The following is a 54,833-nucleotide window of genomic DNA, read 5'->3' as shown; positions in this document are numbered from 1 at the left end:
TGCTGCCGGTGGCCGAGCGCCGCAGCTCGATCGTGTGGACCTTGCCTGACGAAGAGGCGGTGCGCGTGCTGGCGCTGGAGGAGGAGGCATTCAATCGCGAACTGACCCGCGCCTTCGCCGCACGGCTGGGCGAACTGCGCCTGGTGTCGCCGCGCGCCGCGTTCCCGCTGCGCCGCCAGCTGGCCCGCCACTATGTGGCCGGCCGCGTGCTCGCACTCGGCGACGCCGCGCATGTGGTGCACCCCCTGGCCGGGCAGGGCGTGAACCTGGGGCTGCGGGATGTCGCTGCCCTGCGGCAATGGCTGGCGCCTTCAGCCGAGCGCCGTGGCCAGCCGCGCCTGTCGCCGCAGCGCCTGCAGCGCTGGGCCCGCGAGCGGCGCAGCGACAACCAGGTGGCCGCCTACAGTTTCGATGCGATCAACCGCCTCTTCTCCAACGACGAGATGCACCTGACCCTGGCCCGTGGCCGCGCGCTGGGCTGCGTCGGCAAGTGGCCGCCGCTGGTTCAGGCGTTCTGGAAGCGCGCCGCCGGCGTGTGACGACCCCGTTTGGCGGTTGATCCGCCGGTAGCGCCGGGCCATGCCCGGCGGGATCCGTGAACCGGATCAATCAATCAGCCAGCCGGCCAGGTCGGCACGATCCAGCTTGCCGCGGCGCTTGCTGTCCAGCGCGGTGAACTCATCGGCCAGTGCAGGATTGGCCTGGGCCTCCGCACGGCTGATGAAGCCATCACCGTCGGTATCCAGCGCGGCAAAGTGGATGCGGTACTGGCCGGTCACGCTGCTGGGTTCAACCGAGCGCACCGTGACCTGGGCCTCCCCTGCGGGCATCGGAATATCGACGCTGCCGGTGACCCGTCCGGCATTCAAGGGCTGCTGGCGGATGGCTCCGCCGGTCGGACCCAGCGGTTGGCTCTGCGCGGGTGTGGGCGGCAGCTGCTGCGCCAGCACGGGTGACGTGGCCAGCAGGACAGCCAGCAGCACGGGCAAACGCGGACGGTACATGACGGACTCCTGGCAGGCGTTGACGGAAGCGTACCCGGGGCATCCTGTGCGGGCGATGACCCTGCCGCGCATCACCGCATCGGCGATGCCAGCACGGTGATCTCTTCGCGGTCGTGATAGAGCTGCTTGGCACGCACTTCCAGCGACGTGCCAGCCTGCTCCTGGAACAGGTCCAGGCACAGCCGGGTCTCGTCCCAGCGCTTCTTCATCGGCAGTTTCAGATTGAAGATGGCATGCCTGCACCAGCCTTCGCGGAACCAGGTGGCCATGCGTTCGGCAACGCGACGCGGTTGCTCGACCATGTCGCACACCATCCAGTCCAGCGGCTGCTCCGGGTGCCAATGGAAGCCATCCGCGCGCAGGTGCTCGACCAGGCCGGTATCCAGTACGTGCTGGCGCAGGGGGCCGTTGTCGATGCTCAGCACCTGCATGTGCTGGCGGGTCAACACCCAGGTCCAGCCGCCCGGTGCCGCCCCCAGGTCGGCCGCGCGCATGCCGGGTTTCACCAGTGCCTCGCGTTCTTCCGGCGCCAGCAGCGTCAGCAGGGCTTCGTCCAGCTTCAGCGCCGAACGCGAGGGGGCCTCCGGCAGCAGTTTCAGGCGCGGAATGCCCAGTGCCCACGGTGCGCTGTCGGCGGGGTCGGCCACGCAGATGAAGGCGTGGGTGCCGTCGACGAACACCACGTGCAGGCGTGGCAGCCGTGCATTGGGCTTGTCGCTGAGCTTGCCGGCCTTGCGCAGCGCCGGGCGCAACGCGTTGCCGAACGCACGGGCGAGCCCGGACAGCGGCTTGCCGGCATCCGAATCCGGATGTTCGACCCACAGATCACCAAAGCGTGGCGCATCGGCCAGCACCTCCAGCATCGGCGTGATGCGATCGGCCGGATCCAGCTGCGGCAGTTCAGCCAGCACCACCAGCTTCTGCCGCGCGAAGATCAGGCCGCGCCACGGCAACCGCGGTGCCAACGCGGCCGCTTCGTCGCACATGAACAACACATAGCCGTCATTGCGCTGGGTACGTGCGTAGCCGGCGAACCCTGCCTCACCGGCGCGGAACTGCAGTTCGCCGGCCAGCTCCGGCTCGAAGCCCTGCCGGCACAGGCACAGCAGGCCGATGCCGGTTTCAGTAACGGGCGCCATCGCTTTCCCCATAGGCGCGCAGCACGCTGCGTGCGGCGTCGCGGTTCAGGCCCTGCACCACCTCGATGCCACGCTTGTTGAGCTCGCCCACCCAGTCGGCCGGCAGCGGGCCTTCGTCGAACGGGGTCAGTTCCTCTACATCGGCGGCACTGGCGCCGATCAGCAGGCGGTCGATGCCGGCCCACACCGTGGCGCCGTAACACTGGCAGCACGGCTGCGAGCTGGTGGCCAGGGTGACCGGCGACAGCACGGCATTCAGGCGCGGCGTCTGCAGGCGCTGCTGGGCCAGCATGTAGGCCATGTTCTCGGCATGTGCCAACGAGGTGGCATGCGGCATCACCCGGTTCACGCCGGCGGCGATCACCTTGTCGTCCGGACCGAACACCACGGCGCCGAACGGGCCGCCGCTGGCGTGCTCGACGTTCTGTCGCGACAGCTCGATGGCCAGCGCGACCTTGGCCTCATCGCCCGGATATCGACGATCCAGGTCGATCTGGTCGTGGATCCAGGCGGGAAGGGTCAGGTGGACTTGCGCATACAGCATCGCGGGGGTGCCTCGTGTGGGATGGGAAAAGTGCGGTTGCTTGGGAAACCGGCGCGCAGTGTAGCCGCACCGGCCTGTACCGGGTGTAGGCGCGTCAGCCGGGTGAGCCGGTGCGGATCACCACGTACTGCTTGCGGAACTCCAGCCCGGCCTGCGGCCAACTGGCGGCATACGCGCGCAGCAATGGCAGGGCAGGGGCGAAGTCGTGGCCATTGACCCGGCAATCGGCCTCGCACAGGCCATCGGCATCGCGCGAGGCGAACAGGCGGATAGCAAGGAACTGGCGCGCTTTCAGCAGCTCGTCGAAGGCGTCCATGCTCCTGGTGAACAGGCAGCAGGGGCAGGAACCGTGGTCGTCCTCACTGCATGTGGCGACCTCCACCTCCTGCGCGCGGTAGTGGGCCAGCGGCCCCAGCACCACGGTGCGCCCGTGTTCCTTGCCGTCATCACCTGCTGGATAGGTCAGGCCCATCATCGGCAGGCCCTGCGCGTCGTCGGCGCCCACTGCGGTCTGCAGGGTGGCCAGGTCCACCCGCACCCAGGCCTGGAAGCCGGACAGCAGCGAGGCCTGCTCATCGGCGCCGTTGGCGTGCTGGTACTCGAACAGGCCATCGGCGAACAGGGTGGGGTGCTGCGCCTCGATGACCGTGGAGGTCTGCCAGCCACCGTTGTCGCGCGCGTGTGCCGCCATCGCATGCGGGGTCAGGCGCAGGCCGCTGTCCAGCAGCAGCGCGCCGCCGTCGACGCGGCTGGCGATGCCAGCGTCCTGCAGGACCTGCTGCAGCAGCGGGAGGAGGGCGGTGGACGTCGTGGTCATGTCAGGCCTGTGGATGGATCGGGTGGAGCATCCAGGCCGGGCCGGGTGCTAGTGATCGAGTGCTTCGCGTTCTGCGCGATATCGCCGTGCGTCGGACTGCTGCTGCGGATCGTTGCCATGATCACGCAGCCAGGTATCCAGTTCGCGGCGATAGTCCGCGCGGAAATCGGCGTTGCCCGGGCTGAAGTGCAGCTTGCGTGCGGCTACCTCCACCCGCTCGCGCGCGCTGGCACGGGCCTGGGCGATGCCGTGCGGTGATTCGGTGGTGAGGATGACGAAGTTGCGCGGAAAGCCCGGCGTGTACTTCACCACGAACGGCTGGTCCTGAGCCGGGATGCGGATCGCGTTCTCCAGCGGCCACAGCGAAGCGGTGTTGGTGTGGAACACCACCTCCACGTCGCGACCTTCGGCGGTGCGCAGCACCGCTTCGTAGCGCCAGATGTACTGTTCGTTGAGCGTGGAATTGGTTTCCTCGGCCTTCACGATCACCGCTTCACCGCGCTCGCCCACCGCATTGAGGAAAGTGGCGTTGAGGAAGCTGCCGAGGAAGATGTTGAGCATCGCCAGCGGAAACACCACGATGGCGTAGACCGGTGAACGCCGCCACCACGAGACCAGCGCGGCCAGCCCCATTGCTGCAAAGAACGTCAGCAGCGGATGCTGCGAGATGAACCAGAGCAGGGCGGACAGGGCGGTGATCATCGTCGCGCTCGTGCGGGCGCCGTGCCGGCGCCCGCGCGGGTCCTCAGGCTGACCAGGTATCGCGCAGCGTCACGCTGCGGTTGAACACCGGCTTGGCTTCGGTGTGGTCGCGGCGGTCGGCAACGAAGTAGCCGGTGCGTTCGAACTGGAACGACTGCTCCGGCGCGGCGCTGGCCGCGGCCGGCTCGACATAGCCGGTGACGGTGCGGCGCGATTCCGGATTGAGGTAGTCGCGGTAGGTCCTGCCTTCCGACTCGTCGTCCGGGTTCGGCACCGAGAACAGTCGGTCGTACAGGCGGATCTCGGCCGGAACGCCGTGCACGGCGCTGACCCAGTGGATGGTGCCCTTGACCTTGCGGTTGGCCCCTTCCATGCCGGGGCGCGACTCCGGATCCAGCCAGCCGCGCAGCTCGGTGATAGTGCCGTCGGCATCCTTGATCACCTCATCGCAACGGATGATGCCGGCACCACGCAGGCGCACTTCGCCGCCCGGCACCAGGCGCTTCCAGCCCTTCGGCGGTACTTCGGCGAAGTCCTCGCGGTCGATCCAGACCTCGCGCGCGAACGGCACCTGACGGCTGCCGAAGCTCTCGTCCTTCGGATGGTTGCTGAAGGTGAGCTGTTCTTCATGGCCTTCGGGCAGGTTGGTCAGTACCAGCTTGAGCGGGTCGACCACGGCCATGCGGCGCGGTGCGGCGCCATCGAGGTCTTCGCGCAGCGCGCCTTCCAGCACGCTGAAGTCGATCAGCGAGTTCTGCTTGCTGATGCCCACGCGTTCGGCGAACAGGCGCATTGCCGCCGGGGTGTAGCCGCGGCGACGCAGTCCCTGCAGGGTCGGCATGCGCGGGTCCTCCCAGCCGTCCACCAGCTGCTCGGTGACCAGCGCCATCAGCTTGCGCTTGCTCATCACCGTGTAGTTGATGTTCAGGCGCGAGAATTCGATCTGGCGCGGCTTGGCGGCTTCGCGCGGCAGGCCGGCATCGACCAGCGGCTGGGTCAGTGCGTCGTCATGGGCGAAATCGACGTTGTCCACGCACCAGTCGTAGAGCGGGCGATGGTCCTCGAATTCCAGGGTGCACAGCGAGTGGGTGATGCCCTCGATCGAATCGCCCAGCGCATGCGCGAAGTCGTACATCGGGTAGATCGGCCACGCATTGCCCGTGTTCTGGTGCTCGACATGCTTGATGCGGTACAGCGCCGGATCGCGCAGGTTGATGTTGCCGCTGGCCATGTCGATCTTCGCGCGCAGGGTGCGCGCACCGTCCGGGAATTCACCGGCACGCATGCGGCGGAACAGGTCGAGGTTCTCCTCGACACTGCGGTCGCGCCACGGCGAGGGACGGCCCGGCTCGGTCAGGGTGCCACGGTAGGCACGCACTTCCTCGGCCGACAGGTCACACACATAGGCCTTGCCCTGCTCGATCAGCTTCTCGGCGGCGAGATAGTAGGCCTGGAAGTAATCGGAGGCGTGGCGCAGTTCGTTCCACTCGAACCCCAGCCAACGGACATCATCCTGGATGGCGGCCACGTACTCCGGGTCTTCCTTGGCCGGATTGGTGTCGTCGAAGCGCAGGTTGCATACGCCGCTGAACTCGCCGGCAATGCCGAAGTTCAGGCAGATCGACTTGGCATGGCCGATGTGCAGGTAGCCGTTCGGCTCCGGCGGAAACCGGGTCTTGATCGCCTGGTGCTTTCCGCTGGCCAGGTCCTCGCGCACGATCTGGCGGATGAAATCGCGCTTTTCGTGGCTGTCGGCGGGGGTCTCGGGGCTGGCGGGGGTGTGCTCGGACATGAGGCTGGGCGAAAAAGGGCAGAAAGACCAACAGTCTAGCGCGTAAGGGGAAGGGCTGCCGGGGTTGCGCCCGCGCTACCGGGCGCAGGGGGCCCGGCCGGCAAGTGCAGCGGGCGCAAGGGGGTAGCGCCGGGCCATGCCCGGCGAGCGCAGCGGCGGCATTCAGCGCCCGGGCGTATGCTGGAGGCCTCTCCCGTGGAGCCGCCCCATGCACATCGTGTACAAGGCCGACAATCTGTTCGACGCCCACCTGGTGAAGCACGCGCTGGAAGACGCCGGCATTCCTGCCTTCGTGTTCGGCGAGCAGCTGTTGGGGGGCATGGGCGAGCTGCCGCTGTTCGGTGTATTGAGGGTCGGCATCCCCGACGCCGCGCGGGCCGAGGCTGAAGGCATCGTCGCCGGCCTGGACTTGGGCCACGCCGCCGACGCCCCCATTTCCGATGCAGACGACATTGCCGGCCTTCCGGCGTAGGAGCGCATCATGTTGGGAATCGGACAGGGCATCCTGGGCATCGGCGCCTTCAAGCAGCGCCTGCCGCGCCCGGAAGAGGCGCTGCCAGGGCGTGATCAGCCACTGCCGCTGCACAGCAACCAGCACTTCGTGAACAGTCACCCGCTGAAGGACCGCTTTGCCGGCCTGCAGCAGATCCGTTTCGCGCTTGGCTGCTTCTGGGGAGCCGAGCGCAAATTCTGGTCGGAGCCGGGCGTGTACAGCACGTCGGTCGGCTATGCCGGCGGCGTCACGCCGAATCCCACCTATGAAGAAGTCTGCTCCGGCCTGACCGGCCACACCGAAGTGGTGCAGGTGGTGTTCGATCCGAAGGTGGTGAGCCTGGAACGGCTGCTGCAGCTGTTCTGGGAAAGCCACGACCCGACCCAGGGCATGCGCCAGGGCAACGACACCGGCACCCAGTACCGTTCGGCGATCCATGCCACCGACGAAACGCAGTACGCCGCTGCGCTGGCCAGCCGCGAGGCCTACCAGGCGCAGCTGGACGCGGCCGGCTATGGCCCGATCACCACCGAGATCGTGTTCCCGGCGCCGGAGTACTACTATGCCGAGGACTATCACCAGCAGTACCTGGCGAAGAACCCGAACGGTTACTGCGGCATCGGCGGCACCGGGGTGAGCTGCCCGATCGGGCTGGATGTGGAGGCGCCGCGCTGACGCGCGGTGGTCCGCCTGCGGCGGGCAGAAGCGGAAAGCAACTGCCGAAGCAAAAGCCAGAGCCAAAGCCAAAGCGGCTCTGGGTTGCTGTGAGTAGGGCGGGGCGGTGTGGGTCGGCAGGACACGCCGTGAACCCATCCATGGGGGCTCGATGGCGCCATCCATGGCGCCAACGGTCCTGCCAACCCACACCACCCCACCTCCGACAGTTTCCCGGTGACGGTGGGCAAGAGCGTGGGTTACTGACGAACTGAAGGAAAACAAGAAGGACGCGGCCTTCGCCGCGTCCTTTTTGTTTGATCCTGCGGTGTCTTCTGTAGAGCGGAGCCATGCTCCGCTCCGAGCAAGCGAAGCGCGCGACCCGCTGTTGCTCTTCTCTCTTTCTTCCGTGGCGGGCGGCCGCAGGAAACTGTCAGAGGGCGGGCGGGTCGGGTTCGCGGGAGTGTCCGCGGCATGGATGCCGCGGCCAAGCCTCCAGGGACGGATTCACGGCGTCTCCCGCGAACCCGACCCGCCCGACCCAGCGCGGCGGTTGCTTCATGCCTTTCGCGACCAAGCCCCCGCCACGAGGGGCTCAGCCGTTGGCTGGAACCCTTACAGCGCCGCGCGGATCCGCTCGCGCAGCGCTTCCAGATCCTTGGCGAACGCCTCGATACCGGTCGTCAGCTTCTCGGTCGCCATCGGATCGGCCGCCAGATCCGCCGCAAACGTCGCCGCATCGATCGGGGTCACCGCCACGCCGTTACCCTCACCGGGCACCAGCTTGCGCGGCAGCTCGCCGTGATCGGCGTCCAGCTTCTCCAGCAGATCCGGCGAAATGGTCAGGCGGTCGCAGCCGGCCAGCGCCTCGATCTGTGCGGTGGAACGGAACGAGGCGCCCATCACCACGGTCGGCGAACCACGGCGCTTGAACTCCGCATACACGCTGCGCACGAACTTCACGCCCGGGTCCTCATCGATGTTGGCCGGGGTCTGGCCGTTGGCCACGTACCAGTCAAGGATGCGGCCGACGAACGGCGAGATCAGGAACGCGCCCGCTTCGCTGCAGGCCAGCGCCTGGGTCGGGTTGAAGATCAGCGTCAGGTTGCAGTCGATGCCCTCGGCCTGCAGGATCCGCGCCGCTTCCACACCTTCCCAGGTCGCGGCGATCTTGATCAGGATCTTCTCGCGCGGTACGCCGGCATCGGCGTACATCTGGATGAACTGGCGGGCCTTGGCCACGGTGGCGGCGGTGTCGTACGCCTGGTCAGCATCCACCTCGGTGGACACGCGGCCCGGCACCAGCGTGCTGAGCAGCGCGCCGACGCCGATGGTCAGCCGATCGGCCACCGCATGCACCACGGCCTCGCGGTCGCCGCTCTGCTGACGGCCCCAGGCCAGTTCGCGCTCGATCAGATCGGCATAGACCGGCAGGTCCAGTGCCTTCTTCACCAGGGTCGGGTTGGTGGTGCAGTCCACCGGCTGCAGGCGCTTGATCGCCTCGTAGTCACCGGTATCGGCAACGACCACGGACAGTTCGCGCAGCTGGGACAGTTTGGACGAGGTACTCATTACGGCTCCTGGTACGGGGAATCGGATCGCGCGCAGTGCGCAGCGGAGATCAGGGACGGTCGTTGTGCACTGCGGTCACGCGCAGGCGCAGCTTGCGACCGCCGGGTGCAGTCCAGTCGATGCTCTGGCCGACCGACAGGCCGAGCAGGGCACTGCCGACCGGGGCCAGCACGGAAACCTTGCCTTCATCGACGTTGGCTTCGCGGGGGAAGACCAGGGTCAGGACGTGCTTCTCGCCTGAGACCCCATCTTCGCACTCCACGCGGGAATGCATCATGACGATGCCTTCGGGAATCTGGTCCGGCGCCAGCACGGTGGCCCGGTTGAGTTCTTCGGCAAGCGCGAGCGCGGCAGGCGTCTGGCTCAGCGCAGGGGCTTCGAGCATGGCCTCCAGGCGGTCCATGTCGAAGGTTGAGACAGTGATCGACGGCGGCAGGCCGCTGGCGGTGTTCATGTAAAACTCCTTGGTTGAAAACCATGCAAAAGGCGGCGCCTGCTGGCGCCGCCTGTCTGTATTGTGGGGACAAATGCGACCGGAATCGACTCCTGCCGCTCGAGGCCGGGCAGGCCGGGGCGTCAACCGTTCAGCGCGGGGCCGGAAAGGCTGGCCGGATCGGCGGCCGTGCCATTGGCGGCTTCCAGCGTGAACAGCGCATGCGGCAGGCGCTTGAACTGGCTGGCCAGCTCCATCAGGAAGTCGTTCATCGCCGAGCTGCGGCGCCAGACCATCGCAATACGGCGGCTGGGCCGGCCCTCACCGATGAAATCGAGCAGGCGGATGTTGTTCGAGCGCGGGACGGGGGGCTGCACCGACAGGCTCGGCAGCAATGTGATGCCGACATCGGCGGCGACCATCTGCCGCAGCGTTTCCAGGCTGGTGGCGCGGAACTCGGATTTCTCGTTGGCGCCGAACAGCCGGCACACTTCCAGCGCCTGGTCGCGCAGGCAATGGCCGTCTTCCAGCAGCAGCAGCTTCTGCGTGGCCAGTTCCTGCACATCCAGATGGGCGCGCTGGGCGAGCGGATGGCGACCGGAGACGGCCAACAGGAACGGCTCCTCGAACAGGAACTCGGCGTGCAGCTGATCGTCGATCACCGGCAGTGCCAGCAGCGCGGCATCGAGCTTGCCTTCGCGCAGGCGCTCCAGCAGCACATCGCTCTTCTCTTCGACCAGCAGCAGTTCCAGTTCCGGGAAACGTTCGCGGATGCGCGGGATCACATGCGGCAACAGGTACGGGCCCAGGGTCGGGAAGATTCCCAGGCGCACCGTGCCGGCTTCCGGATCGCGGCTGCGCCGTGCCGCTTCCTTCAGCTGCTCCACCTCGGACACGATCACCCGCGCCCGTGCAGCGGCTTCCTGGCCGGCCGGCGTCAGCATCACCTTGCGGGGAGCCCGCTCGACCAGCGGCAGGCCCAGCTCTTCTTCCAGCTTGCGGATCTGGGTGGACAACGTGGGCTGGCTGACGAAGCACGACGCGGCAGCCCGACCGAAATGCTTGTGGTCGGCCAGGGCTACCAGGTACTTCAGATCGCGTAGATTCATCCTCACATCCCAGGGATAACGGACCGGCTGGCGGCGTGGTCACCCCGCAGCTGACAATGCTCCCGGCAACCCGGGAGCAGTGGATCAGGCAGCTTCGGCAACGGCCCCGCTGCTCTTGCTCACCGACGAGCGGATCAGGTGATCGAACGCGCTCAGTGCGGCGGTCGAGCCGGCGCCCATGGCGATGATGATCTGCTTGTAGGGTACCGTCGTGCAATCACCTGCGGCGAACACGCCGGGCACACTGGTCTGGCCACGGTCGTCGATGACGATCTCGCCGCGCGGCGACAGCGCCACGGTGTCCTTCAGCCACTCGGTGTTGGGCAGCAGGCCGATCTGCACGAAGATGCCTTCCAGCTCCACGCGGTGGGCGTCGCCACCGATGCGGTCCTTGTAGACCAGCCCGGTGACCCGGCTGCCATCGCCCAGCACTTCAGTGGTCTGGGCGCTGGTCAGCACGGTGACATTGCCGAGGCTGCGAAGCTTCTTCTGCAGCACCTCATCGGCGCGCAGGCTGGAATCGAATTCCAGCAGGGTTACATGCGACACGATGCCGGCCAGATCGATGGCAGCTTCAACGCCGGAGTTGCCACCACCGATCACCGCCACGCGCTTGCCCTTGAACAGCGGGCCATCGCAGTGCGGGCAGTAGGCCACCCCCTTGTTGCGGTACTGCTCTTCGCCCGGCACATTCATCTGCCGCCAGCGCGCACCGGTGGACAGGATCACCGAACGTGACTTCAGCACCGCGCCGTTTTCCAGCTGCACCTGTACCAGCCCATCGTCGCCGGCCGGCACCAGCGCGGTCGCGCGCTGCAGATCCATGATGTCCACGTCGTACTCGCGCACATGCTGCTCCAGCGCGGTAGCGAGCTTCGGGCCTTCGGTCTCCTTGACCGAGATGAAGTTCTCGATGGCCATGGTGTCCAGTACCTGGCCGCCGAAGCGCTCGGCGGCGATGCCGGTGCGGATGCCCTTGCGCGCGGCGTAGATCGCTGCGGCCGCGCCAGCCGGGCCGCCGCCCACCACCAGCACGTCGAAGGCCTGCTTGGCGGCGATCTTCTCTGCGTCGCGCTTGCTGGCGTTGGTATCCAGCTTGGCCACGATCTGTTCGAGCGTCATCCGGCCCTGGTCGAAGACTTCACCGTTGAGATACACGGTCGGCACCGACATGATCTCGCGCTTCTCCACTTCCTCCTGGAACAGCGCGCCGTCGATGGCCACGTGCTGGATGCGCGGGTTGAGCACCGCGGCCAGGTTCAGCGCCTGCACCACGTCCGGGCAGTTCTGGCAGGACAGGGAGAAATAGGTCTCGAACCGGTACTCGCCTTCCAGGCTCTGCACCTGCTCGATCAGTTCGGCGGTGGCCTTGGACGGATGACCGCCCACCTGCAGCAGCGCCAGCACCAGCGAGGTGAATTCATGACCCATCGGCAGGCCGGCGAAGGTCAGGTGGATGTCCTGGCCGGGCGTGCCCAGGTCGAACGAAGGCACGCGGCCCTGGCCATCACGCAGCACCTGCAGCGAGATGCTGTCGGACAGGCTTTCCAGGGTCTGCAGCAGTTCCAGCATTTCCCGCGACTTGTCGCCGTCGTCGGCATGCGCGGTGATCTGGATGGGGCGGGTCACGCGCTCCAGATAGGTCTTCAGCTGCGACTGCAGGTTGGCGTCCAACATCGGGTCTTCTCCTGGCTTCAGGCAAACAGGGGGCGTGGCACCGCTGTAGAAGGTAGCGGACCAGCAGGGGGTAGGGGTGAACCCAAGACAGCGACCGTGGAAGGGGCTGGCTGGCCGCGACGGGCCGGCGATGGCTGTCTTGGGTTCACCCCCACGCCGGCGATGCCGCCGGCATGGAGATGGGCCTGCCGTGGCATGGGGCCACGGCGTGCCGGTGCTGCGTTAGATCTTGCCGACCAGGTCCAGCGACGGGGTCAGGGTCTTCTCGCCTTCCTTCCACTTCGCCGGGCACACCTGGTTCGGGTTGGCGGCGGTGAACTGGGCGGCCTTCAGCTTGCGCAGGGTCTCGGAGACGTCGCGGGCGATCTCGTTGGAGTGGATCTCCAGGGTCTTGATCACGCCTTCCGGATTGATGATGAAGGTGCCGCGCAGGGCCAGGCCCTCTTCCGGAATGTGCACGCCGAAGGCGTTGGTCAGCTGGTGGGTCGGGTCGCCGACCAGCGGGAACTGGGCCTTGCCGACGGCCGGCGAGGTTTCGTGCCACACCTTGTGCGAGAAGTGCGTGTCGGTGGTGACGATGTAGACCTCAGCGCCAGCCTTCTTGAACTCGGCGTAGTGGTCGGCGGCGTCTTCGATCTCGGTCGGGCAGTTGAAGGTGAATGCAGCCGGCATGAAGATCAGGACGGACCACTGGCCCTTCAGGCTGGCATCGGAAACCTTGATGAACTCGCCGTTGTGGTAGGCGTTGGCTTCAAACGGCTGGATCTGGGTATTGATGAGGGACATCATTTTTCCTCTGGGTGAAGGGAGTGGGTGAATCGACAGGAGCTAGGTTACCGGCTCAGTTGCGATAAGAACAATCCATTGATTGCATCTATTTGATAGATGCAGCCTATCAAATTGCCATGAGCCCGCACTGAACCTTGCGTCCCTCATCCTGCAACTGCCTGTGTGACAAGGAAAATCGCCAGGGACGCGTGAAGAGGGCTGATAGCCCCTCCTTATGCCCTCGGGCGAAACCTGAACGGATTCCAGCTTTTGTAGAGCCGAGCCCACGCTCGACCGCGGATCTGTAGAGCCGAGCCCATGCTCGGCTGTTCCAGAAGCAGCCGAGCATGGGCTCGGCTCTACAATTGCGGAATGTCTTCCCCAACCCAACCCTCCCTGCGCCAGGTGGTGGCCGACGCCAGCGCCCGCCTGGGCGGCATCGACGCCCGCCACGAAGCCGAGCTGCTGCTGCTGCATGTGCTGGAGCGTCCACGCAGCTGGCTGTTCGCCCATGCGACCGATCCGCTGCCGGCAACGGCGCAGGCTGCCTTCGAGGCGCTGCTGGCGCGTCGCGCCGCCGGTGAGCCGGTGGCCTACCTGACCGGCCGGCGCGGGTTCTGGACGCTTGATCTGCGGGTCGATGCGGCGACCCTCATCCCGCGTCCGGAAACCGAACTGCTGGTGGAGCTGGCGCTGGAACGCCTGCCATCGGACCGCCCGCTGTCCGTGGTCGACCTCGGCACCGGCAGTGGTGCGATCGCCCTGGCCCTGGCCAGCGAGCGGCCGCTGGCACAGGTGCTGGCCACCGATGCCAGCCCCGGTGCACTGGCCATGGCTGCGCGCAATGCCGCCCACCATGAACTGCGCAACGTGCGTTTCGCTGAAGGTGGACAGGACTGGTACGCACCGCTGCAGGGCGCGCGCTTTGCACTGATTGCCAGCAATCCGCCCTACATCGCCAGCGAAGATCCGCATCTGCAGCAGGGCGACCTGAGGTTCGAGCCGGCCAGCGCGCTGGCGTCCGGCATCGACGGACTGGACGATATCCGCCGCATCGTTGCAGGCGCGCCCGAACACCTGCAGCCGGCGGGCTGGCTGCTGATCGAGCACGGCTGGGACCAGGGCGCGGCGATCCGCACGCTGTTCGATGCGGCCGGTTTCGCCGACGTGCAGACCCAGCAGGACCTTGAGCAGCGTGATCGGGTCACCCTCGGCCGGCGACCGGCCTAGAATGGGGGTTCTCCTGCCCCGGCAGGGCATCACCCTGGAGCTGCAAGCATGCGTACGCTGTACCCCGCCATCACCCCCTATGACGTCGGCACCCTGAAGGTCGACGACCGCCACACGCTGTACTTCGAGCAGTGCGGCAATCCGGATGGCAAGCCGGTGGTGATGCTGCACGGCGGTCCGGGCGGCGGTTGCAGCGACAAGATGCGCCAGTTCCATGACCCGGCGAAGTACCGCATCATCCTGTTCGACCAGCGCGGTGCCGGCCGTTCCACGCCGCATGCGGATCTGGTGGACAACACCACCTGGGACCTGGTGGCCGATATCGAGCGGCTGCGCGAGCATCTGAACGTCGACCGCTGGCAGGTGTTCGGCGGCAGCTGGGGGTCAACCCTGGCGCTGGCCTACGCCGAAACCCATCCGCAGCGCGTCACCGAACTGGTTCTGCGCGGCATCTTCATGCTCCGCCGCTGGGAGCTGGAGTGGTTCTACCAGGAAGGCGCCAACCGCCTGTTCCCCGATGCATGGGAGCACTATCTGAAGCCCATTCCGGTGGTTGAACGCCATGACCTGATCTCGGCGTTCCACCGTCGCCTGACCAGTGAAGACGAGGCGACCCGCCTGGAAGCAGCCAAGGCCTGGGCCGTGTGGGAGGGTGCGACCAGCTTCCTGCATGTGGATGACGACTTCATCAACAGCCACGAAGACCCGCATTTCGCGCTGGCCTTTGCCCGTATCGAGAACCACTACTTCGTCAATGGTGGCTTCTTCGAGGTGGAAGACCAGCTGCTGCGCGACGCGCACCGCATCGCCGACATCCCGGGCGTGATCGTGCATGGCCGCTACGACGTGGTGTGCCCGCTCGCCAATGCCTGGGACCTGACCAAGGTGTGGCCGAAGGCGAAGCTGGAAATCACCCCGGCATCGGGCCACTCCGCGTTCGAAGCGGAGAATGTCGACGCGCTGGTGCGCGCCACGGACAGCTTCGCGTAACCCGCCGGTAGCGCCGGGCCACGCCCGGCGGCATCGCGATCTGTTGCCGCGGTTTGATTCGCCGGGCATGGCCCGGTGCTACCAGTCCCCTGCAAGCAGCGCGTCGGCCAGCACCTGCAGCTTCGGCGAGTGCTGGCGCGAAGGTGGGTAGATCAAAGAGAGTTCGCGGCTGCGACCTTCATACGGTTGCAGCACGCGCAGCAGACGGCCGTCGGCCAAGGCGTCGGCCACGGCGAAATCCATTACCTGCACGATGCCGATGCCGGCGATGGCGGCTTCCACCAACGGGTCGCCGCTGTCGAACACCATCCGCGTCGGTGGCGTGAACTCGCGCAGCTGGCCGTCCTGAAGGAACTGCCAGTCCACCAGGCGGCCACTGCGCAGGTTGCGCACGGCCAGGCAGGCATGCCCCGCCAGTGCGGCCACATCGCCCGGTGCACCGCGCCGGGCAAGGTAGTCCGGGCTGGCGACGGTCACCCAGCGCAGCGGTCGCAGGGGCCGGGCGACGATGCGCTGGTCGGCGATGGTGCCAGTCCGCAGCGCGGCGTCGAACCCCTCTTCGACCAGGTCGACCAGGCGATCGCTGAGCACCGCTTCGACCTGCAGTTGTGAATGGCGCTCCAGCAGCGGCGCCAGCAGGGGCACCAGCACCTTGCGGCCGAACATCGACGGCGCACTGATCTTCAGCGTGCCCGACGGCGTGCAGGGGCGATCGGCAAGCTGCCGTTCCGCGTCCTCCAGTCCGCACAGCAGTGGCGCGACCTGTTCTACAAACTGGCGCCCATCCGGGGTCAATGCCACGTTACGCGTGTTCCGCTGCAGCAGCTTCACGCCCAGGTCCACCTCGAGCCGGCTGATCGCGCGCGACAGCCCGGATTGGCTCAGACCGAGCTGGCCGGCAGCGACGGTGAAGCTGCGTGCTTCGGCCACCTGCACCAGCATGCGCACCGCGTTGAGGTCCATCGATGATCCACTCATGCAGAAAATCATGACAGATATGGCGGGTGAGGGGTTTATTGATTTCGCTGCATCAATGAGACTGCGCTCCCCCCTTCAGTCCAGACCACCGATGCCTCCCCTCAAATACCCGCGCTGGGCACTGACCCTGCTGGCCACCGCCCAGCTGATCATCGCCCTGGATGCCACCATCATCTTTGTCGCGCTGCATGACATGGGCCGCGCGCTGCAGATCAACGCGCAGCAGCTGCAATGGGTGGTCAGTGCCTACACCGTGGCTTTCGGCGGCAGCCTGCTGCTGGGCGGGCGTGCCGCCGACCTGATCGGCCGCCGCCGCTTCTACCGCCTGGGCATGCTGTTGTTCGCGGTGGCATCGCTGCTCGGCGCGCTGGCGCCGAATGCGGGCCTGTTGATCATCGCGCGCGCAGCGCAGGGCATCGGTGCCGCGCTGCTGTTCCCGGCAACGCTGGCCCTGATCAACACGCTGTATGAAGAAGGCCCGGCCCGCAACCGCGCGCTGGCGATCTGGAGCATGGCCAGTGCAGTGGGTCTTGTCTTGGGTACGCTGCTCGGTGGCGTACTCACCCAGGCCTTCGGCTGGCCGGCGGTGCTGGCGGTGATCGTGCCGCTGGCCACCGCGTGCGCGCTTGCCGCCGGTGCGTGGCTGCCGCCCGATGCTTCGCGCCCGCAGGGCCGTTCGTTCGATCTGGCCGGCTGCATCACCGTGACCCTGGGTGGCAGCCTGCTGGTGACCACGCTGGTACAGGGCCCCGAATGGGGGTGGGCGGCGCCCGTCACGCTGGGCTGCCTGGTGCTGTCGATACTGATCCTGTTCGCGTTCGTGCAGATCGAGCTGCGCAGCCGCGATCCACTGATGCAGTTCGCGCTGCTGCGCCTGCCGGGCCTTCGTGCCGCCCTCGGCCTGACCTTCGCGTTCATGAGCAGCTACGGTGTGCAGTACTACTTCATGGCGCTGTACTTCCAGGACGGCTACGGCTGGAGTCCGCTGCAGGCCGGCCTGGCATTCCTGCCGGCCACGGCGGTGTGCACCGTGGGCATCCAGCTTGCCGAGTGGACGCTGCAGCGCTGGAGCGCGCGCAGAGTGCTTGTGATCGGCAACCTGGCCGGTGCCGTCGGCATCGCCTGGGTGGCGGCGGCACTGCCGCATGCCTCGAATTTCTGGCCATTGCTGCCGGGCGTGGTGGTGTTGAGCATCGGCCAGGGAATGACCTGGACCGCGATGTGGATCGTGGCGGGTCAGGGCGTGCCGGCGGCGCAGCAGGGCGTGGCGTCGGGCATGGCGGCCACCGCACAGCAGATCGGCGGTGCGCTGGGCCTGGCGGTACTGGTGATGGTGGCCAACGCCGACGTGGCAGCTGCCGGCTCTCCGGATGCGCTGACCGGGCTGGTGCGTGCGGAGTACGGCGCCGCAGTGTTTGCACTGCTCGGCGTGGTCATCGCGCTGGCCCTGCGCCCGGCGCCGGTCGCCCCGGCGGTCCCCGCCTGCCTGGCCAACGACGCATGATCGACCTGCAGGATGACCCGGTAGCGCCGGGCCATCCCCGGCGAGGCGCAACGCGACGGTGAATCCTCCAGTGCCGCCGGGCATGGCCCGGCGCTACCGGGCCCGGATGGCGTTACACCGATGCCAGCAGCCGTGGCTGCAACGCGCTGAAGATCCGCGCCAGCCGCTCGGCCCACGCCTGCTGCCCGGCCGCGTCGGCGATCAGGTCCTGACGGATCTCCAGTTCCACGTGCACCAGGCCGCGCCCTTCGCCGTGCACCGGTACCGCGTAGTCGCTGGTACTGCTTACCGAATACGGTTCGTTGTCACCGACCACCAGATCGCCTTCCTCGCGCAGTGCCTGCAGCAGGGCGTGGGCAAAGCGCGTGTCCTGGTGGTAGAGCACGCCGGCATGCCATGGCCGCAGCGTGCCGTTCATGGAGGGAGTGAAGCTGTGCATCATCACCAGCAGGGTCGGGCGGCCGGCTTCGCGGCGCGCATCCAGTTCCGCTTCGATGCGGGCGTGATAGGGCGCGTGGATCGCGTCGATGCGCTGCTGCCGTTGTGCGGCCGACAGGCCGGCGTTGCCCGGTACCACGGTGTGATCGCTTGCTTCCGGAATCAGGGTCGGCGATGCCAGCGGACGGTTGCAGTCGATCAGCAGGCGCGAATAGGTCTGCTCGATGGCCCAGGCATCCAGCCGTTCGGCCAATGCACGCGTGGTGCCGGCGATGCCGATGTCCCAGCCGATATGGCGGTCAAGTTCGCGCTGCGGCAGGCCGAGGCCGGCCAGTGCGCGCGGTACCTGCTGCCCGGCGTGATCGGCCAGCAGCAGGTACGGCGAAGCGCCCTGCGGCCGGTGGATGGTGTAGATCGCCGGGTCGTCAGCGCCCAGCAATGCCGGCAAGGTGTGCAGGTCGGCGTCAGCCACGCGGGCGCCCGTCCAGGTGATGTTCGATCATCCACAGCCCGGCCCAGAGCTTGGCATCGAGCTCGTAGCCTTCGCCCATCTTCTGCACCAGCCACGCGGCAGCCTGCTTGAGCGGGACCTCGTGCACCGTGATGTCCTCGCTGTCATCGCCGCCGCCTTCGCCGATCCGGCGCAGGCCGGTGGCGCGCACGAAGGCGATCTTCTCGCTGCTGGCGCCTGAGGAGGTCGGGCCGATCATCAGCACTTCGGCGTGCTCGGCGGTCCAGCCGGTCTCTTCTTCCAGTTCGCGTACCGCCGAGACTTCGATCGACTCGCCGGCATGGATGTCACCGACCAGCCCGGCCGGCATCTCGATGGTCGATGCCTGCAGGGGCACGCGGAACTGCTCGACGAACAGCACCTTGTCCTCGGGGGTGACGGCGATGATGATCGCCGCCAGGCCACCGGCGTGGGTGCGTTCGCTGTATTCCCAGGTGCCGCGTACCAGCATGCGCTGGTACTTGCCTTCATAGACGACACGCGGGGCTTCGGTATTGCGCTGGCTCATGCGGGCTCGCCGGAATTGGAAAAGGAGGGAGTGGGAAGCGGGTCGGCCATGCCGGCGGCGTTGAACAGCCGGCGGCGGGTCATCGGGCCGAAGCGCAGGGTCTGGCACAGGCCGCCGAGCAGCTCCGGGTCGGCCGTCTGCCGCAGCAGGCCGGGCTGGCAGCCTTCCAGCGGCGCGTCCAGCGCGATGGTGGTCAGCTGTCGCCAGAGCAGGGCATGCTCGCGCTGCTCGCGCAGGCGCACTGCCATCTGCGCTGCGCCGCGCAGGCGCAGGAAGGGCACTTCGTCCAGGCGCTCGTACAGCACATCCAGGCTGCCGAAGTGGGCCAGCAGGACCGCCGCGGACTTGCTGCCGACGCCGCTGATGCCGGGGATGTTGTCCACCGCATCGCCGCACAGTGCCAGGTAGTCGGCGATCTGGTGCGCATGCACGCCATGCCGCGCTTTCACCCCGGCCACGCTCCAGCGCTGGTTGCGCGCATAGTCCCACTGCTCGTCGTGGTCCAGCAGCAGCTGCGACAGGTCCTTGTCGGCGGAAATGATGACACCGCGGTGGCTGCCGCGGTGCACATGCAGAGCGCTGCCGATCAGGTCGTCGGCCTCGTAGTCGTGATGGGCAAGCACGGCCAGACCGAGCGCCGCGCACAGTGCCTTGCAATGCACGAACTGGCGCTTCAGCGCCTCCGGAGCCGGATCGCGGTTGGCCTTGTACGCCGGATACAGGCGATGGCGGAAGCCGCTGTCCAGCGCCTCGTCAAAGGCGATGGCGATGTGCTGCGGACGCTCGCGTTCGAGCAGGTCCAGCAGGAAGCGCGCGAAGCCGTGCACGGCATTGGTCGGCCAGCCCTGCGCATCCTGGAACTGGTCGGGCAGCGAGTGCCAGGCACGGAACACGTAGATGCTGGCGTCGACCAGGTACAGCGCCGGCGCCGGTGCCGGCAAGGTCATGCCGGTGGCGTCCAGTCGCGCAGCAGGGCGGCTGGATCCGGACGCTCGCGCTCGGGCACGTCGGCGCGGGCGGTGCCGATATGGATGAAACCGGCGATGCGCTCGCCGTCGGCCAGCCCCAGATGGGCGTGTACGGCCGGGTCGAACGCCATCCACGCCGTCAGCCACTGGGCGCCGAAGCCCAGCGCCTGTGCGGCCTGCAGCAGGGCGAAGCAGACGCATCCAGCGGTCATCAGCTGCTCCTGCTCGGGCACCTTCGGGTCGGGGCGGGGGCTGGCCACCACCACGATCACCAGCGGCGCATGGCTGAAACGCTGGCGATCCTTCTCGAACACGGCCTCGCCGGCAGTGGGATCGCGCTGCCGGCTGCGCTCGGCCAGGAACGCGCCCAGAGTGTGACGCGCATCGCCGGCAATCTTCAGGAACCGGAACGGCACCCGCTTGCCGTGGTCGGGCACCCGTACCGCCGAGGAGAGCATGCGCAGCAGGGTCTGCGGGTCCGGCCCGGGTTCCCCCAGCTGCCGCGAGGGCACCGAGCGGCGGGCATCGAGGGCAAGCAGGGCGGCGGGGTCGGGCATGGCGTCTGAACCGGTCATCACGGGCATTTGATTATAGTCGCGGTGGTCGATGACGCCGTGGCTGCGGCGTCTGTCCCCTCACTATCAAACTGTGATGAACATCATGCCACTGGCGGCAATCCGACGCCGGCTTCCTCTCGCCTCGCGGGCCTTGCACGGCTTACGATATCCCTCTTGCCGGGCCGTGGGTCACGAGGTTTGAAGTGAGGACTGTTTCACTGTCCGTGAGGGGCGGGCCGGCCTACCATCGACGTATCGGTACATGGGGTGTGCCGGTCGTCGCGATGTCCATGTTGTCTGTCGCACCAGAGAAGGTGGGGAGCCTTCCCGAATGATGAGCGCGCCCACACCGTTGGGAACGTCGGGTCGTGACCCGGCCCAGTTCCAGCTTGCCCGTGACGCCGTCCTGCCCGCGCTGTGCCAAGCCTTCGGGGCGGCACTGGCGCGCTTCGACGACGCCCTGTTCGACCGTGCCGGCAATGCCGGCGCCTCGCAGCTGCTGTTCCTTGATGCGATGCGCGAGCTGCGCCGGCGGCGCGAGGAGATAGCGGCGGCCTTTGCCGGCCATCTGCAACGCGCCTGGGCGGCTCTGGTTGCCGGAGAGCCACTGTCGGCGGATGCGACCCTGTCCGGCCCGGCCGAGGATGGCCTGAGCCTGCTGGCCGAGCACGTGCTCGAATCGCGGCTGGCGGTGCGCAACTTCGCCACGGTGCTGCTGCGTGATTTCAAGCCGGTTCTGGCGCGGCTGGACCGCCGCCTGGGCTGGCTGGCCGGCGATGTGCCGCTGGATGCCGACCTGAACCCGATCAGCCCGGAACATCTGGGCGTGGCCATCCACGAGGCCTTCGCCGGCTGCGAACTGGCGCCGGAAGTCCACCTGGTGCTGATCAAGCTGTGCGAGCGCGACCTGCGCGCGCCGGTCGGCCGCATCTACGACAAGCTGGACGAGCAGCTCGCGGCGGCCGGCGTGATGTCGCAGATGGGCGCGGTGCGCCGCACCCCGGCGGCACCGGGCCCGCGTTCACCGCAGGGGCTGGACGATCTGGTCGAACAGCGCCCGGTGCCGGGGTTCGACAGCGATTTCAGCGATGACGAGCAGGCCGCACCGGCGTGGGCGCAGCGCTTCGCCGCGCGCTGGTCCGAGCGCCGCGGCCACCTTCAGCAGGCCGGTGGGGACGGTCCCGGCGCCGCCGGCAGCGAGGCCTATGGCCAGCAGGGGATGCTGCTGGAAGCGCTGCAGGAACTGCTGCAGCAGACGCGCCACGTGCGTGAGGACGCAACATCGGCCGCGCAGGTGGCCGTGGGCCAGCAGCGCCCGTTGAGCCAGCGCGAGATGATGTCGGTGCTGTCGCTGCTGCAGGCGACCCCCAGCGCCACGCTGCGTGCGGCGATCGGTGAGGATGGTGAGTCGCTCGCGCAGCGCCTGAAGAGCGAGGTGTTGTCCAGCGCCACCCGGCTGGGCGTCGACCCGGGCCAGACCCGCCTGGATCCGCAGGACGAGGACGCGATCGACCTGGTCGGCATGCTGTTCGACGTCATGCTGGATGAACGCGAACTGGAGGGTCGCTCGCGCGAACTGATCGGCCGCCTGGTGGTGCCCTTCGTCAAGGTCGCCATGCTCGACCGCCGCATGTTCGTGCAGAAGACCCATCCGGCGCGCAAGCTGCTCAATTCGTTGGCCGAGGCCTGCGAAGGCAACACCGGCGAGAGCCAGGCCGAGCGCATGCTGATGGCCAAGGTGGAAGAGATCATCGAGCGCCTGGTCGCCGAGTTCAACGAGAACCTGGCCATCTTCCTCACCCTGGAAGAGGAGTTCCGCGACTTCCTGGTGCAGCACCGTCGCCGCGTCGAGATTGCCGAGCGGCGCGCAGCGGAAACGCAGCGCGGCCAGGAAAAGCTGGAAATGGCCCGCACGCGCGCGGCCACCGAGCTGGATCGCCGCATAGGCGATGCCACCCTGCCACCGGCCATCGCCGAGTTCCTGCGCCAGCCGTGGCAGCACCACCTGACCCTGGCGCTGCTGCGCGAGGGCGAAGACGGTGCATCGGTCGCCGAAGCCCTGGCCCTGGGCGATGGCCTGCTGGAGGAAGTGGCCGAAGCGCGCCGGCAGATCATCGGCAAGCCCTGGCTGCAAGCCTGGCAGCCGGTGCTGGCCAAGGTGTTCGCCAGTGTCGGCGTACACGGCGATGCGGCAACCTCGGCCATCGATGCACTGCATGACACCCTGCAGGGCATCGCCGAGTCACGGCCGGAGCTGGAACGTGCGCTGCCGGAGCTGCCGCAGGTTGTCCTGCCCATGCCGCCGGTTGCGGACTCGCCGACGGTCGAACTGGGCAGCCAGGTGGATACCGACGATTTCGACAATGCCGATGCCGATCGCTTCCGCCGGATGGAGATCGGCAGTTGGCTGGACTTCGTCGACAAGGACGGCAAGGTGCAGGCCGGCAAGCTGTCCTGGGTGAGCCCGATTTCTTCCCGGCTGCTGTTCGTCAACCGGCGTGGCGTGCGCTTCTGCGTGGCTTCGCCGGAGGAACTGGCGGTGATGGTGCGGCTGGGCCGCCTGCGTGCGCATGTCGACGATGGCGCCTTCGACAGCGCCATGCAGGGCGTGATCGACCGCCTCGACCCGGGCAACGCCACCCTGCACTGAGCGGGAGCCGCCTGCTAGGATCGGGAAAACTCACCGATCAGCGGGGACCTGCATGGCCGTGGCGTTGCTGGGGATCAAGGAGACCGCGCCGGGCGAACGGCGCGTAGCGTTGACGCCGGAGACCGCGCGCAAGCTCGCCGCACTGGGCGTCACCGTCTGGTACGAAACCGGTGCGGGCGAGGCCGCCGGTTTTCCCGACGCCGCCTATCAGGACGCGGGCGCACGTGCATTCGATGACGGTCGCTGGGGCGAGATCGACATTCTTCTATGCGTGCAGGCGCCGCCGGCGCAGGTGCTGGCCCGGCTCAAGCCCGGCGCAGCCGTGGTCGGCCTGCTGACGCCGGCCAGCGATCCGACACTGGCGGCGCTGGCCAGCGAGGACCGCCTGCTGCTGTTCCCGCTGCAGCTGTTGCCGCGCACCACCCGTGCGCAGGCGATGGATGTGCTCAGTTCGCAGGCCGGCATGGCGGGCTACAAGGCTGCGCTCATCGCAGCCGAGCGTGCACCGCGCTTCTTCCCGATGCTGACCACCGCGGCCGGTACCGTGCGTCCGGCCAAGGTGCTGGTGATCGGCGCCGGCGTTGCAGGATTGCAGGCGATCGCTACTGCGCGCCGCCTCGGCGCCCAGGTGGAAGGATTCGATGTGCGGCCGGAAACGCGCGAGCAGATCCAGTCGCTGGGCGCACGCTTCCTCGACCTGGGCGTCAGCGCGGCCGGCGAGGGCGGCTACGCGCGGGCGCTGACCGAGGAAGAACGGGCCGAGCAGCAGCGGCGGCTGGCCGACCATCTGCGCAGCGTCGATGTAGTGATCTGTACCGCAGCCGTGCCGGGCCGTCCGGCACCGACCATCGTCACTGCGGCGATGGTGGAAGGCATGGCGGCGGGCAGTGTGATCGTCGATCTGGCGGCCGAGAGCGGCGGCAACTGCGCGCTGACCCAGCCGGGGCAGTGCATCGAACACCAGGGCGTGACCATCGATGGACCGCTGGGCCTGGCCAGCCGGGGTGCGACCCAGGCCAGCGAGATGTATGCGCGCAACCTGCTCAACTTCGTTGCCCTGTTCGTACGCGAAGGGCAGCTGAGCTTCGACTGGGAAGACGAACTGCTGGCAAAGACGCGCTGGCAGGCGTGAATGACATGGGGTCAGATCCCTTTGCCTCTGGCAAAGGGATCTGACCCCTGTATCCCGAAGGCTTACCGCGGCTTTGCCGGTGGCGGGTTGTCCCGCACCCAGTCGCGACGCTCCTCCGGCGTCATCCGGGACCAGCGATCGCGCAGGGCGTCGCGCTGGGCAGGGGGCAGCTGGCGCATCTGCCCGAACAGTGCGCGTGCCTGTTCACGCTGTTCCGGGCTCATGTGCTCGAACCGGCGCAGGCCACGGCGGGCCTTGTCGCGCTCTTCCGGGCTCATGGACTGCCAGCGTTGGCCATGGGCCAGCATGCGCTGGCGCTGACCGGCATCGGCGCCGTTCCAGCGGTCGCGCAGCGGGGCCAGCACCGCCTCGCGCTGGGCGGGGCTGAGCTGATCCCAGGCAGGCAGTGGAGCACCGGGAGCGGGCGGCGCGGGCGCATGGGTCTGCGCCAGCACCGGTGCTGCAGGCAGCAGCGCCAGGGCGATCAGCAGGGGCAGGGAGAGATGTCGCAGCATGATTCACTCCATCGCCAGGTCGGTGTCGCCCAGCCACAGGTACAGATCGGGATTCTCGTCGTACAGCGCGCTGTTGTCTTCCACTGCGGCAACGGTCGGTACCGGCGCTGGCCGCGTCGGCACGTCCGGACCGGTGAACTGCACGCCGATGCCCAGCGCCACCACCAGCGAGCAGGCGCTGGCCAGCCACCAACGCCAGCGCCCACGATGGGCTGCATGGGCGCCCTGGCGGGCCTGGCGCAGGCGCGACAGCGTTGCCGGCGACAGCGCCCGCAGAGAATGCGCATGCAGGCGCCGCAAGGCGTCATCCGAGGGCAGGGAGCGGTTCACGGGGGGTTCTCCAGATAATCCTGCAGCGCCTGCCGGGCGCGTGCGAGATGGGTCTTTACCGCGCCTTCGCTGCAGCCCATGGCGCGGGCGGTGGTGGCGCCGTCCAGATCCTGCAGCACGCGTAGGGTGAACGCTTCGCGCTGGCGGGCGGGCAGCGTACGCAGCGCCTGCACCAGCTGCTGGTACTGCTGGTGCTGCTCGTGCGCCTGCGCCGGGGTAGGGCCGGGGTCGGCCCAGTCGATGTCGGCACCGTCGGCATCCTGGTTGTCGCGCCAGAACGGGAGGCGGAAGCGGCGTCGGCGCTGCAGGTCGATCACCCGCCGGCGCAGGATGCTCCAGAACAGGGGCGCCCATTCGCTGGCGGGCTTGTCGGCATAGTCCAGCATGCGCAGCAGGGCATCCTGCACGGCGTCCAGGGCATCCTCGCGCTGGCGCAGGCCGGCCTCGGCGAAGCGGAACGCGCGCGGGCCGATGCTCGCCAGGAACGCTTCCAGCGACGCTGGCAGGGCATCGGTGTCGGCGGTCGGGGGGACGGGGCTGCTCACCAGCACAGGGTACGGTTCCTTGCTCGGGGTCACCATCGACAACGCGTGAGCGCGGCCCCGGTTGACGAGGATGCGCGCCGGGTTCAGCCCATGGTTATGATGGGCCGACGAAGACAGAGCGGGAGCGTTGCTGATGAGTGACGGGTTCGTGGCGCTGTACATCTTCATGCTGGCCGCCATCGCCGGCCACGTGATCATTTCGCGGGTGCCGGTGATCCTGCACACCCCGCTGATGTCGGGTTCCAATTTCATCCACGGCATCGTGCTGATCGGCGCGATGGTGGTGCTCGGCCACGCACAGACGCCGCTGGAAAAGGCCTTGGGCTTCATCGCCGTGGTGCTCGGTGCCGGTAACGCCGCCGGCGGCTACGTGGTCACCGCGCGCATGCTGGAGATGTTCAGGCCGAGCGCGCCGCGGGCAGGCAAGGACGAACCGAAGGAGCCGCAGGCTTGAACATCAGCACCGTCGAACTGCTCGATTGGCTGGTCAAGGCCAGCTACCTGGTGGCCGCCACGCTGTTCCTGCTCGGCCTGCAGCGGATGGCCTCGCCGCTGACCGCGCGCAGCGGCATCCGCTGGGCCGGGCTGGGCATGCTGCTGGCCACCGCGGCCACCTTCTTCCTGCCCGAGCTGCACAACGTGCCGCTTATCCTGGTCGCGCTGCTGCTGGGTGCCGGCCTGGCCTGGTGGTCGGCCGGCAAGGTCGCGGTCACCGACATGCCGCAGATGGTGGCGCTGTACAACGGCATGGGTGGTGGTTCGGCGGCGGCGATCGGTGCGGTCGAACTGCTGCGCTACGCCTTCCTGGCCCATCGCGATACCACCCATTGGAGCGAACAGGCGCTGGCCGACCTTGCCGCACGCCAGCCTTCCACCACCGTGCTGCTGCTGGCGGTGGTCGGCGCCGCGATCGGCGCGGTGTCGCTGTCCGGCTCCGTGATCGCCTGGGCCAAACTGGATGGTCGCCTCGACAAGCGGGTCATCTGGCCAGGGCAGCAGGCGTTGAACCTGGGGGTGGCGCTGGCGGTGGTGGTGCTGGCCATCGTCGCGGCCAGCACGCTCAGCACCTGGGCGATCATCGCCTTCTTCGTGCTGGCACTGGCGCTGGGCGTGCTGATGACGCTGCCGATCGGTGGCGCCGACATGCCGGTGGTGATCTCGCTGTACAACGCATTCACCGGCCTGGCGGTGTCCTTCGAGGGCTACGTGCTGGGCAACGAGGCCTTGATCATCGCCGGCATGATGGTCGGCGCGGCGGGCATCCTGCTGACCCGCCTGATGGCCAAGGCGATGAACCGGCCGATCCGCAACGTGCTGTTCTCCAATTTCGGTGGCGGTGCAGGCGGAGAGGCACAGGCGATCACTGGCGCGCAGAAGCCGATCGAGGCGGCCGATGTGGCGGCAATGATGGCTTTCGCCGAGCGCGTGGTGATCGTGCCCGGTTACGGCATGGCCGTGGCCCAGGCCCAGCACAAGATCTGGGAACTGGCACAGCGGTTGGGGCAGCGCGGGGTCAAGGTGAAGTTCGCCATCCATCCGGTCGCCGGGCGCATGCCCGGGCACATGAACGTGCTGCTGGCCGAGGCCGGTGTGCCGTACGACCTGATCGCCGACATGGACGACATCAATCCCGAGTTCACCAGCACCGATGTGGTGCTGGTGATCGGCGCCAACGACGTGGTCAATCCGGTCGCACGTAACGATCCGGCCAGTCCGATCTACGGCATGCCGGTGCTGGACGTGATCAACGCTCGCAACGTGGTGGTGATCAAGCGCGGTCGCGGGACCGGCTTTGCCGGGATCGAGAATGCGCTGTTCTACGCCGACAACACGCGCATGTTGTACGGGGACGGCGCTGAGGCGGCGGCGTCGCTGGTCAGCGAGCTGAAGGCGCTCGACGGCGGTCATTGAGCCGTAGCGGCAGCGCCGGGCATGGCCCGGCGCTACCCGAATCGGTGCGATCAGCGCGCCAGCCAGGCGCCGACGGCCACGCCGATCGCCAGCCACAGCCATTCCATCGCGCCATTGGCCAGGTTGATCAGCGTCCAGGCCAGATGCGGGCCCATGCGCAGCGAGGCGTCCCAGGGGTTGAGCCCCATCGAGCCGCCCATCCAGGCGCTGGCGATCGCCCAGTTCGCCACCGCCGCCACCAGCAGCGTGCCGGCCACCACCAGGGCCACGCGAAGACGGCCGGGACCGAGTGTGCCCAGACGCAGCATGAACACCAGTTCCAGAGCGGTCAGCACTGCCATCCAGCCGACCTGGCGGCCGGTCATCAGGGCCAGCAGCATCCAGGCGAGGGGAGCAACAACCAGGCCCAGCAGCAGCATGAAGGGCCAGAGCCAGGTCACGGTCCTGGCACGCGCGGCATTGGAGGACATCGAAGCTTCCTGAAAGTCACCCACAGGATACTGTGGTTTGCCGCGGTGCACCGGCGGGCGCAGGACGGCTGGGCTAGAATGCCGTCTTGCGTGGCCATGGCCACGGCCCCATATCGGTCCCCATGTATTCCCGTAGCAGCGAACCTGTCCACTTCGAACGCGATTGCGAGGCCGTGATGGTCCCGCAGGGCGACACCGTGACCCTGCCCGCCGGCAGCTATGGGTACATCACCCAGGCGTTGGGCGGCAGCTATTCGGTATTTGTCGAAGGCAACCTGTTCCGCATCGCCGGCAAGGATGGCGACGCCATCGGCAAGGAAGCACCCGCGCCGCTGGAGCTGCCGGCCGACGCCACCGACGAACAGGTGGAGCAACTGGTATGGCAGCAGCTTCGCACCTGCTTCGATCCGGAAATTCCGGTGAACATCGTCGAACTGGGCCTCGTCTACGAGGTCGAGATCAAGCATCTGGACGAGGGCCAGCGCGAGATCGACGTGAAGATGACCCTGACCGCGCCCGCGTGCGGCATGGGTGACATCCTGGTCGACGACGTGCGCAGCAAGCTGGAAATGATCCCGACGGTGGCCGAGGCCGACGTCGAGCTGGTGTTCGATCCGCCATGGAACCAGCACATGATGTCCGAGGCGGCCCGTCTCGAGACCGGCATGCTTTGACCCAGGGCCCGCAGTGACGCGGGCCCGGCACTACCCGCAACCAGAACAGGAATCCTCCGGTGTCCCAGTCCATCCCCAGCTTCGCCGTCACCCGTTCGGACCACCCGCGCAGCGCTGAAGAGCGCGCCACGATCCTGGAGAAGCCGGGTTTCGGCCTGCACTTCACCGACCACATGGTGGAAGTGCGGTGGGACAAGGACACCGGCTGGCACAACGCCAACGTGCGTGCCTATGGCCCGTTGCAGCTGGACCCGGCAGCGGCCGTGCTGCATTACGGCCAGGAGATCTTCGAGGGCATCAAGGCCTACCGCCACGCCGACGGCTCGATCTGGACCTTCCGTCCGGATGCCAACGGCCGTCGCCTGCAGCGCTCTGCGCAGCGCCTGGCGCTGCCGGAACTGCCGGTGGAGATCTTCGTCGAGTCGCTGAAACAGCTGATCGCCGTGGACAGCGCCTGGGTGCCGTCGGCGGATGAGTCCAGCCTGTACTTCCGCCCGTTCATGATTGGCGACGAGGCCTTCCTCGGCGTGCGTGGCGCGCACAAGGCCGGCTATTACGTCATCGCCAGCCCGGCCGGTCCGTACTTCGCCAAGGGCGTGGCACCGGTGTCGATCTGGCTGTCTACCGAATATGCGCGTGCGGCCAAGGGCGGCACCGGCGCGGCCAAGTGCGGTGGCAATTACGCCGCCTCGCTGCTGCCGCAGCAGAAGGCCCAGGCGCAGGGCTGCTCGCAGGTGCTGTTCCTCGACCCGGTCGAGGGCAAGTACCTGGAGGAACTGGGCGGCATGAACGTCTTCCTGGTCTACAAGGACGGCACCCTGGTCACGCCGCAGCTGTCGGGCAGCATCCTGGAAGGCATCACCCGCGAGAGCATCCTGCAGCTGGCCCGCGACCGCGGCATGAAGGTCGAGGAGCGCAAGGTCAGCATCGACGAGTGGAAGGACGGCGTTGCATCCGGTGCGATCAGCGAGGTGTTCGCCTGCGGCACCGCTGCGGTGGTGACTCCGATCGGCCAGCTCAAGGGCGAAGGCTTCTCGGTGGGCGACCTCAACGCGCCGGCCGGCGAAGTGACCATGTCGCTGCGCAAGGAACTGACCGACATCCAGTACGGCCGCCTCCCGGACCGTCACAACTGGCTGGTCAGGCTGGGCTGATCCTCCCGCCAGGCTGTAGCGCCGGGCCAATGCCCGGCGGCGCTGTTCCCCGAAGGCCCGTCCCCGCGACGGGCCTTCGTCGTTTACAGGGAAGGCCGGCCGCCGATGTCGGCAAAGTCATCGGTGGACAGGACATCTGCCCAGTCAGGTTCGTGCGCGTGGCGCGAAAGTTCCTTCATCTTCACAAACCCTCGACCCGGAAAGTCTCAGATCGAACATTTCATGTTCCTGAAAAGACACTGAAAATATTGTGGTGTCCGGTTTGGGCCATTAGCGTCATCGGCACGGCGGATCGTAAGGGGGATCCGCTGGCTCGCCGGACTCCGGACCTCGCCAACGCAAGCCAGCCCATGGTTCGGGCCGGTGTTTCTGCCGATTCCGGCATTCACACCACTAGAAAGGGAAATACGATGTCCCAGGTAACGCAACCGCGTGTGCGTCGAGTGTGGGTGGTCCTTGGTGCTTCCGTTCTTTCATCGCTGCTGCTGGCCACGCCTGCGCTGGCCGGTGATGTCCAGCTCAGCGGGCTGCAGTCCGCGCCGACGCACCAGCGTTTCATCGTCAAGTATCGCGACGGCAGTGCGCCGGTGGCCAACACCACCGCCCTGGCATCGTCGCTGAAGACAGCGGCTGCGGGCCTTGCCAGCAGCCAGGGCCGCGCGCTGGGCCTGCAGCAGGTCCGCAAGCTGGCCGTCGGCCCAACCCTGGTCAGGACCGATCGTCCGCTGGACCAGGCCGAATCCGAGCTGCTGATGCGCAAGCTCGCTGCCGACCCCAACGTCGAATACGTGGAAGTCGACCAGATCATGCGCGCGACGCTGACGCCGAACGACACCCGCTTCAGCGAACAGTGGGGGTTCGGTACGTCCAACGCCTCGATCAACGTGCGCCCGGCCTGGGACAAGGCCACCGGCACCGGCGTGGTCGTCGCGGTGATCGACACCGGCATCACCAACCACCCCGATCTGAACGCCAACATCCTGCCCGGCTATGACTTCATCAGCGACGCGGCAATGGCACGCGACGGCGGTGGCCGCGACAGCAATCCCAACGACGAGGGTGACTGGTACGCCGCCAACGAATGTGGCGCAGGCTACCCGGCCTCCAACTCCAGCTGGCACGGCACCCACGTTGCCGGCACCGTCGCAGCGGTGACCAACAACAGCACCGGCGTGGCGGGTACTGCCTTCAATGCCAAGGTCGTGCCGGTGCGCGTGCTCGGCAAGTGCGGTGGCTACACCTCCGACATCGCCGACGCCATCGTGTGGGCTTCCGGCGGCAGTGTCAGCGGCGTGCCGGCCAATGCCAATCCGGCCGAGGTCATCAACCTCTCGCTGGGTGGTGGCGGCAGCTGCTCGACCACCTACCAGAACGCGATCAACGGCGCCGTCGGCCGTGGCACCACGGTGGTGGTGGCCGCAGGCAACAGCAACACCAACGTGTCTTCATCGGTACCGGCCAACTGCCCGAACGTGATCGCGGTGGCGGCCACCACGTCGGCGGGCGCACGTGCCAGCTTCTCCAACTACGGCACGGGCATCGACATCTCCGCGCCGGGCCAGGGGATCCTGTCCACTCTCAACACCGGCACCACCACGCCGGGCAGCGCCAGCTATGCCTCGTACAACGGCACCTCGATGGCAGCACCGCACGTGGCCGGCGTGGTCGCGCTGATGCAGTCGGTCGCACCGAGCCCGCTGAGCCCGGCCCAGGTGGAAAGCATCATCAAGAGCACCGCTCGGCCGCTGCCGGGTGCCTGTTCGGGTGGCTGTGGCGCCGGCATCATCGACGCCGATGCTGCAGTGGCGGCAGCGATCAATGGCGGTGGCAACCCGAACCCGGGCGGCACCGTGCTGCAGAACAACGTACCGGTGAGCGGACTGGGTGCCGCATCGGGCGCTTCGCTGAATTACACCGTCAATGTCCCGTCCGGCAGCAGCCAGCTGCGGGTGACGATCAGCGGCGGCAGCGGTGATGCCGACCTGTACCTGCGGCAGGGCAGCGCGCCGACCGATACCGCCTACACGTGCCGTCCGTACCTGAGCGGCAACAGCGAAACCTGCGCGGTCAACAGCCCCGCTGCCGGTACCTGGTACGTACGGGTGAAGGCCTACAGCACCTTCTCGGGCGTGACCCTCAACGCCCAGTACTGAGCCCAAGACCCTCTCCTAGGGCACGCCCTGGCTTCGGCCGGGGCGTTTTCGCATGGGGCCGCGCGGTGGTGCGTGCCGCCGCGTCGTGGTGCGTGCCGACCTTGGTCGGCACTCCGTTCCTCAAACCGATTCGAAGCGGTTTGCGGCAACGTTCTTGCGCACGTGCTGCGGGTCGAAAATCCGCCCGTTCATCGCGATGTAGACGCCGGCCGGCAGCGACTGTACCGCGCCGATCGCGCAGCCGATGTTGAACTCCGCGTCCGAACCGCGGAAACGTGCCGGACTGAGCGCGCCGGTCATCACGATGGTCTTGTCCGCGATCGTCGCCAGCACCTTGCCGGTCTGCACCATCGAATCGGTGCCATGGGTCACCAGCACATGCCGGGTCGGCTGCGCCGCGATGGTGGCCCGGATCAGCTCGCGGTCCTCATCGTTGATGTGCAGCGAGTCCTTGCGCAGGATCGGAATCACGTTGAAGCGGAACGTCACCCCCAGCTCGCGCAGGATCATGCCGATCTGCGGATCGCCGATCTGGTAGTCCGACTTGTCGTCGAAGTAGATCTTGTCGATCGTGCCACCGGTGGTGACGACCAGGAGCTCTTCCATCATGTGCATGCGCGAAACCAGGACAGGTGCAGCGGCGCGGGGCCGGGAACGCAGATGATACGGCCCGGGAGGCGCAGCGTCAGCGTCGCCTGCCGAAGCGCGCACGCAGGCCCGGCAGGCTGGCGGCGAAGATCACGGTCAGTGCCAGGGCAATCTCGAGCAAGGCCAGCCAGCGCGTTTCCGGGTGGCTCCAGGCGCTCATCACGCCATGGCTGAACCAGCCCAGCGCCAGCACGGAGGCCCAGAACCCTGCCTTGCGCCAGCCCAGGCGCAGGGCGATGGCCAGTGCAAGCGGTGGGGCGGTGAACACCAGCTGGGTGGCCAGCCAGTGCTTGTCGTTGATGAACCAGCCTGCAAACAGCGCGGCCAGACCCATCAGGGCCAGCAGCAGAACCGTACGCGGCGCGGCGTTCATCGGGCCAGCCGCTGCGCGATATCGGCGACGCGACGGCCCAGCGCCCGCGCCAGCACCGCCTCATCATCGGTCGGCTGCGGGTCGTCGGCCGCTCCCGCCACATGGCTGGCGCCGTAGGGCGTGCCGCCGCTGGTGGTGTGGCTCAAACCCGGTTCGGTGAATGGAATGCCGACGATCAGGCAGCCGTGATGCAGCAACGGCACCTGCATGGTCAGCAGGGTCGATTCCTGCCCGCCGTGCATTGATGCGGTCGAGGTGAACACGCCGGCGGGCTTGCCCGCAAGCGTGCCATTGACCCATTCAGCACCGAGTCCATCGAGGAAGTGCTTGACCGGCGCGGCCATGTTGCCGAACCGCGTCGGACTGCCCAGCAGCAGCCCCTGGCAGTCGGCCAGATCCTGCACGCTCACGTAGGGGGCGCCATCGTCGGGCACCGGCGGCTGTGCGGTCTGGGTCACGGCCGCCACCGGCGGCACCGTGCGCAGCCGCGCCACCATTCCCGGCACCTCGCCGATTCCCCGCGCGATCTGGCGCGCCAGCCGTGCCACCGAGCCACCGCGGCTGTAGTAAAGCACCAGGATCTCGCCCATCGTGCCCAGGTCTCCTCATCGTGTGGACGCCAGTATGGCTATCCTGCGTGCATTCCGCATCGGGTACCCTTGCGCCGATGGAACCTCTGGATACGCTCAACCTATGGATGGAACGCGCGCGCGATCGTGCGCGTGCCGCCAGCTTCGGCCGCTTCCTGTGGCACCGCTTTCTCGATGACCGCCTGTTCCAGGCGGCCGCCGCACTGGCCTACACCACGGTATTCGCCCTGGTTCCGCTGGCGATCGTGGTGTTCGGCGTGCTTTCGGCCTTCCCGGTCTTCGACCGCTGGAGCGACCAGCTCAGCGACTATGTATTCTCCAACTTCGTGCCCAATGCCGCACGCGCCGCCGAAGGCTACCTGCGGCAGTTCTCGGCCAGCGCTGGCCAGCTCACCGCGGCCGGCTTCATCGCCCTGGTCGTCTCGCTGCTGATCACCCTCAACAGCGTGGAAGAGACGTTCAACAAGATCTGGCGGGTCGGATCGACCCGGCCCAAGCTGACCCGCTTCCTGGTCTACTGGACCGTGCTGACCCTGGGCGCGATGCTTGCCGCCGCCTCGCTGGCAGTGTCGGCACGGGTACTGGCAATGCCGCTGTTCGGGACCCAGGAGGGGCGCTGGCTGGCCGACCTGTCGCTGCGGCTGGCACCGGTGCTGATCGAATTCGTCTGCATCAGCCTGATGTTCCGGGTCGTGCCGCACCATACGGTGAAATGGCGGCACGCCGTCCCCGGCGCGATCCTGGCGGCGGTGATCCTGGAGCTGGTGAAGTGGGGCATCGGTGCCTACCTGGGCAGTTTCCAGTCCTACCAGAAGCTCTATGGCACGGTCGCGTTCGTGCCGATCCTGCTGCTGTGGATCTATCTGTGCTGGGTGGCGGTGCTGCTTGGCGCATCGCTGGCATCGTCGATGGCGGCGTTCCGCTACCAGCCGGTCGAGCTGCGCCTGCCGCAGGGCTATGAATTCTATGGGCTGCTGCGCCTGCTCGGCCGCTTCCACCAGGCGCGTGCCCGGGGCAGGGGGCTGGCCGATGACGAGATCCTGCGGCTGGAGCCGATGCTGACCGACTCGCTGCTGCAGGACCTGGCCTGCAAACTGGAGGCCATCGGCCTGCTGCGCCGCGACGAGCGGGGTGAATGGCTGCTCGCGCGCGACCTGGACCAGGTCAGTCTGGCCGATCTGTACGAATGCACCCAACTGCGCATCCCGGTGGCGGAGCAGCATCTGCCCTACCGCGAAGACAGCCTGGGCCAGGCCGCGCTGGCGGCGCTGGATGAACTGCGCCTGCCTCTGCGTGAGCGCCTCAAGCGTCGCGTCAGCGATATCTATCCCGATTCCGGAGACACCCCATGACCCGCACGACTCCGCTGCTGCTGGCAGTTCCATTGGCCGTGGCGCTTGCCCTGGCGGCCTGCAAGCCTGCGCAGGACGCGACCCCGGCCAGCAGCCAGCCACCGGCCCAGGCTCCCGCACCGGCGGCACCGCCTGCGGCCGAGGACACGCCGGCCGAGCGTGTCACGGCCGAGTTCCCCACGTTGAAGATGAAGGCCGTCGATGGCAGCGATTACGACCTGGCGGCCCATCGGGGCAAGTGGGTGGTGGTGAATTTCTGGGCCACGTGGTGCGCACCATGCCGCAAGGAGATGCCGGAGTTGTCCGCGCTGCACGCCATGCGCAGCAACATCGAAGTGGTCGGCCTGGCCTATGAGGACATCGAGGTGCCGGAGATGCAGTCGTTCCTGACCAAGCATCCGGTGACCTATCCGATCGTGATCGTCGATCCGTTCGATCCGCCGGCGGACTTCGCTACGCCGCGGGGGCTGCCGCTGACGCATCTGATCGATCCGCAGGGCCGGGTGGCGCACAGCTTCCTAGGCCCGGTTACGGCGGCCGACATCGAGAAGCAGATCGCGGCTGCGAAGTAGTGGGTGTGCCGGCAGGGCCTGCGGCCCTGCACCCGCTACGCGCAACAGCAACAGCAACAGCAGACATACCGTGGGGTGGCGGGGCGGTGTCGGAGTGCGGGGACGCCGCAAGTACGTCCCTGTAGGCTTGGCAGCCGCATCCATGCGGCTGACACCCCGCACTCCGACACCGCCCCACCTCTGACAGATATCTGCAATCTGATAGATCGACGCCATGCGTGGATCTACTGAAGCTCGCAGGAAACTGTCGAAGGCGGGGTGGGTCCGGTTGCGGGGGTGTCCGCGGCATGGATGCCGCGGCCAAGCCCCCATGGATGGGTTTACGGCGTCCCCCGCAACCGGGCCCACCCCGCCATCCCTCAGGAAACCTGCTTCTGCTTCTGCCGTTGCTCGTAGCGGGTGCAGGGCCGCAGGCCCTGCAGACAACCCCTACTCCTCGACCGGGAAGTCCTCGATCGGCTTCAGCACATCGTAGTGCTCGCGATGCAGCTTGCCCTTCAGCTTCGGCAGCTCCGGCAGAGGCGCGTCCACGCGGGTGTCGGGCAACCGGTCCAGCAGGTTGCGTACCAGGGTCAGCCTGCCCAGCCGCTGGTCGTTGAAGTCCACCAGGGTCCACGGCGCGCCTTCGCGATGGGTGGCACGCAGCATGGCCTCCCGTGCTTCGGTATAGGCGCTGTACTTGCTGCGCGATTTCAGGTCGACCGGTGACAGCTTCCAGCCCTTGAGGGGATCGATATGGCGCTCGGCGAAGCGCTTCTCCTGCTGCTCCTGGTCCACGCACAGCCAGTACTTGAACAACAGGATGCCGTCATCCACCAGCAGCTGCTCGAACACCGGGGCCTGGCGCAGGAACTGCTGGTACTCGCTCTCGCTGCAGTAGCCCATGACCCGCTCGACACCTGCGCGGTTGTACCAGCTTCGATCCATCAGCACGATCTCACCCGCCGCCGGAAGGTGCCCGACGTAGCGCTGGAAGTACCACTGTGTCGCCTCGCGGTCGGTCGGCTTGGGCAGCGCCACCACCCGGCATTGGCGCGGATTGAGGTGCTGGCTGATGGCCTGGATCGCGCCGCCCTTGCCGGCGGTGTCGCGGCCTTCGAACAGCACCAGCAGCCGCTGCCCGCTGTGCTGTACCCAGCGGGCCATCGCGGTCAGTTCCAGCTGCAACGGCAGCAGCAGTTCGTCGTAGTCCTTGCGTTTGAGCTTGCCCATCGTCATGCCGCGCGGAAAGGAGGGCCCAGCCTAGCGCAGCGGTTGCTCAGGCGCCGTCGACGCCCTGCCAGCCCTGCTCGTGCGCCAGCTGTTGCAGCAGTGCCGAAAGGTCGTGGGCGAAACCGGCCATGTCGAACACGCCGCTACGCGCGCGGGCCTGTGCCAGTTCGGCGCGCAGTGCGGCCAGCGCTGCCGGATCGTTGCCGAGCGCACGGGCGGTGGCGATGAACGCCGCATCGTCGGCAACGTTCATCCGTGCCAGGCCCAGGTGATGGTTGAGGCTGCCGGCCACGCGCGCGGCGAAGGTCTCGCCCGGGCAGGTGAGTACCGGGCAGCCCGCCCACAGTGCGTCGGAGGCCGTGGTGTGCGCGTTGTACGGGTGTGTATCCAGGAACAGATCGGCCAGTTGATAGCGGGCCAGATACTGCGGATGCGGCAGCTTGGGCATGAACACCAGCCGCGCCGGGTCCAGACCCGCTGCCTGCGCCGCTGCCCGCAGGCGCGCATCGGCCTGGCCGGGGCCGGACAACAGCCATAGAACGCTGCCAGGCACCGCCGCCAGGACGGCGAACGCCCGCCCCATGCTGCGCGGGTTGAGCTTGTAGCTGTTGTTGAAGCAGCAGAACACCACGCCGTGTCCGGGCAGGCCGCACGCGGCGCGATCCGGTGCCGGCCCGAGCGCGCGGGTGTTGTCCGAGGGCTGGAACGCGCGCGGCAGGTACACCACGCGCTCGCTGTGGTGGGGCGCCAACGCCGCTGGCAGGACGAACGCATCGGCGATCACCGCATCCAGCCACGGTGCGCCGGATGTGCCGGGATAGGCCAGCCAGTTGAGTTGCAGCGGGGCAGGGCGCAGCGCCAGCACTTCCGGCGCGCCGCCACCGCCCCAGCCACGCAGGTCGAACAGCAGGTCGATGCCCTGTGCACGGATGGCGGCAGCGATGTCGGCATGGCGGCGCCCCGCCAGATCGTGCAGCCGGGTTGCCGCCTGCAGCCGCTGGCGGATGCGGCTGCCATCGTCCCGGTTCAGTGCGAACAGATGCAACTGCAGTTCCGGGTGGCGGCCCAGCTGCTCGAACAGGGCAACGGTCAACAACCCGGTCGGATGTGCGCCGAAGCCGTTGGAGAGGAAGCCGATCCGCAGGGCTCCCTGTGTCCGTACCTTCACAGCGGGCATCGGCCGCACCGATGCGGCCACCGCTGCGGCGCGCGTGCGGGCGCAGGCCAGCTGCTCGGCGGCGCTGGCGTCTTCGCTGAGGAAGGCAAAGGGCTCGACCGCGCCCTGCCCGGTCGCGACCGCGCCGCGCACCTGCGCAGCCAGGGCCTCCACGTCCTGCCAGTCGCACAGGCGGCGTTGCCATGCCAGTCGCTGGGCGGCGATATAGGGTTCGTCGGGCATCAGCCCATGTGCACGCCGGTACGCGGCCGCCGCGCCCTCGGGGTCGCCGGCATCTTCCAGGGCATGGCCCAGCCACAGCGCGATGCCGGGATGCTCCGGAGCGCGCGCTGAAGCCTGTCCCAGCAGCGTCGCAGCGTCGGCGTGCGCACCGGCCATCCATGCCACGCGACCCAGCCGGGCCAGTGCCTCGGGATGGTCCGGCCGCAGCTGCAGCGCACGCCGTGCGGCCTGCTCGCCTGCGCCGATGTCGCCGGCTTCCAGTTCCAGATCGGCCAGCATCACCCAGGCGACGAAGTCACCGGGCTGGCGCGCGATCGCCTGCTGCAGTTGTTGCCGCTGCTGCCAGGCCGACATCGACGTCAGCCCGCCGACAGCTGGGCCAGGGCATCCACCTGGTGCTCGTGGCTGAGGCGCTGCAGCAGCGGGTCCAGATCGCCGGCGAGGATGTTGGGCAGGTCATACAGGGTCAGGCCTTCCACACGATGATCGGTGATCCGCCCCTGCGGGAAATTGTAGGTGCGGATGCGCTGGCTGCGATCGCCACTGCCGACCTGCAGGCGGCGCGATTCGGCCTGCGCGGCGTCCTGGCGCTGGCGCTCGGCGTCGAGCAGCTGCGCCTTCAGGCGTTTCATCGCCTTGTCGCGGTTCGCGTGCTGGCTGCGTTCGGTCTGGCATTCCACCACCACGCCGGTCGGCACGTGGGTGATGCGGATCGCCGACTCGGTCTTGTTGACGTGCTGGCCACCGGCACCGGATGAGCGGAAGGTGTCGACCTTCAGGTCGGCGGGGTTGATGACGATGTCATCGACTTCGTCCGCTTCCGGAATGATCGCCACGGTAGCCGCCGAGGTGTGGATGCGGCCCTGCGATTCGGTGGCGGGCACGCGCTGCACGCGGTGCGTGCCGGATTCGAATTTCAGCCGCGAGAAGGCGCCACGGCCGACCACGCGCGCCACCACTTCCTTGTAGCCGCCGTGCTCGCCGGGGTTGTCGGACTCGATCTCGACTTTCCAGCCCTGGCGCTCGGCATAGCGCGCGTACATGCGGAACAGGTCGCCGGCGAAGATCGCTGCTTCGTCGCCACCGGTACCGGCGCGGACTTCCAGGAACAGATTGCCCTCGTCACGTGGGTCGCGGGGCACCAGCAGCAAGGCCAGCTCCTGCTCCAGTTCCTGCAGGCGCGCCTGGGCCGAGGCGATTTCCTCATCGGCCAGCTCGCGCAGGTCCGGATCGGCGCGCATGCCCTCGGCGGCGGCCAGGTCGGCCTTGGCGCGCGCCTCGTCGGCCAGTGCGGTGGCGACCGGTTCAAGTTGGGCGAATTCGCGCGAAAGGTCGCGGAAACGGGTGTTGTCGGCGACCACGTCGGGTTCGGCGAGCAGGCGTTCCAGTTCTTCGCGGCGCTCGGCCAGCGCTTCCAGCTTACGGCGCAGGGTCGGCGTCATCGGTTCTCACGGGTGGGTGGCGGTAACCCGGCGTGGCCGGGAACAGGCGCTCGGCGGCGCGGGTCAGGTCGGCATCGCCGCTCAGCGCGGCCGCGCGCAAGGCAGCGGTCGGGGGGTGCAGGAGCCGGTTGGTCAGGCCGTGGGCCAGCAGTTCCATGACCTCTTCGGCCGGCTTGCCGTTGGCCAGCTGCTGACGGGCACGTTCGAGCAGCTCGGCGCGGGTGGCGTCGCCGAAGGCACGCAGTTGCCGCAGCGGCGCGTGGTGGGCGCCGGCCTGCAGGGTCTCGACGAAGCGCGATACCTGCAGGTCGATGATCGCTTCGGCTTCGGCGGCCGCCTCGCGACGGCCGCGTCGATTGTCTTCCACCGCGCGTTCCAGATCGTCCACGGTGTACAGGAAGGCATCGTTGAGCGTGCCGACCTCAGCCTCGATGTCGCGTGGCACGGCCAGATCGAACAGCAGCATCGGCTTGTGCCGGCGTGCACGCAGTGCATTGGCCACGGTCTCGCGGTGGATCACCGGTTCGCGTGCGGCGGTGGCCGAGAACACGATGTCGGCCTCGGCCAGATGGCGTTCAAGCTCGGTCAGCGGCAGGGCCACGCCGCCATGACGGCTGGCCAGTTCCTGCGCATGGGCGATCGTGCGGTTGGCGATCAGCAGCCGCCGCACCTTGCCTTCGCTGAGGTGGCGGGCGGCCAGCTCGATGGTTTCCCCCGCACCGACCAGCAGCACGGTGGAATCATCCAGGCGGGCAAAGGCATTCTGCGCCAGGCGCACCGCGGCCGAGGCGACCGACACCGGGTTGGCGCCGACCTGGGTATCGGTGCGCGCACGCTTGGCCACGGAGAACGTCTGCTGGAACAGCCGGTCCAGGCGCTGGCCAAGCAGACCGTGGTCGCGCGCGGTTGACCAGGCATCCTTCACCTGGCCCAGGATCTGCGGTTCACCCAGCACCATCGAGTCCAGGCCCGTCGCGACCCGGAACAGGTGGCGCACGGCGTCGGCATCAGCATGCTGGTACAGGTAGCCCTGCAGGTCGCCGGCCTGGCTGCGCAGCCACTGGTCCAGCGCCTGCGCCGAATCGGCCACCGCGTACAGTTCCGTGCGGTTGCAGGTGGACAGCAGCACCGCCTCGGCGATCTGCGGGGTGTCGCGCAGCGAACCGAGCGCGCGCGGCAAGGCATCGCCGGCGAAGGCCGCGCGCTCGCGCAGTTCCACCGGCGCGGTCTGGTGATTCAGTCCGAGCACCCACAGGGTCATTGTTCAGTTGCTTGCGATAAGCTGCTGGCCATTGGACGACATTTTAAGGCCCCGATGCCGACGATGCCCGCATTGATTCGCATCCCCAGTGTTCTGCTGCTGTCCCTGGCGTGCAGCCAGGCCCTGTCGGCGGCGCCCGCCAAGCCCCCGGCGCGGGGCGCCGCCACCGAGGAACTGGCACTGGAGCCGGTGATGGCCGGCGAGTTCGCCCTGCAGGCCGGCAAGCTGGCCGAGGCGGCGCGCTGGTACCTGCAGGCCGCCCAGCGCAGCGACGGCGATGCCGGCCTAGCCGAGCGCGCGACCCGTATTTCCATGCTGGCCAACGACGATGCCAGCGCCGCCCAGGGCCTGGCCCTGTGGCAGCAGCGCGCGCCACGGTCGCTGGCCATGCGCAGCGCGGCCGGTGCGCTGGCGATGCGCCAGGGCGACGTGAAGGCGGCCCGCAGCGAGCTGCAGAGCCTGCTGCAGGACAGCGATGACCGCGGCTGGAAGTTTGCCCTGGCCGCGCTGGTCGGCGGTGGACGCGATCCGGCCGTGCCGGCGCAGGTGCTGGGCGAGCTGGTCGATGCCAACGCCATCCCGCCGAAGATCGAGGCCTGGCAGGAATTCGGCCGCCTGGCGCTGCGGATGGAAAAGCCGGAGCTGGCACGGCGCATGATCGACGAGGTGGTCAAGCGCTTTCCGGAAGAGCCGCGCGTGGCGTTGCTGCGCGCCAGCCAGCTGCAGCAGGCCGGGCAGACCGATGGCGCGCTGGCGCTGCTGCGCGAGGTCGAACCGAAGACCCGCCAGGATCCGGAACTGCGCAACGCGGTGGCCATTGCCTACGACAGCCTGAACCAGCCGGCCGCCGCCGAGCGGGTGCTGGCGGTAGGGCCGCAGGACGTGCAGACCTGGGGAATGCGGGCGTCGCTGCTGGCCAAGCAGGGAGACAAGGCGGCCCTTTCCAACCTGTACAGCGAGCTGTCGCGGCAGGCCGCCAAACCGGACCCGGCGCAGCGCCTGCTGCTGGGCAAGATCGCGGAGTATCTGAAGCGTTATCCGGAAGCGGTGCAGTGGTATCACAGCGTGCCGGGCGGCGATGAACTGAGCGAGGCCCGCCTGCGGGCGGCGAGCGCACAGGCGCTTGCCGGGCGCCAGAGCCTGGCGCTGGACGAGGTACACGCGATCCAGTCCGATGCCGGCGTGGACGATGAGGTGCGCCGCGACGCCTATCTGCTGGAAGCGGAACTGCGGCAGCGCGCCAGCGACGATGCAGGTGAACTGGATGCGCTGGCCCGCGGTCTGGCCGCTTACCCGGACGAGAATGCACTGCTGTACGCGCGTGCGTTGGCCTGGGAACGCCGTGATGATATTGCCCGTGCCGAGGCCGACCTGCGCAAGATCCTGATCACCGAGCCGGAGAACGTGCCGGCGCTGAATGCGCTGGGCTACACCCTGGCCGATCGCACCGGTCGCTACCAGGAGGCGCTGGAACTGATCGACCGTGCCCGCGTGGCCGAGCCGGACAATGCCGCCATCGTCGACAGTTATGGCTGGGTGCTGTATCGCCTGGGCCGCAACGAAGAGGCGCTGGTGCAGCTGCGTCGTGCGTGGACCCTGGCCAAGGATCCGGAGATCGCCGCACACGTCGGCGAAGTGCTGTGGGTGCTCGGCCGGCATGACGAGGCCCGCCACTTCTTCGAGGAAGCGGCCAGGCTCGACCCCGACAACCGCGCGCTGCAGCGTGCCCGCGAGAAATTCAATCCATGAGTGTTCTTTTCCGGCCGCTGCTGTTGGCAGTGGCGACCGTCGCCATGACTGCCTGTACGTCGCTGGGCACCCAGAAGGCACCGGCGCCGGCCGTGGTCGAGACCGTGTCGGCGGAAGCGGCACAGGCCGAAGCCGCGCGGGTAGCGGCGCTGCAGGCGCAGCCGGAGTGGTCCTTCCAGGGCCGGGTAGCGGTCAGCAAGGGCAAGGACGGTGGCAGTGGACGCATCGACTGGCAGCAGGCCGGGCGGCGCTACGTGATCGAGCTCAGTGCACCCGTGACCCGGCAGAGCTGGAAGCTGACCGGCGACAGCCAGCATGGAGGCGGTCGCCTGGAGGGACTGGCCGGCGGCCCGCGTGAAGGCGAGGACGCGCAGCAGCTGCTGCTGGAGGCCACGGGCTGGGAAATCCCGGTCAACTCCCTGCCCGAGTGGGTGCGTGGGCTGGCGGTTGCCGATCCCGCCGGCGCGGGCAAGGTCGAGCGTGATGGCGAAGGCCGCCCGCGCCGCATGCAGCAGATGGGCTGGCAGATCCAGTACCTGGACTGGTACCCCGCCGAGGCCGGGCGCCCGTCCCTGCCGCGCCGGATCGAAGCCAGCAGCGGAGACGCCAAGGTCCGCCTGCTGGTGGACCAGTGGGGGCAGGGCGCGCCATGAGCGCGGGTGCGGAGGATGCGGGCTGGTCCTGGTGGCCGGCCCCGGCCAAGCTGAACCTGTTCCTTCATATCACCGGCCGCCGCGCCGACGGCTATCACGAGCTGCAGACCGTGTTCCGCCTGCTGGATTGGGGGGACCGCATCGGCCTGCGCCTGCGTGAAGACGGCCAGGTACGTCGGCAGGGTGAGGGATTGCCGGGTGTGGACGAGGCCGACGATTTGGCCGTACGTGCCGCCCGCATGCTGAAAGAGGTCGCCAACATCGACCAAGGTGTCGACATCATCGTCGAAAAGCATATTTCGGCCGGTGGTGGGTTCGGCGGTGGGTCATCCGACGCTGCCACCGTGCTGGTGGCACTGAACCGGCTCTGGAACGCCGCTCTGGACGAGGACGCGTTGGCCGCGCTGGGCCTGCGCCTCGGCGCGGATGTGCCGGTGTTCGTGCGTGGCCGTAACGCCTGGGCCGAAGGTGTGGGAGAGCGGCTGCAGCCGATCACCCTGGCACCGGCCTGGTATGTGGTGGTCGAGCCCGGCGTTCATGTTCCGACCCCGGTCCTGTTCGCAGCCCCGGATTTGACGCGCGACAGCCCAGTGGCGAAAATAGACGACTTCGCTTCCGGGGCCTTGGTCGGGAACGCGTTCGAACCGGTGCTGCGCCGCCGCGAGCCTGCCGTCGAGGCAGCACTTGCCGCGTTGAGCGACATCGGTACCGCGCGACTGACCGGTTCTGGAAGTGGTTGTTTCGTCGAATTCGCATCGCAGACTGCCGCACAGCAGGGGCGGGCGAAGTTGCCGAAGGAGTTGCGGGCCAGGGTGGCTGCGGGCGTTGCGCGTTCGCCGCTGCTGGATGCACTCGAGCAACACTGATTTCAAATGCAGGGGCGTCGCCAAGAGGCCCAAGGCACCAGGTTTTGATCCTGGCATTCGTAGGTTCGAATCCTACCGCCCCTGCCAATGCGGCTGTGTCCGCGCCTTCAGCGCATCATCCGCGCGGGACGTGGAAACAACCGCGGTGTTGTCAGCAGCAAGGGTCCGGCGTGGTCCTTGCCGCCACCGGATCCCCGCCACTCGTCCCCGCCCGAGACAATCATGATGCAAGAGTCCCCGAACCTGCTGGTCTTTTCCGGCAACGCCAACAAACGTCTGGCGCAGAACATCTGCAAGGAACTGGGGGTTCGCCCGGGCAAGGCGCTGGTCTCTCATTTCTCCGATGGAGAAGTGCAGGTGGAGATCGAAGAGAACGTCCGCAAGCAGGACGTGTTCGTGATCCAGCCGACCTGCGCGCCGAGCGCGGAAAACCTGATGGAACTGCTGGTGCTGATCGACGCGCTCAAGCGCGCATCGGTGAACAGCGTGACCGCCGTGGTGCCGTACTTCGGTTACTCGCGCCAGGATCGCCGCATGCGTTCCTCGCGTGTGCCGATCACCGCCAAGCTGGCGGCGAAGATGTTCAGCACCGCTGGCGCTGATCGCGTGCTGACGGTCGACCTGCACGCCGACCAGATCCAGGGCTTCTTTGATATTCCGGTCGACAACGTTTATGCCTCCCCGCTGCTGCTGGCCGACATCTGGCGCGCCTACGGCACGGAAAACCTGATCGTGGTGTCGCCGGACGTGGGCGGCGTGGTCCGCGCCCGTGCCGTGGCCAAGCGCCTGGATGATGCCGACCTGGCGATCATCGACAAGCGCCGTCCGCGTGCCAACGTCTCCACCGTGATGAACATCATCGGTGACGTCGAAGGCAAGACCTGCGTGATGGTCGATGACATCGTCGACACCGCCGGCACCCTGTGCGCCGCTGCCGCTGCCCTGAAGGCGCGCGGTGCGCTCAAGGTCGCCGCCTACTGCACCCACGCGGTGCTGTCGGGCCCGGCGGTGGACAACATCACCAATTCCCAGCTCGACGAGCTGGTGGTGACCGATACCATCCCGCTGAAGGACGCAGCGCGGGTGTGCAGCAAGATCCGCCAGCTGAGCGTGGCGGAGATGCTGGCCGAAACGATGCGCCGCATCGCCTTCGGCGAGTCGGTCAGCTCGCTGTACGTGGACTGAGTTTTTCGTCCCTGCCGGCAACGGCAAGGACTTCCCCGGATGCTTCTGGTCGCGGAAGCATCTTCAATCGCCAAGCCGCAGGGCAAGGCAACAACCTGAGTAGTCGAAAATGTCGAAGACCCATGAAATCAAGGTCACCAAGCGTGAACTGCAGCGTAAGGGTGCGAGCCGCCGCCTGCGTCACGCCGGTGTGATCCCGGCCATCGTGTACGGCGGCAACGCCGAGCCGGTCGCCATCAGCCTGGACCACAACGAAATCTGGCTGGCACAGCAGAACGAGTGGTTCTATGCCTCGATCCTGGACCTGAACCTGGACGGCCAGGTGCAGAAGGTCCTGCTGCGTGACATGCAGCGCCATCCGTACAAGCAGCTGATCATGCACCTGGACTTCCAGCGCGTGAACGAGAACGAAGCCCTGACCGCTTCGGTCCCGCTGCACTTCATCAACGAAGACACCTCGCCGGCCGGCAAGGCTGCCGACGTCGTGGTCACCCACGAACTGAAGGAAGTGACCATCAGCTGCCTGCCGAAGGACCTGCCGGAGTCGATCGAAGTCGACCTGGCCGACCTGGCTGCTGGCGACGTGGTGTACCTGTCCAACATCAAGCTGCCGAAGGGCGTGGAAATCCCGGCCCTGGCGCTGGGCAAGGACCACGACGACGCGATCGTCACCGCCAAGCACGGCAAGGAAGACGCTGCCGACGCTGAAGAAGCACCGGCCGCCGAGTAATGCCCCCGCGGCGCCTGCTCCGGCAGGCGCCGCCCCGGCATCTACAGGAAGATCCAATGGCAGGACTGCGACTGATCGTCGGTCTGGGCAATCCCGGATCGGAGCACGCCCGGACCCGGCACAATGCCGGGTTTCATTTCGTTGAGGCCCTGGCGGAAAAGGCAGGGGCGCGATGGAGCGTGGACAGCAAGCTGTTCGGCGAGACCGCCAAGGTCGAGATCGCCGGGCAGACGGTATGGCTGCTCAAGCCTGCCACTTTCATGAACCTCAGTGGCAAATCGGTCACCGCCGCGCAGCGGTTCTGGAAGATCGAGCCCGAGGAAAGCCTGTTGGCGCATGATGAACTGGACCTCCCGCCCGGTGTGGCGCGGCTCAAGTTCGACGGCGGTCATGGCGGCCAGAATGGCCTGCGTGACACCATCCGCCTGCTGGGTCACGGCAAGTTCCATCGCCTGCGCGTGGGCATCGGCCATCCCGGCCACAAGGATCGCGTGGTGGGCTGGGTGCTGGGCCGCCCGTCCAAGGACGACGACCTGCTGATCGCGCGCGCCATCGACGATGCGATCGACGTGATGCCGCTGGCCGTGCAGGGCGATTTCAATGAAGCGATGAAGCGCCTGAACACCCCGAAGTAGCTGCCAACCCCGGTTGGCACCCGCAATGATCGATTGAAACAGCTTGGGAAAGCGGCGCGCGCGCTGTTTTCCCAATCAATTTCACCCCAGAGGTTGTCAAAGATGGGTATCAAATGCGGCATCGTCGGCCTGCCCAACGTCGGCAAGTCGACCCTGTTCAACGCGCTGACCAAGGCGGGCATCGCCGCGGCGAACTTCCCGTTCTGCACCATCGAACCGAACGTCGGCATCGTGCCGGTGCCGGACCCGCGCCTGAACGAGCTGGCAGCGATCATCAACCCGCAGAAGGTCATTCCGACCGCCGTGGAATTCGTCGACATCGCCGGCCTGGTCGCCGGTGCTGCCAGCGGCGAAGGACTGGGCAACAAGTTCCTCGCGCACATCCGCGAAGTCGATGCGATCACCCACGTGGTGCGCTGCTTCGAGAACGCCGACGTCATCCATGTCAACAACAAGGTCGATCCCATTTCGGATATCGAAACCATCGATACCGAACTGGCCCTGGCTGATCTGGACAGCGTCGAGAAGGCGCTGAACCGCGCCGAGCGCGCTGCCAAGGGTGGCGACAAGGAGGCCGCCGCGCGCAAGCCGGTGCTGGCCAAGCTGCAGGCTGCGCTTTCTGACGGCAAGTCCGGCCGTTCGGTGGGTCTGGACGAGGAAGAGAAGGCGCTGGTGCGCGACCTGTTCCTGCTGACCCTCAAGCCGGTGATGTACATCGCCAACGTGCTGGAGGACGGGTTCGAGAACAACCCGCACCTGGAAGCCGTGCGCGCGCACGCTGCCGCCGAGGGTGCGCAGGTGGTACCGGTGTCCGCCGCGATCGAGGAAGAACTGTCGCAGCTTGACGACGAGGATCGCGACACGTTCCTGGCCGACCTGGGCCTGAGCGAGCCGGGCCTGAACCGCGTGATCAACGCGGCCTACAGCCTGCTGGGCCTGCAGACCTACTTCACTGCCGGCGTGAAGGAAGTCCGCGCCTGGACCGTGCGCAAGGGTGCCACCGCCCCGCAGGCCGCCGCGGTCATCCACACCGACTTCGAGAAGGGCTTCATCCGCGCCGAAACCATCGCGTATGACGACTTCATCAAGTACAAGGGCGAAGCCGGTGCCAAGGAAGCCGGTCGCCTGCGCCTGGAAGGCAAGGAATACCGCGTGCAGGAAGGCGACGTGCTGCACTTCCGCTTCAACGTCTGATCCAGCGGCATCGGATCGACCCCGGACGCCCCGCCCCGAGCGGGGCGTCCGCGTTTCCGGCATCCGTCTCTGCGCTGGACAAAAATTGACCATGCTCTGAAACGCCTGCAGCGCAACGTTCGCACACACTTGTCCACATCAAACCCCCACCGCTTTCCACGCGCGGTGTGGAAAACCCAGCGTGCCGCTGTAGCGCCGAGCCCATGCCCGGCTGATGCCAGCCGGAGCCGAGCATGGGCTCGGCTCTACAGAAGCTTGTCCGCACGCCGTGGACAAAATTTCACCGCGCTTGGAAACGCCTGCGCGACAACGCTCTCACCCACTTGTCCACATCAAGTTCCCATTGCCTTCCACGCGCCGTGTGGAAAACAATCGCGGCCGTGGACAAAAAATAACCACGCATGGAAACGCCTGAGGCGCAAGGCTCTCGCCTACTTGTCCACACCAAGCCCCCATCGCTTTCCACGCGTGGTGTGGAAAACCACGGCCAACAGCAGATTCCGATTTCGGACTTGTTGCATGGTGCGCGGCAGCGGTGCTGCTTCAGGCTGGCCTCCGGCCCTTCCACTGACACGGGCGGCATCACGCCTGTGCGCGACCCGGAGAGTTGCTATGACGACGCGAACGTATGGGTGGGTAGTGGCGATCGCGGCCCTCGGGTTGCTTCTGGCCTACGGCTACCAGTACATGGTCGTGCGGCCTGCACGAGGGAGTGCATCAGCCCCGGAGTGCAGTGCGGTCAGCCTGTTGAGTGCCATGCGCGAGCGGTTGCGACCCGAAGCGGACTTCAGCGAAAGCGGAGGTATCTACCTGGACTCTGTTGACCCGGAGGATCCAGAGGCACTGATCGCCTATGCAGCACTGGGCCGTTTCTGCCAGGAGCCAGCAGGACGACGCACCGATGAGGGGCAGGCCCTTGCCAGACGGCTTGCCCGGATCGCATCCAGCTTCATCGTCGGGGGAAGGCTTGAGCCCGGTCGCTACGTCCTGACCGCGGCCACGGATGGCTCCCGGGGCGATGAAGTGGTGGCAGTGTCACCGGAACACCTTGCACTGCTGCGGAGCATGAACACCCGCACGCTGGGGAGAGCAGTGATGCTGATGGACAGCAAGCGTCCCTACGGTGATATGCATTATTTCTACATCGACATGGCCCGCGCGCTGGGGGAGCCGGTTCCGCTGGACGCGAATGGTAATGCGACGTTCGCGCCGGGGGTGATTGCCCGGTACGACGAACTGCATGGACAGATGCTTGATGTGGTCCGTGTTTTCTGGCGCTTTGCGGAGCCGGTGCAGTCTGCGTCCTGAGCGGAACTGCACGCGGAAGGCGACGGAGGCCTGCGCCCCCGTCTTCCCGCCTGAGTTCAATGCAGCGGCACGCCTTACAGCGCGCTGCCGCCGAACTTGTGCGTGTACTGCAGATTGATCGTGCGGCCCACGCTGTCGAACCAGGAGACGTCGTAGTACGGGTACGCCGTGTATGTGGCGTCCTTCGGCGGCATCTTGTTGAACACGTTGACCACAGACAGAGACAGGCGCGAGTGGTCGTCGAAGCGATACTGCACCGACGCGTTGTAGCGGTACGTGGCCCTGATGTACGGGCTGTCGCCGCTGTCCCAGTCGAACACCTGGTCGTAGCTGTCCGAGGTGGGCAGCTTGCCCAGTCGCGAACCGTACACGGTGGCCGACCACGCATCCTTTTCCCACGTCACACTGACGCTGCTCTTGGTGCGTGGGATGTCGAAGCCGCTGTTCACCGCGAACTGGTCCTCGATCGCATCGCCGGTGTAGCGCTGGAAATCGTGCTTCTTCACCCAGGTGTGGCTGCCGTTGAAGATGAAGTCACCGATACCGGTCTGCAGGCGGTAGCGCAGGCCCGCATCGATGCCTGAGGTCGACTCGCGTGCCACGTTGATCGGATTCACGTGCACCCCGTACAGGCGGCCGTCGGCGGTCCGGGTCACCCGCGCCAGTGCGTCCACGCAGGTCGGTGACGTGATGTCGGCGTCGCCCAGGCGGCAGTTCGCTTCACTGGCCAGGATCGTGCGCACGTCCATGTCCTGCACCTGCCTGCGCATGTCGATGTCGAACCAATCCACCGAAAGATCCAGCCCTGCGGCCGGCGACCAGACGAAGCCTGCGCTCCACGAGGTGCTGGTCTCCGGGTCCAGCTCGCGGTTGCCGCTGCGGCTGCGGATGACGTTGCGCTCGTAGTCCGAGCAGTCGTCGGCCTGTTCGGCGCGGCAGCTGTACAGGTCCTCGGCGCTGGTCTCGTCGTTGCCGGGGCCGGCAAACACGTAGTGCAGGTCCGGGGCGCGGAAGGCCGTGCCGTACGAGCCGCGCACCAGCAGGCTCTCGACCGGGCGCCACTCAAGGCCGCCGCTCCAGGTCGCCTTGCCGATCGTGTGGCCGGAGTAGCGGTACTGGTCATAGCGACCGGCCACGCTCAGGTTGATCGTCTCGTGCAGCGGCATGCGCAGCTCGGCGGCCGTTGCCCAGCGGTTGCGCGAACCCTTGCCGTCGGAATCCTTCCAGCTGTAGTAGTAGTACTGGGTCGCCAGCGGATCGGGATTCAGCGCGTAGGCCTGCTGGCCCACTTCCACGGTCGCGGCAAAACCGGCATCGCCGCCGGGCAGGGCGAACAGCGAGCCGTTGGTCAGGGTGAGGGCGGCCGTCTCGGTGCGGGACTTCGGGGTATAGGTGGTGCGTGCGGCGATCGCGTCGTACTCGGCGCGGGTCAGCGGGCGGTACAGCCGCGACGGATCGGCGTTGTAGATCGGGAAGCCGTCATCGTCCTCGCCCAGCTGCGGGCCCAGGAACAGGTCGTTGGCCCTGCCGGCGATGATCTGCGGCCAGCTGATCCGCGACTGGTACTGCGAATGGCTCAACGCCGCTTCGTAATCCCAGTTGCCGGCCAGGTTGCCCTTGAAGCCGGTGGTCACGCTGAAGGTCTTCTGCGTGCTGCGCACCATCGCGTTGCGCAGGCCACCCATTTCCTCGGGCGAGAACTGACGCTGCCAGAACTCGATTTCGCCGGTGGCTTCGTTGCTGAAGTAGCCCGACTCGTCGCCGTCGGCGGCCATCCGGCCCCACGACGTCACGTCGCGCATCAGCGCCAGCGTGTGGTAACCCATCTGCACGTCGGCGAACCACTGCTGGCCGTTGTCGAAGTCATAGCTCAGCGAGGCATAGCCGTTGGCGCCGCGGCGCTTGCTGAGGATGGTGCCGTAGCCGATCGACGCGTCGCTGCCGCAGTAGTAGCCATAGCGGGGGCGGAAGGCATGGTAGGTGCTGCCCTGGTTCTGTCCGCTCAGGGCATCGCAGGTGGCCGCGCCCGGATCCAGGTAGTCATCGTTGTAGTCGGTGCGCAGGTAGGCACGGCGGGCGATGCGCGAGCCCTCGGTCGGCCCGTCCTGGGTCGAATCCTGGATGTCGCGCTCATAGGCCCACAGCGGCGTCTGCGACTGCAGCTCCACGCTGTACACCGCATTGAAACGGCCCGTGCTGAACCCGCTGGACAGGCTCATGTCGAAGGAATCGCCACCGCCTTCACTGGTGGTACTCATGCGCACGTCGACCGTGGTGCCGTCGGCCTTCTTCTTGAGGATGAAGTTGACCACGCCGGCGATCGCGTCCGAACCATAGATGGCCGAGGCGCTGCCGGTCAGCACTTCGATGCGGTCGATCATGCCCAGCGGAATGTTGGACACGTCGGTGAAGTTGCTGCGGCCCTGGAACGGCATCGGGAAATCGGCGATGCGGCGGCCGTTGACCAGCACCAGGGTGTGGTTGGGCCCCAGCCCGCGCAGGTCGACCTGCTGCGCACCCGGCGAGAAGTCGGCGCCGCTGGAGGATTGCTGGCTCTGCGTCTCGCCGCCGTTCTGGGTCATTGCCCGCAGCACGTCCGGCACGGTGGTGAAGCCGCTGGAACGGATCTGTTCGGCGTCGATCACCGTGATCGGGGCGGGGCCCTCGACCTGGGCGCGCGGAATGCGTGAGCCGGTGACCTGTACCGCATCGAGCTGCCGTACCGGAGAGGAGGCCGGAGCCTGGGCCGCCGCAGAAGCGGCAAGGCCCATCAACGCCAGCTGGATCGACCACGCCATCGCCTGTCTACGCATGAGAAGTTCCCGGAAGTAATGCCGGCCCGCAGAGGAGGGGCCCATCCCCCATTCAGATTTCCGCAATGGGCGCCGGCATTTAACGCCTTTTTCATGCCCTTGACTACTGATGACCCATCTGGCAAAGAGTGAAAACGCTTGCAGGTCGTTTCTGTTCAGGGAGATCAAGATGCGACGGTTCCATCGAAGGCTGCGTCACGTGCTCGCCGGCCTGGCAGTGCTGGTTCTCCTGGGCTCGCCGCTGGCCGCGTCCGCGCAGGACCTGCAGGGGCCGGGATTCGCCTATTACGAGACCGGCGATCTCGATGCCCCGCGACCGGGGCCGAGGGCGCCGGCGATGATGCTGATGGGCGGCGGAGAGTGGGTGCCGGAGGCGTTCCAGTGGTGGTTGAAGCAGGCCGGCAATGGCCGCGTGCTGATCCTGCGCGCCTCCGGCAGCGACGAGCTGCAGGAGCGTCTGCACCATGACATCGGCGGCACCACCGCCGTGCAGACCCTGGTGTTCGACAGCCGTCGTGGCGCCGACGACCCGGCCGTACTGCGGGTGGTGGCCGCGGCCGACGCCATCTTCATCGCCGGCGGCGACCAGTCGCGCTACATCCGCTTCTGGAAGGGGACCGCACTCAACCGCGCGCTCAATGCCCACGTCCGTGCCGGCAAACCGATCGCCGGCACCAGTGCCGGATTGGCGATCCTCGGTGGCTATGCCTACGGCGCGCTTGACGGTGGCAGCGTCACCTCCGCCGCCGCGCTGGCCGACCCGATGGGCAGCGCGGTGACGATGGACAGTGGCTTCCTGCAGATGCCCTATCTGCAGCGGGTGGTCACCGACACCCACTTCGACCGGCGTGATCGTCTCGGTCGCCTGATCGTTTTCGTTGCCCGTGCCGCGCAGGACAGTGGCGACCCGGACATGATCGGCATCGGCGTGGACGAAGACACCGCGCTGTGCGTGGAGCCTGACGGACGCGCGCAGGTCTACAGCGCCGATGGTCATGGCAGGGTCTGGGTGGTCCGCCCGGGCCGTGGCGCGGACCGGCTCACGCAGGGCGAACCGCTGCGTTTCCACGCTGTGCCGGTTACCGTGGTGGCAAGCGGTGGCCGCATGCGGCTGGACGACTTCCAGGCCGACGCCGACTATCACGCAGCGGTCGATGTTGACGGTGGCCGGATTGAACTGATCCGTCGCTGACCGCTGCTGCCGGCCGCGCGCCGGCGCTTCCCTTCAGGCATCTCGTCGAGCCTGCTCGATGCCATCGCTTCCATTTCCGGAGATATCGATGAAGCTTCATCTGGCGCTGTCTGCGCTGCTGTCCCTGCCGTTGCTCGCCCATGCTGCGCCGGATGCGTCGCCCCTGCTGGTCATCCATGGCGGTGCCGGCGTCGAGCGCAAGGATCTGTCCGCCGCCGAGGAGAAGGCGGCACGTGCGGCACTCCGTGCGGCGCTGCTGAAGGGACATGCCGAGCTGGCAGCCGGTCGCCCTGCACTGGCGGCGGTCACCGCAGCGATCACCGTTCTCGAGGACGATCCCACGTTCAATGCCGGCAAAGGCGCGGTGTTCACCCACGACGGGCGCAACGAGCTGGACGCGGCCGTGATGGATGGCGCCACCCAGGCGGCCGGCGCGGTGGCCGGCGTGCAGCGCGTACGCAACCCGATCCTGCTGGCAACGGCCGTGATGCAGGAATCGAAACACGTGATGATGGTCGGGCAGGGCGCTGAGGCGTTCGCCGTCGAGCAGGGCATGACCCTGGTCGATCCTTCGTACTTCCGCACCGACAAGCGCTGGCAGCAGCTGCAGCGCGCACTGAAGGAGGAGGCCGGCGGCCAGGCCCACGCCGACCTGGAAACGGCCCGGCACTTCGGCACGGTCGGTGCGGTTGCGCTGGATGCGCAGGGGCGCCTGGCAGCGGGCACCTCCACCGGAGGAATGACCAACAAGCGCTACGGGCGTGTCGGCGATTCGCCGATCATCGGCGCCGGCACCTGGGCCGATGCACGCTGTGCGGTGTCGGGGACCGGGTGGGGCGAGTACTACATCCGCACCGCTGCCGCGCACGAGATCTGCGCGCGTATCCGCTACCAGGGCCAGTCGCCGGCGGAGGCGGGCAGGGGCGTGATCAACGAGGCGATTCCGCAGATGGGTGGGGATGGCGGTGCGATCGTGCTCTCCGCCGATGGAAAAGCGGCCACGCCGTTCAACACCGAGGGCATGTATCGCGGCTGGATCGGTGCCGACGGCGTTCCGCATGTGGCGATCTTCGCCGACGAGGCCTTGGCACTGCCCGGGCAATAGGCTTGCGTATCAAAGGGTTTGCGACGCATGTGAAAAAAAGTGAAAAAAAGCGTTGACAGGCCCCCGCTTCATCTCCAGAATTGCGGGCTCACCACCACACACCGCAACGCTTCGGCGGCACGGGATGGGGTTGAAACGGAGGGATACCCAAGCGGCCAACGGGGGCAGACTGTAAATCTGCTGGCTTACGCCTTCGGTGGTTCGAATCCACCTCCCTCCACCAGCTTCACGTTGTGGCACTTCCCGGTGCGGGAGTAGTTCAATGGTAGAACCTCAGCCTTCCAAGCTGATGGTGCGGGTTCGATTCCCGTCTCCCGCTCCATTGAATGAACTTTGAATATTATCGAGTTCATGCCATAATGCAAAACTCGCTCACGTAGCTCAGTCGGTAGAGCACTTCCTTGGTAAGGAAGAGGTCGAAGGTTCGATTCCTTTCGTGAGCACCATCTTCAGCACCACACCAGACGAATTCGAGATAAGCAGCCATGGCCAAGGGTAAGTTCGAGCGCACCAAGCCGCACGTCAACGTCGGCACCATCGGTCACGTCGACCACGGCAAGACCACGCTGACCGCCGCGCTGACCAAGATCGGCGCCGAGCGCTTCGGTGGCGAGTTCAAGGCGTATGACGCC

At 67.4% G+C, this 54,833-nt stretch carries 54 protein-coding genes and 4 tRNA genes (1 of these 58 running past the window's edge); 30 read left to right on the top strand and 28 right to left on the bottom strand.

The window, feature by feature from the left end:
* Nucleotides 1-539, top strand: the 3' end of a protein-coding gene (locus AC5P76_RS16890) for a UbiH/UbiF family hydroxylase (protein WP_065176233.1). 643 nt of this gene lie to the left of the window's left edge; only the last 539 of its 1,182 coding nucleotides appear in the window; the start codon falls outside the window, past its left edge; it ends in the stop codon at nt 537-539.
* A gap of 66 nt (nt 540-605) precedes the next feature.
* Here AC5P76_RS16890 and AC5P76_RS16885 read toward each other — a convergent pair whose 3' ends face one another.
* The 6 genes from AC5P76_RS16885 to AC5P76_RS16860 form a co-directional block, all read right to left on the bottom strand.
* Nucleotides 606-1,004 (bottom strand): EF-hand domain-containing protein, encoded by a 399-nt coding sequence (locus AC5P76_RS16885; protein ID WP_053519666.1) that lies wholly within the window; start codon nt 1,002-1,004, stop codon nt 606-608.
* Between the two features lie 71 nt (nt 1,005-1,075).
* Nucleotides 1,076-2,143, bottom strand: coding sequence for a 23S rRNA (cytidine(2498)-2'-O)-methyltransferase RlmM (rlmM, locus tag AC5P76_RS16880; protein ID WP_065176234.1), 1,068 nt, complete (start codon nt 2,141-2,143; stop codon nt 1,076-1,078).
* Nucleotides 2,127-2,687, bottom strand: a complete 561-nt coding sequence (locus AC5P76_RS16875) for a nucleoside deaminase (protein ID WP_065176235.1) — start codon at nt 2,685-2,687, stop codon at nt 2,127-2,129. The genes rlmM and AC5P76_RS16875 overlap by 17 nt, the downstream gene beginning before the upstream one ends.
* A gap of 94 nt (nt 2,688-2,781) precedes the next feature.
* Nucleotides 2,782-3,504, bottom strand: a complete 723-nt coding sequence (locus tag AC5P76_RS16870; RefSeq protein ID WP_164153071.1) for a DUF6348 family protein — start codon at nt 3,502-3,504, stop codon at nt 2,782-2,784.
* Between the two features lie 48 nt (nt 3,505-3,552).
* Nucleotides 3,553-4,206: a hypothetical protein gene (locus tag AC5P76_RS16865; RefSeq protein WP_065182847.1), complete on the bottom strand. Its 654-nt coding sequence runs from the start codon at nt 4,204-4,206 to the stop codon at nt 3,553-3,555.
* 43 nt (nt 4,207-4,249) lie between these two features.
* Complete coding sequence (locus tag AC5P76_RS16860; protein ID WP_065176238.1) at nt 4,250-5,998, bottom strand: glutamine--tRNA ligase/YqeY domain fusion protein; 1,749 nt, start codon at nt 5,996-5,998, stop codon at nt 4,250-4,252.
* Nucleotides 5,999-6,206: 208 nt separating this feature from the next.
* Here AC5P76_RS16860 and AC5P76_RS16855 point away from each other — a divergent pair, with 208 nt between their 5' ends.
* Nucleotides 6,207-6,470 (top strand): putative signal transducing protein, encoded by a 264-nt coding sequence (locus tag AC5P76_RS16855; protein ID WP_053519109.1) that lies wholly within the window; start codon nt 6,207-6,209, stop codon nt 6,468-6,470.
* A 30-nt stretch (nt 6,471-6,500) separates the two neighbouring features.
* Entirely contained in the window at nt 6,501-7,166 is a 666-nt protein-coding gene (gene msrA, locus AC5P76_RS16850) for a peptide-methionine (S)-S-oxide reductase MsrA (protein ID WP_053519160.1), read from the top strand.
* Nucleotides 7,167-7,760: 594 nt separating this feature from the next.
* Here the strand turns inward: msrA and AC5P76_RS16845 are convergent.
* From AC5P76_RS16845 to ahpC, 5 genes are all read right to left on the bottom strand, one after another.
* On the bottom strand, nt 7,761-8,717 hold the full coding sequence (locus tag AC5P76_RS16845) for a transaldolase (protein ID WP_065175981.1): 957 nt from the start codon (nt 8,715-8,717) through the stop codon (nt 7,761-7,763).
* Between the two features lie 49 nt (nt 8,718-8,766).
* Nucleotides 8,767-9,171 (bottom strand): nucleoside diphosphate kinase regulator, encoded by a 405-nt coding sequence (gene rnk, locus AC5P76_RS16840; RefSeq protein ID WP_053519113.1) that lies wholly within the window; start codon nt 9,169-9,171, stop codon nt 8,767-8,769.
* Nucleotides 9,172-9,293: 122 nt separating this feature from the next.
* Nucleotides 9,294-10,259 (bottom strand): LysR substrate-binding domain-containing protein, encoded by a 966-nt coding sequence (locus tag AC5P76_RS16835; protein WP_065175982.1) that lies wholly within the window; start codon nt 10,257-10,259, stop codon nt 9,294-9,296.
* Nucleotides 10,260-10,343: 84 nt separating this feature from the next.
* Entirely contained in the window at nt 10,344-11,936 is a 1,593-nt protein-coding gene (gene ahpF / locus AC5P76_RS16830; RefSeq protein WP_053519116.1) for an alkyl hydroperoxide reductase subunit F, read from the bottom strand.
* A gap of 222 nt (nt 11,937-12,158) precedes the next feature.
* Nucleotides 12,159-12,722 (bottom strand): alkyl hydroperoxide reductase subunit C, encoded by a 564-nt coding sequence (gene ahpC, locus AC5P76_RS16825; RefSeq protein ID WP_005408159.1) that lies wholly within the window; start codon nt 12,720-12,722, stop codon nt 12,159-12,161.
* Nucleotides 12,723-13,076: 354 nt separating this feature from the next.
* Between ahpC and prmC the strand changes: the two genes are divergently transcribed.
* Together prmC and pip are read left to right on the top strand one after the other, a co-directional pair.
* On the top strand, nt 13,077-13,934 hold the full coding sequence (gene prmC / locus AC5P76_RS16820; RefSeq protein WP_253119349.1) for a peptide chain release factor N(5)-glutamine methyltransferase: 858 nt from the start codon (nt 13,077-13,079) through the stop codon (nt 13,932-13,934).
* Between the two features lie 48 nt (nt 13,935-13,982).
* A complete protein-coding gene (gene pip, locus AC5P76_RS16815; protein ID WP_065175985.1) occupies nt 13,983-14,924 on the top strand; it encodes a prolyl aminopeptidase in 942 nt (313 codons plus the stop codon).
* A 78-nt stretch (nt 14,925-15,002) separates the two neighbouring features.
* Here pip and AC5P76_RS16810 read toward each other — a convergent pair whose 3' ends face one another.
* Nucleotides 15,003-15,887, bottom strand: a complete 885-nt coding sequence (locus tag AC5P76_RS16810; RefSeq protein ID WP_065182851.1) for a LysR family transcriptional regulator — start codon at nt 15,885-15,887, stop codon at nt 15,003-15,005.
* Nucleotides 15,888-15,993: 106 nt separating this feature from the next.
* Between AC5P76_RS16810 and AC5P76_RS16805 the strand changes: the two genes are divergently transcribed.
* The gene (locus AC5P76_RS16805; protein WP_253119346.1) at nt 15,994-17,406 is read left to right on the top strand and encodes an MFS transporter; all 1,413 of its coding nucleotides are present in this window, start codon (nt 15,994-15,996) and stop codon (nt 17,404-17,406) included.
* Between the two features lie 112 nt (nt 17,407-17,518).
* Here the strand turns inward: AC5P76_RS16805 and AC5P76_RS16800 are convergent, their stop codons facing one another.
* From AC5P76_RS16800 to AC5P76_RS16785, 4 genes are read right to left on the bottom strand one after another with little or no spacing between them, the layout of a single operon-like run.
* Nucleotides 17,519-18,316, bottom strand: coding sequence for an N-formylglutamate amidohydrolase (locus tag AC5P76_RS16800; protein ID WP_065182853.1), 798 nt, complete (start codon nt 18,314-18,316; stop codon nt 17,519-17,521).
* Nucleotides 18,309-18,863 carry an NUDIX hydrolase gene (locus tag AC5P76_RS16795; RefSeq protein WP_053519128.1) on the bottom strand — a complete coding sequence of 185 codons (555 nt, stop codon included), beginning with the start codon at nt 18,861-18,863 and terminating at the stop codon, nt 18,309-18,311. Before AC5P76_RS16795 ends, AC5P76_RS16800 begins: the two co-directional genes overlap by 8 nt.
* A complete protein-coding gene (locus AC5P76_RS16790; RefSeq protein ID WP_065175990.1) occupies nt 18,860-19,810 on the bottom strand; it encodes a 5'-3' exonuclease in 951 nt (316 codons plus the stop codon). The genes AC5P76_RS16795 and AC5P76_RS16790 overlap by 4 nt, the downstream gene beginning before the upstream one ends.
* Nucleotides 19,807-20,388 (bottom strand): nitroreductase family protein, encoded by a 582-nt coding sequence (locus AC5P76_RS16785; RefSeq protein ID WP_065176012.1) that lies wholly within the window; start codon nt 20,386-20,388, stop codon nt 19,807-19,809. The genes AC5P76_RS16790 and AC5P76_RS16785 overlap by 4 nt, the downstream gene beginning before the upstream one ends.
* Before the next feature lie 331 nt (nt 20,389-20,719).
* On the opposite strand from AC5P76_RS16785, the gene pacR reads away from it, so the two are divergent.
* Nucleotides 20,720-23,038 (top strand): PacR family protein, encoded by a 2,319-nt coding sequence (gene pacR, locus AC5P76_RS16780; RefSeq protein WP_053519132.1) that lies wholly within the window; start codon nt 20,720-20,722, stop codon nt 23,036-23,038.
* A gap of 52 nt (nt 23,039-23,090) precedes the next feature.
* A complete protein-coding gene (locus tag AC5P76_RS16775) occupies nt 23,091-24,170 on the top strand; it encodes an NAD(P) transhydrogenase subunit alpha (RefSeq protein WP_111186078.1) in 1,080 nt (359 codons plus the stop codon).
* A 62-nt stretch (nt 24,171-24,232) separates the two neighbouring features.
* Here AC5P76_RS16775 and AC5P76_RS16770 read toward each other — a convergent pair whose 3' ends face one another.
* From AC5P76_RS16770 to AC5P76_RS16760, 3 genes are read right to left on the bottom strand one after another with little or no spacing between them, the layout of a single operon-like run.
* Complete coding sequence (locus AC5P76_RS16770) at nt 24,233-24,685, bottom strand: DUF3106 domain-containing protein (protein WP_053519136.1); 453 nt, start codon at nt 24,683-24,685, stop codon at nt 24,233-24,235.
* A 3-nt stretch (nt 24,686-24,688) separates the two neighbouring features.
* On the bottom strand, nt 24,689-25,015 hold the full coding sequence (locus tag AC5P76_RS16765; RefSeq protein WP_193396237.1) for a hypothetical protein: 327 nt from the start codon (nt 25,013-25,015) through the stop codon (nt 24,689-24,691).
* Entirely contained in the window at nt 25,012-25,596 is a 585-nt protein-coding gene (locus AC5P76_RS16760) for an RNA polymerase sigma factor (protein ID WP_081279792.1), read from the bottom strand. The genes AC5P76_RS16765 and AC5P76_RS16760 overlap by 4 nt, the downstream gene beginning before the upstream one ends.
* Nucleotides 25,597-25,693: 97 nt before the next feature.
* On the opposite strand from AC5P76_RS16760, the gene AC5P76_RS16755 reads away from it, so the two are divergent.
* Both AC5P76_RS16755 and AC5P76_RS16750 read left to right on the top strand, forming a co-directional pair.
* Nucleotides 25,694-26,014 (top strand): NAD(P) transhydrogenase subunit alpha part 2, encoded by a 321-nt coding sequence (locus tag AC5P76_RS16755; protein WP_053519142.1) that lies wholly within the window; start codon nt 25,694-25,696, stop codon nt 26,012-26,014.
* Entirely contained in the window at nt 26,011-27,471 is a 1,461-nt protein-coding gene (locus tag AC5P76_RS16750; protein WP_253119344.1) for an NAD(P)(+) transhydrogenase (Re/Si-specific) subunit beta, read from the top strand. The genes AC5P76_RS16755 and AC5P76_RS16750 overlap by 4 nt, the downstream gene beginning before the upstream one ends.
* Nucleotides 27,472-27,521: 50 nt before the next feature.
* Here the strand turns inward: AC5P76_RS16750 and AC5P76_RS16745 are convergent, their stop codons facing one another.
* The gene (locus AC5P76_RS16745; RefSeq protein ID WP_053519146.1) at nt 27,522-27,941 is read right to left on the bottom strand and encodes a hypothetical protein; all 420 of its coding nucleotides are present in this window, start codon (nt 27,939-27,941) and stop codon (nt 27,522-27,524) included.
* A gap of 122 nt (nt 27,942-28,063) precedes the next feature.
* Here AC5P76_RS16745 and sufT point away from each other — a divergent pair, with 122 nt between their 5' ends.
* The 3 genes from sufT (at nt 28,064) to AC5P76_RS16730 (ending at nt 31,922) form a co-directional block, all read left to right on the top strand.
* Nucleotides 28,064-28,615, top strand: a complete 552-nt coding sequence (gene sufT / locus AC5P76_RS16740; RefSeq protein WP_004144911.1) for a putative Fe-S cluster assembly protein SufT — start codon at nt 28,064-28,066, stop codon at nt 28,613-28,615.
* A gap of 59 nt (nt 28,616-28,674) precedes the next feature.
* The gene (locus tag AC5P76_RS16735; RefSeq protein ID WP_053519148.1) at nt 28,675-29,769 is read left to right on the top strand and encodes a branched-chain amino acid aminotransferase; all 1,095 of its coding nucleotides are present in this window, start codon (nt 28,675-28,677) and stop codon (nt 29,767-29,769) included.
* Between the two features lie 410 nt (nt 29,770-30,179).
* A complete protein-coding gene (locus AC5P76_RS16730) occupies nt 30,180-31,922 on the top strand; it encodes a S8 family peptidase (RefSeq protein ID WP_253119341.1) in 1,743 nt (580 codons plus the stop codon).
* 120 nt (nt 31,923-32,042) lie between these two features.
* On the opposite strand, the gene AC5P76_RS16725 is transcribed toward AC5P76_RS16730, so the two are convergent.
* The 3 genes from AC5P76_RS16725 to wrbA all read right to left on the bottom strand — a co-directional run bounded on the left by AC5P76_RS16725 (nt 32,043) and on the right by wrbA (nt 33,533).
* Entirely contained in the window at nt 32,043-32,528 is a 486-nt protein-coding gene (locus AC5P76_RS16725) for an asparaginase domain-containing protein (protein WP_053519164.1), read from the bottom strand.
* A gap of 79 nt (nt 32,529-32,607) precedes the next feature.
* The gene (locus AC5P76_RS16720) at nt 32,608-32,943 is read right to left on the bottom strand and encodes a DUF2069 domain-containing protein (protein WP_065175995.1); all 336 of its coding nucleotides are present in this window, start codon (nt 32,941-32,943) and stop codon (nt 32,608-32,610) included.
* Nucleotides 32,940-33,533, bottom strand: coding sequence for an NAD(P)H:quinone oxidoreductase (gene wrbA, locus AC5P76_RS16715; RefSeq protein WP_053519154.1), 594 nt, complete (start codon nt 33,531-33,533; stop codon nt 32,940-32,942). Before wrbA ends, AC5P76_RS16720 begins: the two co-directional genes overlap by 4 nt.
* A gap of 77 nt (nt 33,534-33,610) precedes the next feature.
* Here wrbA and AC5P76_RS16710 point away from each other — a divergent pair, with 77 nt between their 5' ends.
* Nucleotides 33,611-34,885, top strand: a complete 1,275-nt coding sequence (locus AC5P76_RS16710; RefSeq protein ID WP_053519156.1) for a YihY family inner membrane protein — start codon at nt 33,611-33,613, stop codon at nt 34,883-34,885.
* Nucleotides 34,882-35,457, top strand: a complete 576-nt coding sequence (locus AC5P76_RS16705) for a TlpA family protein disulfide reductase (protein WP_253119338.1) — start codon at nt 34,882-34,884, stop codon at nt 35,455-35,457. The genes AC5P76_RS16710 and AC5P76_RS16705 overlap by 4 nt, the downstream gene beginning before the upstream one ends.
* A 429-nt stretch (nt 35,458-35,886) precedes the next feature.
* On the opposite strand, the gene ppk2 is transcribed toward AC5P76_RS16705, so the two are convergent.
* The 4 genes from ppk2 to hemA are packed head-to-tail and all read right to left on the bottom strand — an operon-like array spanning nt 35,887 to nt 40,771.
* A complete protein-coding gene (ppk2, locus tag AC5P76_RS16700; protein WP_053520281.1) occupies nt 35,887-36,669 on the bottom strand; it encodes a polyphosphate kinase 2 in 783 nt (260 codons plus the stop codon).
* Nucleotides 36,670-36,715: 46 nt separating this feature from the next.
* Complete coding sequence (locus AC5P76_RS16695; RefSeq protein ID WP_193396240.1) at nt 36,716-38,422, bottom strand: O-linked N-acetylglucosamine transferase, SPINDLY family protein; 1,707 nt, start codon at nt 38,420-38,422, stop codon at nt 36,716-36,718.
* Between the two features lie 5 nt (nt 38,423-38,427).
* Nucleotides 38,428-39,510: a peptide chain release factor 1 gene (gene prfA / locus AC5P76_RS16690; protein WP_053520283.1), complete on the bottom strand. Its 1,083-nt coding sequence runs from the start codon at nt 39,508-39,510 to the stop codon at nt 38,428-38,430.
* On the bottom strand, nt 39,488-40,771 hold the full coding sequence (hemA, locus tag AC5P76_RS16685) for a glutamyl-tRNA reductase (protein ID WP_128990687.1): 1,284 nt from the start codon (nt 40,769-40,771) through the stop codon (nt 39,488-39,490). The genes prfA and hemA overlap by 23 nt, the downstream gene beginning before the upstream one ends.
* Before the next feature lie 63 nt (nt 40,772-40,834).
* Here hemA and AC5P76_RS16680 point away from each other — a divergent pair, with 63 nt between their 5' ends.
* From AC5P76_RS16680 to AC5P76_RS16640, 9 genes are all read left to right on the top strand, one after another.
* Nucleotides 40,835-42,520, top strand: coding sequence for a tetratricopeptide repeat protein (locus tag AC5P76_RS16680; protein WP_253120500.1), 1,686 nt, complete (start codon nt 40,835-40,837; stop codon nt 42,518-42,520).
* A complete protein-coding gene (gene lolB / locus AC5P76_RS16675; protein WP_253120497.1) occupies nt 42,517-43,173 on the top strand; it encodes a lipoprotein insertase outer membrane protein LolB in 657 nt (218 codons plus the stop codon). The genes AC5P76_RS16680 and lolB overlap by 4 nt, the downstream gene beginning before the upstream one ends.
* Nucleotides 43,170-44,039: a 4-(cytidine 5'-diphospho)-2-C-methyl-D-erythritol kinase gene (gene ispE, locus AC5P76_RS16670; RefSeq protein ID WP_053520287.1), complete on the top strand. Its 870-nt coding sequence runs from the start codon at nt 43,170-43,172 to the stop codon at nt 44,037-44,039. The genes lolB and ispE overlap by 4 nt, the downstream gene beginning before the upstream one ends.
* A gap of 10 nt (nt 44,040-44,049) precedes the next feature.
* A tRNA-Gln gene (locus AC5P76_RS16665) sits at nt 44,050-44,126 on the top strand.
* A 138-nt stretch (nt 44,127-44,264) separates the two neighbouring features.
* Nucleotides 44,265-45,224, top strand: a complete 960-nt coding sequence (locus tag AC5P76_RS16660) for a ribose-phosphate diphosphokinase (protein WP_053520289.1) — start codon at nt 44,265-44,267, stop codon at nt 45,222-45,224.
* Between the two features lie 109 nt (nt 45,225-45,333).
* On the top strand, nt 45,334-45,954 hold the full coding sequence (locus AC5P76_RS16655) for a 50S ribosomal protein L25/general stress protein Ctc (RefSeq protein WP_053520288.1): 621 nt from the start codon (nt 45,334-45,336) through the stop codon (nt 45,952-45,954).
* A gap of 56 nt (nt 45,955-46,010) precedes the next feature.
* Nucleotides 46,011-46,589 carry an aminoacyl-tRNA hydrolase gene (gene pth / locus AC5P76_RS16650; RefSeq protein ID WP_495222792.1) on the top strand — a complete coding sequence of 193 codons (579 nt, stop codon included), beginning with the start codon at nt 46,011-46,013 and terminating at the stop codon, nt 46,587-46,589.
* Nucleotides 46,590-46,691: 102 nt separating this feature from the next.
* On the top strand, nt 46,692-47,783 hold the full coding sequence (ychF, locus tag AC5P76_RS16645; protein ID WP_053520317.1) for a redox-regulated ATPase YchF: 1,092 nt from the start codon (nt 46,692-46,694) through the stop codon (nt 47,781-47,783).
* 612 nt (nt 47,784-48,395) lie between these two features.
* Complete coding sequence (locus AC5P76_RS16640; protein ID WP_253118854.1) at nt 48,396-49,091, top strand: hypothetical protein; 696 nt, start codon at nt 48,396-48,398, stop codon at nt 49,089-49,091.
* Nucleotides 49,092-49,165: 74 nt separating this feature from the next.
* Here AC5P76_RS16640 and AC5P76_RS16635 read toward each other — a convergent pair whose 3' ends face one another.
* Nucleotides 49,166-51,904 (bottom strand): TonB-dependent receptor plug domain-containing protein, encoded by a 2,739-nt coding sequence (locus tag AC5P76_RS16635; protein WP_253118855.1) that lies wholly within the window; start codon nt 51,902-51,904, stop codon nt 49,166-49,168.
* A gap of 169 nt (nt 51,905-52,073) precedes the next feature.
* On the opposite strand from AC5P76_RS16635, the gene AC5P76_RS16630 reads away from it, so the two are divergent.
* The 6 genes from AC5P76_RS16630 to AC5P76_RS16605 form a co-directional block, all read left to right on the top strand.
* Complete coding sequence (locus AC5P76_RS16630; protein ID WP_053520321.1) at nt 52,074-53,096, top strand: cyanophycinase; 1,023 nt, start codon at nt 52,074-52,076, stop codon at nt 53,094-53,096.
* Nucleotides 53,097-53,184: 88 nt separating this feature from the next.
* On the top strand, nt 53,185-54,201 hold the full coding sequence (locus tag AC5P76_RS16625) for an isoaspartyl peptidase/L-asparaginase family protein (RefSeq protein ID WP_253118856.1): 1,017 nt from the start codon (nt 53,185-53,187) through the stop codon (nt 54,199-54,201).
* A 137-nt stretch (nt 54,202-54,338) separates the two neighbouring features.
* Nucleotides 54,339-54,424: transfer RNA gene (locus AC5P76_RS16620), tRNA-Tyr, on the top strand.
* Between the two features lie 25 nt (nt 54,425-54,449).
* Nucleotides 54,450-54,523: transfer RNA gene (locus tag AC5P76_RS16615), tRNA-Gly, on the top strand.
* 48 nt (nt 54,524-54,571) lie between these two features.
* Nucleotides 54,572-54,647 (top strand) — tRNA-Thr (locus AC5P76_RS16610).
* 39 nt (nt 54,648-54,686) lie between these two features.
* Nucleotides 54,687-54,833: GTP-binding protein (locus tag AC5P76_RS16605; RefSeq protein ID WP_495206207.1), on the top strand; the 147-nt coding region annotated here is incomplete at its 3' end.

It is taken from the genome of Stenotrophomonas sp. YJH_SMC_36 (genome assembly GCF_059369935.1).
This window is presented reverse-complemented; position numbering and strand designations above follow the sequence as displayed.

Coding starts and splice junctions, on each gene's coding strand:
- AC5P76_RS16885 (WP_053519666.1), bottom strand. CDS start 1,004: ATGTACCGTCCGCGTTTGCCCGTGCTGCTGGCTGTCCTGCTGGCCACG.
- rlmM (WP_065176234.1), bottom strand. CDS start 2,143: ATGGCGCCCGTTACTGAAACCGGCATCGGCCTGCTGTGCCTGTGCCGG.
- AC5P76_RS16875 (WP_065176235.1), bottom strand. CDS start 2,687: ATGCTGTATGCGCAAGTCCACCTGACCCTTCCCGCCTGGATCCACGAC.
- AC5P76_RS16870 (WP_164153071.1), bottom strand. CDS start 3,504: ATGACCACGACGTCCACCGCCCTCCTCCCGCTGCTGCAGCAGGTCCTG.
- AC5P76_RS16865 (WP_065182847.1), bottom strand. CDS start 4,206: ATGATCACCGCCCTGTCCGCCCTGCTCTGGTTCATCTCGCAGCATCCG.
- AC5P76_RS16860 (WP_065176238.1), bottom strand. CDS start 5,998: ATGTCCGAGCACACCCCCGCCAGCCCCGAGACCCCCGCCGACAGCCAC.
- AC5P76_RS16855 (WP_053519109.1), top strand. CDS start 6,207: ATGCACATCGTGTACAAGGCCGACAATCTGTTCGACGCCCACCTGGTG.
- AC5P76_RS16845 (WP_065175981.1), bottom strand. CDS start 8,717: ATGAGTACCTCGTCCAAACTGTCCCAGCTGCGCGAACTGTCCGTGGTC.
- rnk (WP_053519113.1), bottom strand. CDS start 9,171: ATGAACACCGCCAGCGGCCTGCCGCCGTCGATCACTGTCTCAACCTTC.
- AC5P76_RS16835 (WP_065175982.1), bottom strand. CDS start 10,259: ATGAATCTACGCGATCTGAAGTACCTGGTAGCCCTGGCCGACCACAAG.
- ahpF (WP_053519116.1), bottom strand. CDS start 11,936: ATGTTGGACGCCAACCTGCAGTCGCAGCTGAAGACCTATCTGGAGCGC.
- ahpC (WP_005408159.1), bottom strand. CDS start 12,722: ATGTCCCTCATCAATACCCAGATCCAGCCGTTTGAAGCCAACGCCTAC.
- prmC (WP_253119349.1), top strand. CDS start 13,077: ATGTCTTCCCCAACCCAACCCTCCCTGCGCCAGGTGGTGGCCGACGCC.
- pip (WP_065175985.1), top strand. CDS start 13,983: ATGCGTACGCTGTACCCCGCCATCACCCCCTATGACGTCGGCACCCTG.
- AC5P76_RS16810 (WP_065182851.1), bottom strand. CDS start 15,887: ATGGACCTCAACGCGGTGCGCATGCTGGTGCAGGTGGCCGAAGCACGC.
- AC5P76_RS16805 (WP_253119346.1), top strand. CDS start 15,994: ATGCCTCCCCTCAAATACCCGCGCTGGGCACTGACCCTGCTGGCCACC.
- AC5P76_RS16795 (WP_053519128.1), bottom strand. CDS start 18,863: ATGAGCCAGCGCAATACCGAAGCCCCGCGTGTCGTCTATGAAGGCAAG.
- AC5P76_RS16790 (WP_065175990.1), bottom strand. CDS start 19,810: ATGACCTTGCCGGCACCGGCGCCGGCGCTGTACCTGGTCGACGCCAGC.
- AC5P76_RS16785 (WP_065176012.1), bottom strand. CDS start 20,388: ATGCCCGACCCCGCCGCCCTGCTTGCCCTCGATGCCCGCCGCTCGGTG.
- pacR (WP_053519132.1), top strand. CDS start 20,720: ATGATGAGCGCGCCCACACCGTTGGGAACGTCGGGTCGTGACCCGGCC.
- AC5P76_RS16775 (WP_111186078.1), top strand. CDS start 23,091: ATGGCCGTGGCGTTGCTGGGGATCAAGGAGACCGCGCCGGGCGAACGG.
- AC5P76_RS16770 (WP_053519136.1), bottom strand. CDS start 24,685: ATGCTGCGACATCTCTCCCTGCCCCTGCTGATCGCCCTGGCGCTGCTG.
- AC5P76_RS16760 (WP_081279792.1), bottom strand. CDS start 25,596: ATGGTGACCCCGAGCAAGGAACCGTACCCTGTGCTGGTGAGCAGCCCC.
- AC5P76_RS16755 (WP_053519142.1), top strand. CDS start 25,694: ATGAGTGACGGGTTCGTGGCGCTGTACATCTTCATGCTGGCCGCCATC.
- AC5P76_RS16745 (WP_053519146.1), bottom strand. CDS start 27,941: ATGTCCTCCAATGCCGCGCGTGCCAGGACCGTGACCTGGCTCTGGCCC.
- sufT (WP_004144911.1), top strand. CDS start 28,064: ATGTATTCCCGTAGCAGCGAACCTGTCCACTTCGAACGCGATTGCGAG.
- AC5P76_RS16730 (WP_253119341.1), top strand. CDS start 30,180: ATGTCCCAGGTAACGCAACCGCGTGTGCGTCGAGTGTGGGTGGTCCTT.
- AC5P76_RS16725 (WP_053519164.1), bottom strand. CDS start 32,528: ATGGAAGAGCTCCTGGTCGTCACCACCGGTGGCACGATCGACAAGATC.
- AC5P76_RS16720 (WP_065175995.1), bottom strand. CDS start 32,943: ATGAACGCCGCGCCGCGTACGGTTCTGCTGCTGGCCCTGATGGGTCTG.
- wrbA (WP_053519154.1), bottom strand. CDS start 33,533: ATGGGCGAGATCCTGGTGCTTTACTACAGCCGCGGTGGCTCGGTGGCA.
- AC5P76_RS16710 (WP_053519156.1), top strand. CDS start 33,611: ATGGAACCTCTGGATACGCTCAACCTATGGATGGAACGCGCGCGCGAT.
- AC5P76_RS16705 (WP_253119338.1), top strand. CDS start 34,882: ATGACCCGCACGACTCCGCTGCTGCTGGCAGTTCCATTGGCCGTGGCG.
- ppk2 (WP_053520281.1), bottom strand. CDS start 36,669: ATGGGCAAGCTCAAACGCAAGGACTACGACGAACTGCTGCTGCCGTTG.
- AC5P76_RS16695 (WP_193396240.1), bottom strand. CDS start 38,422: ATGTCGGCCTGGCAGCAGCGGCAACAACTGCAGCAGGCGATCGCGCGC.
- prfA (WP_053520283.1), bottom strand. CDS start 39,510: ATGACGCCGACCCTGCGCCGTAAGCTGGAAGCGCTGGCCGAGCGCCGC.
- hemA (WP_128990687.1), bottom strand. CDS start 40,771: ATGACCCTGTGGGTGCTCGGACTGAATCACCAGACCGCGCCGGTGGAA.
- AC5P76_RS16680 (WP_253120500.1), top strand. CDS start 40,835: ATGCCCGCATTGATTCGCATCCCCAGTGTTCTGCTGCTGTCCCTGGCG.
- lolB (WP_253120497.1), top strand. CDS start 42,517: ATGAGTGTTCTTTTCCGGCCGCTGCTGTTGGCAGTGGCGACCGTCGCC.
- ispE (WP_053520287.1), top strand. CDS start 43,170: ATGAGCGCGGGTGCGGAGGATGCGGGCTGGTCCTGGTGGCCGGCCCCG.
- AC5P76_RS16660 (WP_053520289.1), top strand. CDS start 44,265: ATGCAAGAGTCCCCGAACCTGCTGGTCTTTTCCGGCAACGCCAACAAA.
- AC5P76_RS16655 (WP_053520288.1), top strand. CDS start 45,334: ATGTCGAAGACCCATGAAATCAAGGTCACCAAGCGTGAACTGCAGCGT.
- pth (WP_495222792.1), top strand. CDS start 46,011: ATGGCAGGACTGCGACTGATCGTCGGTCTGGGCAATCCCGGATCGGAG.
- ychF (WP_053520317.1), top strand. CDS start 46,692: ATGGGTATCAAATGCGGCATCGTCGGCCTGCCCAACGTCGGCAAGTCG.
- AC5P76_RS16640 (WP_253118854.1), top strand. CDS start 48,396: ATGACGACGCGAACGTATGGGTGGGTAGTGGCGATCGCGGCCCTCGGG.
- AC5P76_RS16635 (WP_253118855.1), bottom strand. CDS start 51,904: ATGCGTAGACAGGCGATGGCGTGGTCGATCCAGCTGGCGTTGATGGGC.
- AC5P76_RS16630 (WP_053520321.1), top strand. CDS start 52,074: ATGCGACGGTTCCATCGAAGGCTGCGTCACGTGCTCGCCGGCCTGGCA.
- AC5P76_RS16625 (WP_253118856.1), top strand. CDS start 53,185: ATGAAGCTTCATCTGGCGCTGTCTGCGCTGCTGTCCCTGCCGTTGCTC.